56 protein-coding genes and 1 pseudogene (2 of these 57 running past the window's edge) are annotated in these 55,765 nt (G+C 71.7%); 33 read left to right on the top strand and 24 right to left on the bottom strand.

The window, feature by feature from the left end:
• From CP984_RS36400 to CP984_RS36390, 3 genes are all read right to left on the bottom strand, one after another.
• Positions 1-438: the 5' portion of a patatin-like phospholipase family protein gene (locus CP984_RS36400; protein WP_030177790.1), read on the bottom strand. 405 nt of this gene lie to the left of the window's left edge; the window shows 438 of its 843 coding nt (coding positions 1-438); the start codon lies at positions 436-438; its stop codon lies off the left edge, out of view.
• Positions 439-599: 161 nt separating this feature from the next.
• Complete coding sequence (gene tuf, locus CP984_RS36395) at positions 600-1,775, bottom strand: elongation factor Tu (RefSeq protein WP_003987131.1); 1,176 nt, start codon at positions 1,773-1,775, stop codon at positions 600-602.
• Between the two features lie 115 nt (positions 1,776-1,890).
• Positions 1,891-2,109 (bottom strand): hypothetical protein, encoded by a 219-nt coding sequence (locus tag CP984_RS36390; protein WP_003987130.1) that lies wholly within the window; start codon positions 2,107-2,109, stop codon positions 1,891-1,893.
• Positions 2,110-2,295: 186 nt separating this feature from the next.
• On the opposite strand from CP984_RS36390, the gene CP984_RS36385 reads away from it, so the two are divergent.
• The 4 genes from CP984_RS36385 (at position 2,296) to CP984_RS36370 (ending at position 4,741) form a co-directional block, all read left to right on the top strand.
• Positions 2,296-2,997, top strand: a complete 702-nt coding sequence (locus tag CP984_RS36385) for a TVP38/TMEM64 family protein (protein ID WP_003987129.1) — start codon at positions 2,296-2,298, stop codon at positions 2,995-2,997.
• Positions 2,998-3,177: 180 nt separating this feature from the next.
• Positions 3,178-4,065, top strand: a complete 888-nt coding sequence (locus CP984_RS36380) for an undecaprenyl-diphosphate phosphatase (RefSeq protein WP_003987128.1) — start codon at positions 3,178-3,180, stop codon at positions 4,063-4,065.
• An 87-nt stretch (positions 4,066-4,152) separates the two neighbouring features.
• The gene (locus CP984_RS36375; RefSeq protein ID WP_003987127.1) at positions 4,153-4,311 is read left to right on the top strand and encodes a hypothetical protein; all 159 of its coding nucleotides are present in this window, start codon (positions 4,153-4,155) and stop codon (positions 4,309-4,311) included.
• Between the two features lie 25 nt (positions 4,312-4,336).
• Entirely contained in the window at positions 4,337-4,741 is a 405-nt protein-coding gene (locus CP984_RS36370) for a VOC family protein (protein WP_003987126.1), read from the top strand.
• Positions 4,742-4,860: 119 nt separating this feature from the next.
• On the opposite strand, the gene CP984_RS36365 is transcribed toward CP984_RS36370, so the two are convergent.
• The 3 genes from CP984_RS36365 to CP984_RS36355 are packed head-to-tail and all read right to left on the bottom strand — an operon-like array spanning position 4,861 to position 8,658.
• Complete coding sequence (locus tag CP984_RS36365) at positions 4,861-6,384, bottom strand: glycosyltransferase family 39 protein (protein ID WP_030177792.1); 1,524 nt, start codon at positions 6,382-6,384, stop codon at positions 4,861-4,863.
• Positions 6,381-7,973, bottom strand: a complete 1,593-nt coding sequence (locus tag CP984_RS36360; RefSeq protein ID WP_129820911.1) for a sensor histidine kinase — start codon at positions 7,971-7,973, stop codon at positions 6,381-6,383. The genes CP984_RS36365 and CP984_RS36360 overlap by 4 nt, the downstream gene beginning before the upstream one ends.
• Positions 7,966-8,658 carry a response regulator transcription factor gene (locus tag CP984_RS36355; protein ID WP_003986068.1) on the bottom strand — a complete coding sequence of 231 codons (693 nt, stop codon included), beginning with the start codon at positions 8,656-8,658 and terminating at the stop codon, positions 7,966-7,968. Before CP984_RS36355 ends, CP984_RS36360 begins: the two co-directional genes overlap by 8 nt.
• Before the next feature lie 243 nt (positions 8,659-8,901).
• Between CP984_RS36355 and CP984_RS36350 the strand changes: the two genes are divergently transcribed.
• Positions 8,902-10,182 (top strand): glycosyltransferase family 4 protein, encoded by a 1,281-nt coding sequence (locus tag CP984_RS36350; protein ID WP_030177796.1) that lies wholly within the window; start codon positions 8,902-8,904, stop codon positions 10,180-10,182.
• 78 nt (positions 10,183-10,260) lie between these two features.
• Here CP984_RS36350 and CP984_RS42705 read toward each other — a convergent pair whose 3' ends face one another.
• Entirely contained in the window at positions 10,261-13,203 is a 2,943-nt protein-coding gene (locus tag CP984_RS42705; protein WP_003986071.1) for a helix-turn-helix transcriptional regulator, read from the bottom strand.
• Positions 13,204-13,985: 782 nt separating this feature from the next.
• On the opposite strand from CP984_RS42705, the gene CP984_RS36340 reads away from it, so the two are divergent.
• Entirely contained in the window at positions 13,986-14,339 is a 354-nt protein-coding gene (locus tag CP984_RS36340) for a peptidase inhibitor family I36 protein (protein ID WP_078575192.1), read from the top strand.
• A 37-nt stretch (positions 14,340-14,376) separates the two neighbouring features.
• On the opposite strand, the gene CP984_RS36335 is transcribed toward CP984_RS36340, so the two are convergent.
• On the bottom strand, positions 14,377-14,751 hold the full coding sequence (locus CP984_RS36335) for a MerR family transcriptional regulator (RefSeq protein ID WP_003986074.1): 375 nt from the start codon (positions 14,749-14,751) through the stop codon (positions 14,377-14,379).
• A 127-nt stretch (positions 14,752-14,878) separates the two neighbouring features.
• Here CP984_RS36335 and CP984_RS36330 point away from each other — a divergent pair, with 127 nt between their 5' ends.
• From CP984_RS36330 to CP984_RS36295, 8 genes are all read left to right on the top strand, one after another.
• On the top strand, positions 14,879-15,952 hold the full coding sequence (locus CP984_RS36330; RefSeq protein WP_003986076.1) for an alkene reductase: 1,074 nt from the start codon (positions 14,879-14,881) through the stop codon (positions 15,950-15,952).
• 627 nt (positions 15,953-16,579) lie between these two features.
• Positions 16,580-16,909 (top strand): ANTAR domain-containing protein, encoded by a 330-nt coding sequence (locus CP984_RS42700; protein ID WP_003986078.1) that lies wholly within the window; start codon positions 16,580-16,582, stop codon positions 16,907-16,909.
• Positions 16,910-17,049: 140 nt separating this feature from the next.
• Positions 17,050-17,676, top strand: coding sequence for a hypothetical protein (locus CP984_RS36320; RefSeq protein ID WP_003986079.1), 627 nt, complete (start codon positions 17,050-17,052; stop codon positions 17,674-17,676).
• Positions 17,677-17,766: 90 nt separating this feature from the next.
• The gene (locus tag CP984_RS36315; protein WP_003986080.1) at positions 17,767-18,294 is read left to right on the top strand and encodes a YcxB family protein; all 528 of its coding nucleotides are present in this window, start codon (positions 17,767-17,769) and stop codon (positions 18,292-18,294) included.
• A 12-nt stretch (positions 18,295-18,306) separates the two neighbouring features.
• Positions 18,307-18,639, top strand: a complete 333-nt coding sequence (locus CP984_RS36310) for a hypothetical protein (RefSeq protein ID WP_003986081.1) — start codon at positions 18,307-18,309, stop codon at positions 18,637-18,639.
• A 231-nt stretch (positions 18,640-18,870) separates the two neighbouring features.
• Positions 18,871-19,368: a SigE family RNA polymerase sigma factor gene (locus tag CP984_RS36305; RefSeq protein ID WP_030177803.1), complete on the top strand. Its 498-nt coding sequence runs from the start codon at positions 18,871-18,873 to the stop codon at positions 19,366-19,368.
• On the top strand, positions 19,361-19,756 hold the full coding sequence (locus tag CP984_RS36300) for a hypothetical protein (protein ID WP_050498761.1): 396 nt from the start codon (positions 19,361-19,363) through the stop codon (positions 19,754-19,756). Before CP984_RS36305 ends, CP984_RS36300 begins: the two co-directional genes overlap by 8 nt.
• Before the next feature lie 73 nt (positions 19,757-19,829).
• On the top strand, positions 19,830-21,080 hold the full coding sequence (locus CP984_RS36295) for a mannosyltransferase family protein (protein WP_030177806.1): 1,251 nt from the start codon (positions 19,830-19,832) through the stop codon (positions 21,078-21,080).
• Positions 21,081-21,134: 54 nt separating this feature from the next.
• On the opposite strand, the gene CP984_RS36290 is transcribed toward CP984_RS36295, so the two are convergent.
• The 4 genes and pseudogenes from CP984_RS36290 to CP984_RS42340 all read right to left on the bottom strand — a co-directional run.
• Complete coding sequence (locus CP984_RS36290) at positions 21,135-22,274, bottom strand: RNA polymerase sigma factor (protein WP_003985884.1); 1,140 nt, start codon at positions 22,272-22,274, stop codon at positions 21,135-21,137.
• 19 nt (positions 22,275-22,293) lie between these two features.
• The gene (locus tag CP984_RS36285) at positions 22,294-22,701 is read right to left on the bottom strand and encodes a YciI family protein (protein WP_003985883.1); all 408 of its coding nucleotides are present in this window, start codon (positions 22,699-22,701) and stop codon (positions 22,294-22,296) included.
• A 145-nt stretch (positions 22,702-22,846) separates the two neighbouring features.
• Entirely contained in the window at positions 22,847-23,668 is an 822-nt protein-coding gene (locus tag CP984_RS36280; protein WP_003985882.1) for a methyltransferase domain-containing protein, read from the bottom strand.
• A gap of 173 nt (positions 23,669-23,841) precedes the next feature.
• Positions 23,842-24,192 (bottom strand): annotated as a pseudogene (locus CP984_RS42340) (SAM-dependent methyltransferase); the annotation flags it as partial.
• A gap of 270 nt (positions 24,193-24,462) precedes the next feature.
• On the opposite strand from CP984_RS42340, the gene CP984_RS36270 reads away from it, so the two are divergent.
• Entirely contained in the window at positions 24,463-24,984 is a 522-nt protein-coding gene (locus tag CP984_RS36270) for a GNAT family N-acetyltransferase (RefSeq protein ID WP_003985880.1), read from the top strand.
• A 55-nt stretch (positions 24,985-25,039) separates the two neighbouring features.
• Here CP984_RS36270 and CP984_RS36265 read toward each other — a convergent pair whose 3' ends face one another.
• The 3 genes from CP984_RS36265 to CP984_RS36255 form a co-directional block, all read right to left on the bottom strand.
• The gene (locus CP984_RS36265; RefSeq protein WP_003985878.1) at positions 25,040-25,993 is read right to left on the bottom strand and encodes a hypothetical protein; all 954 of its coding nucleotides are present in this window, start codon (positions 25,991-25,993) and stop codon (positions 25,040-25,042) included.
• 105 nt (positions 25,994-26,098) lie between these two features.
• Complete coding sequence (locus tag CP984_RS36260) at positions 26,099-27,670, bottom strand: DUF885 family protein (protein WP_030177818.1); 1,572 nt, start codon at positions 27,668-27,670, stop codon at positions 26,099-26,101.
• Between the two features lie 65 nt (positions 27,671-27,735).
• Complete coding sequence (locus tag CP984_RS36255; RefSeq protein WP_078575185.1) at positions 27,736-28,689, bottom strand: LysR family transcriptional regulator; 954 nt, start codon at positions 28,687-28,689, stop codon at positions 27,736-27,738.
• A gap of 119 nt (positions 28,690-28,808) precedes the next feature.
• Here CP984_RS36255 and CP984_RS36250 point away from each other — a divergent pair, with 119 nt between their 5' ends.
• Both CP984_RS36250 and CP984_RS36245 read left to right on the top strand, forming a co-directional pair.
• Positions 28,809-29,288 carry a hypothetical protein gene (locus CP984_RS36250; protein WP_129820910.1) on the top strand — a complete coding sequence of 160 codons (480 nt, stop codon included), beginning with the start codon at positions 28,809-28,811 and terminating at the stop codon, positions 29,286-29,288.
• Entirely contained in the window at positions 29,282-30,556 is a 1,275-nt protein-coding gene (locus CP984_RS36245; protein ID WP_003985874.1) for an MFS transporter, read from the top strand. Before CP984_RS36250 ends, CP984_RS36245 begins: the two co-directional genes overlap by 7 nt.
• Before the next feature lie 251 nt (positions 30,557-30,807).
• Here the strand turns inward: CP984_RS36245 and CP984_RS36240 are convergent, their stop codons facing one another.
• The 4 genes from CP984_RS36240 to CP984_RS36225 form a co-directional block, all read right to left on the bottom strand.
• Positions 30,808-31,071: a hypothetical protein gene (locus tag CP984_RS36240; protein WP_129820909.1), complete on the bottom strand. Its 264-nt coding sequence runs from the start codon at positions 31,069-31,071 to the stop codon at positions 30,808-30,810.
• Positions 31,072-31,122: 51 nt separating this feature from the next.
• The gene (locus CP984_RS36235; protein WP_003985873.1) at positions 31,123-31,629 is read right to left on the bottom strand and encodes a hypothetical protein; all 507 of its coding nucleotides are present in this window, start codon (positions 31,627-31,629) and stop codon (positions 31,123-31,125) included.
• A gap of 111 nt (positions 31,630-31,740) precedes the next feature.
• Positions 31,741-31,992, bottom strand: a complete 252-nt coding sequence (locus CP984_RS36230; protein WP_003985872.1) for a hypothetical protein — start codon at positions 31,990-31,992, stop codon at positions 31,741-31,743.
• Between the two features lie 126 nt (positions 31,993-32,118).
• Positions 32,119-32,325, bottom strand: a complete 207-nt coding sequence (locus CP984_RS36225) for a hypothetical protein (RefSeq protein WP_125519862.1) — start codon at positions 32,323-32,325, stop codon at positions 32,119-32,121.
• A gap of 386 nt (positions 32,326-32,711) precedes the next feature.
• Here CP984_RS36225 and CP984_RS36220 point away from each other — a divergent pair, with 386 nt between their 5' ends.
• Both CP984_RS36220 and CP984_RS36215 read left to right on the top strand, forming a co-directional pair.
• Entirely contained in the window at positions 32,712-32,897 is a 186-nt protein-coding gene (locus tag CP984_RS36220) for a hypothetical protein (RefSeq protein ID WP_100246723.1), read from the top strand.
• Positions 32,898-32,995: 98 nt separating this feature from the next.
• Positions 32,996-33,664 (top strand): alpha-ketoglutarate-dependent dioxygenase AlkB family protein, encoded by a 669-nt coding sequence (locus tag CP984_RS36215; RefSeq protein WP_030177827.1) that lies wholly within the window; start codon positions 32,996-32,998, stop codon positions 33,662-33,664.
• A 53-nt stretch (positions 33,665-33,717) separates the two neighbouring features.
• On the opposite strand, the gene CP984_RS36210 is transcribed toward CP984_RS36215, so the two are convergent.
• Positions 33,718-34,233: a pyridoxamine 5'-phosphate oxidase family protein gene (locus CP984_RS36210; RefSeq protein WP_003985867.1), complete on the bottom strand. Its 516-nt coding sequence runs from the start codon at positions 34,231-34,233 to the stop codon at positions 33,718-33,720.
• Between the two features lie 158 nt (positions 34,234-34,391).
• On the opposite strand from CP984_RS36210, the gene CP984_RS36205 reads away from it, so the two are divergent.
• Positions 34,392-34,661: a DUF2277 domain-containing protein gene (locus tag CP984_RS36205; protein WP_003985866.1), complete on the top strand. Its 270-nt coding sequence runs from the start codon at positions 34,392-34,394 to the stop codon at positions 34,659-34,661.
• A gap of 55 nt (positions 34,662-34,716) precedes the next feature.
• Here CP984_RS36205 and CP984_RS36200 read toward each other — a convergent pair whose 3' ends face one another.
• Positions 34,717-35,703 carry an endonuclease/exonuclease/phosphatase family protein gene (locus tag CP984_RS36200; protein WP_078575183.1) on the bottom strand — a complete coding sequence of 329 codons (987 nt, stop codon included), beginning with the start codon at positions 35,701-35,703 and terminating at the stop codon, positions 34,717-34,719.
• A 188-nt stretch (positions 35,704-35,891) separates the two neighbouring features.
• A complete protein-coding gene (locus CP984_RS36195) occupies positions 35,892-36,509 on the bottom strand; it encodes a flavin reductase family protein (protein WP_030177830.1) in 618 nt (205 codons plus the stop codon).
• A 234-nt stretch (positions 36,510-36,743) separates the two neighbouring features.
• Between CP984_RS36195 and CP984_RS36190 the strand changes: the two genes are divergently transcribed.
• Entirely contained in the window at positions 36,744-37,892 is a 1,149-nt protein-coding gene (locus tag CP984_RS36190; protein ID WP_030177833.1) for a right-handed parallel beta-helix repeat-containing protein, read from the top strand.
• Positions 37,893-37,945: 53 nt separating this feature from the next.
• Here the strand turns inward: CP984_RS36190 and CP984_RS36185 are convergent, their stop codons facing one another.
• Entirely contained in the window at positions 37,946-38,815 is an 870-nt protein-coding gene (locus CP984_RS36185) for an alpha/beta fold hydrolase (RefSeq protein ID WP_003986374.1), read from the bottom strand.
• A gap of 112 nt (positions 38,816-38,927) precedes the next feature.
• On the opposite strand from CP984_RS36185, the gene CP984_RS36180 reads away from it, so the two are divergent.
• The 3 genes from CP984_RS36180 (at position 38,928) to CP984_RS36170 (ending at position 42,602) form a co-directional block, all read left to right on the top strand.
• Positions 38,928-39,896 (top strand): LysR family transcriptional regulator, encoded by a 969-nt coding sequence (locus tag CP984_RS36180; RefSeq protein ID WP_030312018.1) that lies wholly within the window; start codon positions 38,928-38,930, stop codon positions 39,894-39,896.
• Positions 39,897-40,112: 216 nt separating this feature from the next.
• Positions 40,113-40,634 (top strand): DUF4232 domain-containing protein, encoded by a 522-nt coding sequence (locus CP984_RS36175; RefSeq protein ID WP_003986373.1) that lies wholly within the window; start codon positions 40,113-40,115, stop codon positions 40,632-40,634.
• Between the two features lie 363 nt (positions 40,635-40,997).
• Positions 40,998-42,602 carry a M4 family metallopeptidase gene (locus tag CP984_RS36170; RefSeq protein WP_003986372.1) on the top strand — a complete coding sequence of 535 codons (1,605 nt, stop codon included), beginning with the start codon at positions 40,998-41,000 and terminating at the stop codon, positions 42,600-42,602.
• Positions 42,603-42,729: 127 nt separating this feature from the next.
• Here the strand turns inward: CP984_RS36170 and CP984_RS36165 are convergent, their stop codons facing one another.
• Positions 42,730-43,188 (bottom strand): nuclear transport factor 2 family protein, encoded by a 459-nt coding sequence (locus CP984_RS36165; protein WP_003986371.1) that lies wholly within the window; start codon positions 43,186-43,188, stop codon positions 42,730-42,732.
• Between the two features lie 99 nt (positions 43,189-43,287).
• On the opposite strand from CP984_RS36165, the gene CP984_RS36160 reads away from it, so the two are divergent.
• The 9 genes from CP984_RS36160 to CP984_RS36120 form a co-directional block, all read left to right on the top strand.
• On the top strand, positions 43,288-43,872 hold the full coding sequence (locus tag CP984_RS36160) for a TetR/AcrR family transcriptional regulator (RefSeq protein WP_003986370.1): 585 nt from the start codon (positions 43,288-43,290) through the stop codon (positions 43,870-43,872).
• 402 nt (positions 43,873-44,274) lie between these two features.
• A complete protein-coding gene (locus tag CP984_RS36155) occupies positions 44,275-44,931 on the top strand; it encodes an FG-GAP repeat protein (RefSeq protein ID WP_226048740.1) in 657 nt (218 codons plus the stop codon).
• Positions 44,928-46,322, top strand: a complete 1,395-nt coding sequence (locus tag CP984_RS36150) for a sensor histidine kinase (protein ID WP_003986368.1) — start codon at positions 44,928-44,930, stop codon at positions 46,320-46,322. Before CP984_RS36155 ends, CP984_RS36150 begins: the two co-directional genes overlap by 4 nt.
• A gap of 267 nt (positions 46,323-46,589) precedes the next feature.
• Entirely contained in the window at positions 46,590-48,245 is a 1,656-nt protein-coding gene (locus tag CP984_RS36145) for an ArnT family glycosyltransferase (protein WP_078575181.1), read from the top strand.
• 129 nt (positions 48,246-48,374) lie between these two features.
• Entirely contained in the window at positions 48,375-49,040 is a 666-nt protein-coding gene (locus tag CP984_RS36140) for a GntR family transcriptional regulator (RefSeq protein ID WP_003987478.1), read from the top strand.
• A 204-nt stretch (positions 49,041-49,244) separates the two neighbouring features.
• The gene (locus CP984_RS36135; protein ID WP_030177845.1) at positions 49,245-51,575 is read left to right on the top strand and encodes a collagenase; all 2,331 of its coding nucleotides are present in this window, start codon (positions 49,245-49,247) and stop codon (positions 51,573-51,575) included.
• Positions 51,576-51,900: 325 nt separating this feature from the next.
• Positions 51,901-53,544 carry an APC family permease gene (locus CP984_RS36130; RefSeq protein WP_003982364.1) on the top strand — a complete coding sequence of 548 codons (1,644 nt, stop codon included), beginning with the start codon at positions 51,901-51,903 and terminating at the stop codon, positions 53,542-53,544.
• A 91-nt stretch (positions 53,545-53,635) separates the two neighbouring features.
• Positions 53,636-55,168, top strand: coding sequence for a type III PLP-dependent enzyme domain-containing protein (locus CP984_RS36125; protein ID WP_032920867.1), 1,533 nt, complete (start codon positions 53,636-53,638; stop codon positions 55,166-55,168).
• Positions 55,165-55,765, top strand: partial view of a pyridoxal-phosphate dependent enzyme gene (locus CP984_RS36120; protein ID WP_003982362.1) — the 5' end (the start) only. 746 nt of this gene lie beyond the right edge of the window; only the first 601 of its 1,347 coding nucleotides appear in the window; its start codon is at positions 55,165-55,167; the stop codon falls past the right edge of the window. Before CP984_RS36125 ends, CP984_RS36120 begins: the two co-directional genes overlap by 4 nt.

The following is a 55,765-nucleotide window of genomic DNA, read 5'->3' as shown; positions in this document are numbered from 1 at the left end:
CCCGGTCACCGCGTCCACCGCCGTGATCATCAGCCGTCGCGCCGGCCAGTCGTGGCAGACCAGGCGCCGCGCGATCGCGTCGCGCCGGCCGGGCCCGGACGCGGCGCGGGCGGTCATGGCGAGGCGCCCCATCCGTACCCCGAAGTCCACCGCATCGCGCGAACGCAGCGCCAGGTAGGCGAAGCGGGCCAGCTCCCGCGCGCCCATGCGCGCCGCGGTCTCCCCCGTGTCCGGGACCAGCTGACGCGCGAACAGCTCCTCCGGTGTCAGACGGCCGGACGTGAGCTGGGCGCCCACGATGGAACCGGCCGAGGTCCCGATGACCACATCGGCCGTACCGAGATCCACGCCGGCCTCGACGAGACCGGCGAGCATGCCGATCTCCCACCCGATGCCCGTGTATCCCCCGCCGCCCAGCACCAGTGCCGTCCCGGTCATCGCGGTCCCCTTTCCGGTTCCGTCGGGTTCGGTTCGGGACACTTCCGTTCCGTACGGCAGTGTGGCAGCCCGCGCCGCGCCTGTACCGGTGCGCGGGAGGGGCACGGGGCCGGCACAGGACCGAAATCGGCCTGCCCCGGCCCCGTCCCTTCCGGCTCCGGCTACGCCTCGGCCACCGTGCGGACCGTCCCCGCCCCGACCGTCCTGCCGCCCTCGCGGATGGCGAAGCCGAGGCCGGGCTCCAGCGGTACGTCGCGCCCCAGCTCGACGGTCATCGTCACCGTCTCACCGGGCCGGGCGACCACGCGCTCACCGAGGTCGATGTCGCCGACCACGTCCGCCGTACGGATGTAGAACTGCGGGCGGTACCCGGTGGACAGCGGCGTGCGGCGGCCGCCCTCCTCCGTGGACAGCACGTACACCTCGGCGGTGAAGCGCCGCCGCGGCGTCACACTGTCCGGCGCCGCGACCACGTGCCCCCTGCGCACCTGCTCCCGGTGCAGACCGCGCAGCAGCAGCGCGACGTTGTCCCCCGCCTGGGCCGACTCCATCGGTTTTCCGAAGGTCTCCACGCCGGTCACCGTCGTCTCCGTGCCGGCGCCGAGCACCGCGACCCGGTCGCCGACGCGTACCGTGCCGCGCTCGACGGCCCCGGTGACGACCGTGCCGCGCCCGGTGATGGTCAGCACGTTCTCCACCGGCAGCAGGAACGGCGCGTCGAGGTAGCGCTCCGGCGTCGGTACGTAGGTGTCCACCGCGTCGAGCAGCGCCTCGATGGCCCGGCTCCAGCGCGGGTCGCCCTCCAGGGCGCGCAGCCCGGAGACCCGTACGACGGGCACGTGGTCCCCGTCGTAGCCGTGCGCCGTCAGCAGCTCGCGGACCTCCAGTTCCACCAGGTCGGTCAGCTCGGGGTCGCCCGCGTCGGCCTTGTTCAGCGCGACGACGACGTGCCGGACGCCGACCTGCTTGGCGAGCAGGACGTGCTCGGCGGTCTGCGGCATGATCCCGTCGAGCGCGGAGACGACGAGGATCGCCCCGTCGAGCTGCGCCGCGCCGGTGACCATGTTCTTGATGAAGTCGGCGTGGCCCGGCATGTCGACATGGGCGTAGTGCCGGGTGTCGGTCTCGTACTCGACGTGCGAGATGTTGATGGTGATGCCGCGCGCGGCTTCCTCCGGGGCCCGGTCGATCCGGTCGAAGGGCACGAAGGTGCCGCTGCCGTGCTCGCTGAGCACCTTGGTGATCGCGGCGGTCAGGGTCGTCTTGCCGTGGTCGACGTGGCCCATGGTGCCGATGTTCAGGTGGGGCTTGGTGCGCACGTATGCCGTCTTGGGCATGGCTGTGGTTCCTCGCGTGAAAGCGGTGAATACGGCGGTCCCGCGGACCGCCGTGGGAACCCCTCGATCCCGCCGACCCTCCCCCTGCGGGGTTCGCCGGTCGATCCGGAGAGGGTCAGCTTCGCGCGCCGGTGGCCGCGGGGACGGCGCCGGCCGCGGCAGCGGCGGGGGCGGCGTCCGCCGCGACGGTGTCCGTGGCGATGGCGGCGCCGGGGAACTGCACGGCGTCGGCCTCGGCCTTGAGAGCGGCGATGAGCGCCGCGATCGAGTCGACGGCAGCCTTCGGCGCGTCCGCGACTGCGGACGTGAGCGCGAGGTAGGACTGCCGGAACATGCCGTAAGGATCTCGTGCGGGGGTGGGCCGCGTCGAGCGATTTATTTGTGGGGGAGGGAAGGGACCGGGCAGGGGTGGGGCATGCCCCCGTAGACCACCCCCCTCCCCACCGGCTTCCCCTCCCCCTTCACCCACGAGCGACCGTGAATACACCTCCACGCCACGCTTGTCGGTTACGCTCCCGGGATGCTCGAACCCGCCGCAACGCCCGACGGCCTCGCCGCGCGCTGCACGCGTGTGCTCTTCTCCCCTTGGGCCCGGCTCGCCGTACTTTTCGTCCTGCTCGCCGGCGCCTCCATCGCGATGATCATCTGGCAGCCGCAGCGGCTGCTCGCCCACGGATGGCCGCCGGCATGGGCCGGCGGCGGCGCCGTGGTGATCTTCGGACTCGCGTACGGAGTGTGCACCACCGCCTTCGTCCCCCGCCCGGTCCTGAACCTCGCCGCCGGCGCGATCTTCGGCAGCCTGCCCGGCTTTCTCTCCGCGCTGGCCGGTACGGTCCTCGGCGCCGGCCTCGCGTTCGGGCTCGGCCGCCTGCTGGGGCAGGACGCCCTGCGGCCCCTGCTGCGGGCCCGCTGGCTGACCGCCGCCGACCGGCAGCTCAGCGAGCACGGCTTCCGCTCGATGATGGCGATCCGCCTCTTCCCCGGCCTGCCGTTCTGCGCGACGAACTACTGCGCCGCGGTCTCCCGCATGAGCTGGGGCGCGTTCTTGCTGGCCACGACGCTGGGCAGCGTGCCCAACACCGCCGCGTACGTCATCGCCGGCGCCCGCGCCTCGTCGCCCACCTCGCCCGCCTTCCTGATCTCCACCGCCTTCATCGTGGTCTCCGGCCTGGCCGCGGTGGCCGTGGCCTGGCGCAAACGCGCGTCAATCCGGGGGCGTTGACCGGCGGGCGTCCGGAAAGAGCCATTTGCCCCCCGGACACTTTCGGGCGCTACGCTGCCCCCAACCGGTCACCGATCCCTCCGGCCGCCGCACGCACTCCCGTCCCTTCCGCCCTCGTACCGCCTGACCCGCACCTTCACCGGGTAAGCGCTTGATCACCCTCTGGATGGCATAGCTCCGATGCACTGGTTTGAATCCTTCATCCTCGGCCTGGTCCAAGGGTTGACCGAGTTCCTGCCCATCTCCTCCAGCGCGCACCTGCGGCTGACCGCGGCGTTCGCGGGCTGGCAGGACCCCGGCGCGGCCTTCACCGCGATCACGCAGATCGGCACCGAGGCCGCCGTCCTGATCTACTTCCGCAAGGACATCGCGCGGATCGTCGGCACCTGGGCGCGCTCCCTGTTCAACCGCGAGCTGCGGCACGACCACGACGCCCAGATGGGGTGGCTGGTCATCGTCGGCTCGATCCCGATCGGGGTGCTGGGCGTCACCCTCAAGGACGCGATCGAGGGCCCCTTCCGCGACCTGCGGCTGATCGCGACCACCCTGATCGTCATGGGCGTCGTCCTGGGCTTCGCGGACCGGCTGGCCGCCCGCGACGAGTCCGGCGGCCGCCATCGCGCCGTCAAACAGCGCAAGACCCTCACCGACCTGAACGTCAAGGACGGCCTGATCTACGGCGTCTGCCAGGCCATGGCCCTGATCCCGGGCGTCTCCCGCTCCGGCGCCACGATCAGCGGCGGCCTCCTGATGGGCTACACCCGCGAAGCCGCGGCCCGCTACTCCTTCCTCCTCGCCATCCCCGCCGTCCTGGCCTCCGGCGTCTACGAACTCAAGGACGCCTTCGGCAGCGAAGCCGCCGCGAGCCATGTCTCCTGGGGGCCGACCATTTTCGCCACGGTCATCGCCTTCGTCGTGGGATACGCCGTCATCGCGTGGTTCATGAAGTTCATTACGACGAAGAGCTTCATGCCGTTCGTCATCTACCGCATCCTCCTGGGCATCGCCCTGTTCGCACTGGTCAGCGCAGGCGTACTGAGCCCGCACGCGGGGGAATCGGCGGGGTGAGGGGACGGTTCCGGTCCCCTTGAATGATGCCCGGACCGCTTCGCGGGTGGCGCATGAAGCCTGCGCACCGGCGCCAAGCACCGGACCGTGGCCCTGTTGAAGTCCTACGGCTGGACGGACATCCTCGACCTCGGCCCACTCGTCAGCGCCCGCGGTATGGAGAGGTACGCGCACCTGCACTCCGCCATCGGATTCAGCCTGGGCCAGGGCTTCGGCGGCCGCTTCGGCATCACAGTCGTCCGCTGATCCCTGCCACGGGCAAGGAGACGCCATGAGCGACAAGACCACCGGCAGCACTGGCCCCCTGTCCGGGAAAATCGTGTGCCACGCGATGTGGGCCCACGATGGCCGGCAGCTCGCCGACTTCTACGCCACCGCCCTGGGCACCACGGTCACCGAGACCTATCCCGCCGAGAACGGCGAAGGTGCCGCCAGCGCTTTCCACGTGAACGGGGTCATGTACCTCTTCTACAACTCGGCCTCCTACCAGGCCCCCAACTGGCCCGAGGAGGACCTGCCCTTTCACATGGATCTCACGTTCCCCGACGCCGCAGCAGCCGAGAAGCAGCTACTGGAATTGGGCGCCACCAAACCCGCCCACCAACCCGGCGGAAAGCACTGGACAGTCCTCCTCGACCCCGCCGGCCGGCCCTTCTGCATCCACGACGCTCGTTGAGAACCGCAACGCCATTTCCTCTCGCGTCGGTAATGAGTCGCCGCAGCGTGTCGCGCGTGCGCTCCACTCCCCAGAGCCGATGACCCTCTCCGCATTCGGCTCGGGGCGCTCATGCCCGACTACCTGGCAGCGGAGCGCTGTTCAAGAGTGATGTCCACCCCAGGCGCACTGCGGTGGAAAGCCGGAAGGAACCCTCCCCGGACAAGGGCCTGTTTCTGGGCTGCGGCGGTGCGGGTGGCGGCCTGGCGGGCGTTGGCGGAGAGATGGTTGCAGGTGATGTGCCAGACGCGGAGTGTGTGGGTCAGGCGCTGTTGCAGGAGGGCCGGGGTGGCGGGCAGGTGGTCGAGGGTGCCGAGTGTGGCGGCGGTTCGGTCCGTACCCAGGTCGGGGCGGGCAGTGAACGCCTCCTTGAAGGCGGTGGCGATCAGTCCGCACCGGGCGCCGCTGAAGAGGACGGCGTCGCCGGGTGCGTCGTGGATGCGCAGGGTGCGGATCACGGCGTGGGTGTCCCACTGGCGGCTGTCCTCCTGGCGGATGGCCTGGTGGGACGCGTAGAGGGGGACGACCGTCAGGAGTACGAGCAGCAGTTGCTGGTACGGGGGCACGACGGTGGCGGCCAGTGCGAGCAGCAGGGCCAGGGCCGGCAGGCAGAACAGCAGGTAGCGGTAGGCGAAGAGGGGGTGGCCCAGGGAGACGGCCATGAGGAGCAGCGGGGGCACGGCCAGCCAGGGCACGCCGACCGCCAGGGCCAGGGACGGCGCCTTGTGCCGACGTACCGCGAGAAGCGCCAAGGCGGCCAGGGCGGTGCAGGTGAGCAGGAGTTTCAGTGCGGTGGGAAGGGTGCCCTGGCCGGGGGTGAGGAGCCAGGTGAAGTAGTTGAACGGGGTTCCGGCGGTGACCGGCGCGGCGTCGCCGACGGCGGAGCTCTGGGCGGCGGCGAGTATCAGCAGCGGGACGACGGCGGTGAGGCCCGCAGTCAGGGCGAGTAGCAGACGTACGACGACGCGGCGGCCGGGGCGCCGCAGGATCACGGTGACCGCGTGGGCGGCCACCAGCAGCAGCCCCAGCAGGTTGAACCAGCCCAGCAGGGCGATCAGTACGGCATAGCCGGCCGGCCACCGGCCCCCGGCCCGGCTGGACAGGGCCTTCACCAGGGCGCCCGTGGCCAGTACCGCCACCGCCATGACGAAGGCGAACGAGCGGGCCTCCTGCGCGTAGCGTGACGCGGTCGGCAGAACGGCGAGCAGCAGCCCCGCGTACAGCCCGAGACGCGGACCGCCGAGCAGCCTCCCCAGCCACGCCAGGCCGGCTGCCGCGACGGCCACCGCCACCGCGGACGGCACCCGCGCCGTGAACTCGTTCAGCCCTCCATTCAGCTGCCCGACCAGCCACATCAGCACGTAGTGCAGGCCGTGGACCGCGTCGACCCGCCCCAGCAGCTCCATCAGCTGTGGCCAGGACCGCCGCGCCACGTCGATGGTGACGATCTCGTCGGTCCACGCGGAGGGGGCCCAGTTCCCCCATATGCCGAGGACGAGCGCGACGGCCGGCGGCGCCGAACCGGCCGCGCCCCTCAGCAGGGCACGGCCGACGGAGGCACCGGGTATGACGGCCACGGCAGGCCGGGGCGAGGTGGCGGTCACGGTGTTGCTTTCGTCTCCGGGAGGTGGAGGGTGAAGGTGGTGCCGGGGCGGGGGTGGTTGGTGTGAGCGGTGAGGGTGCCGTGGTGGCGGTGGGCGATGTCGCGGGCGATGGCCAGGCCGAGGCCGCTGCCGCCGGTGTCGCGGGCGCGGGCCTCGTCGAGGCGGGTGAAGCGTTCGAAGACCCGCTCCAGGTCCTGTGGGTCGAGCGGGGCGCCGTCGTTGTGTACGGAGATGTCCCAGCCGTGTGCCCGCGGGGTGATGGTGAGGGTGACGCGGTCGGCGGCGTGCCGGTGGGCGTTGTCGAGCAGGTTGCGCAGGAGCCGGTGGAGTTGGAGGGCGTCACCTCTTACGGGCGCTTCTTCGGGGAACGGCCCGAGGACCACCGGCAGGCCGCGGTGGCCGTACTCATGGGCCAGTTCGTGAGCGATCTCGACCAGGTCGACAACGTCCCGTGGCTCCTGCGTGCTGGGGCGGGCGAGGTAGAGGAGGTCGTCGGTGACGCGGCGGAGCCGGTCGGTGGCCTTGAGGGCGTCCTGGACCGCGTCGGTGAGGTGTTCGGGATGGGCGAGGGCGACTTCGAGCTGGGTGTGCAGGGCCGTGATCGGCGAGCGGAGTTCGTGGGAGGCGTCGGCGACGAACCGGCGTTGCCGTTCGGCGGCTTCTTCGAGGTGGTTCAAGGTGGAGTTCGTGGTCTCGGCCAGAGCGCGGATCCGGTCGCGGGCAACCGGGACGGGGACCCGTCGGTGCAGGTCGGTGGTGTCGGTGATGTCCGCCACCTGCGCGCGGATGGCCTCGACGGGCCCGAGGGAGCGGCGGGTGGTGATCCAGGCGGTGGCCGCCACGATCAGCGCGGCGGCGGGGACGCCTGCCTTCAGGGGCGTGTCGAGGGAGGCGACCGCGGCGTCGGCGTCGTCGGGCGGGACCAGGTGGTAGACGGTACGCCGGCATCTGCCGGGTGCGTCGGCGGGGTCGGTACAGCGGTGGGCGGGGAGGGTGTAGCGGGCGGCGACGGCGGTGACGTCCCGGTGGAGCAGGCGATCGATACGTAGACGGGCCTGCGCCCGGGTGTTCGCGGCGGTGGCATCGTCTCCCTGCGGGAGGGCGGCTTCGAGCTGGGCGCGCCACCGCTGCGCCAGACCGCGGGTTCGCCCGGCGCTGACGGTGACCGTACGGGTCCAGTCGGGGCCAGCGTCGGGCGGGGCGGGCGGCAGCAGTTCGGCGAGACCGTCCAGGGCGACGGCGATGCCGGGGGCCGGGTGCACCCGGCCACTGTCGTCGATCTCGATCTTGGGCCAGAAGCCCCGTTCGAAGACGTGGCTCTGTTCCGCGGTCGGCTCGGTCGCCGCGGTGGTACGGGCCTGGACGGCAGCGAGGCGAGCGGTCTGCTCAAGCGTCTCGTCGTGTACGTGGCCGCGCAGCCACCACGCTCCGGCCGTGAAGACAACACAGGCGGCGAGCCCGGCGACGACCGCGGCCCGGATTTCGGTCGGTACCCACCGCAGCACTCCGGTCCGCGGCCTGCGCTCCGCCGTACGTCCCGTGCGCCCCGTGCGTCCTTCGTGCCCCGGAGGAACGGCCTGCTCAGTCACCGGTGCTCCCGATGGGCGCAAGGCGATAGCCGTACCCGCGAACGGTCTCGATCGAGCGCGTCCCCCACGGGGTGTCGATCTTGCGGCGGAGGGCGGAGACGTACACCTCCACGATCGAGGCGTCACCGCGGAAGGCCGGGTCCCACACCTCGTCGAGGATCTCGCCCTTGGACAGCACCCGGCCGTTGGCGCGGATCAGCGCGGCGAGTACGCCGAACTGTTTGCCGGTGAGATGGACGGCCGTGGCGCCGCGTCCGGCCCGGCGGGTGGCCAGGTCGACCCACAGGTCCCCGTGGCTCAGCACGGGTGAGGTGCCGTAGCTGCCACCGCGTCGCAGCAGGGCCCGCAGCCTGGAGAGCAGGACGACGTAGGAGAACGGCTTGGTGAGGTAGTCGTCGGCTCCGGTGTCCAGCCCCTCGGCTTCGTCGTGCTCGCCGTCCTTCGCGGTCAGCATCAGAACCGGTGTGGTGACGCCGGCGGCCCGCAGCCGGCCGCACACCCCATAGCCGTGCAGACGCGGCAGCATGACGTCCAGAACGATGACGTCGTGGTCCCCGGCCAGCGCGAATTCCAGGCCGGTGACGCCGTCGGTGGCGACGTCCACGGTGTACCCCTCGGCGGTCAGGCCGCGTCGGATGGCGGGGCCGACCTGGGGATCGTCCTCGATGAGCAGAATGCGATGCACGCCATCAAGCCTGGCACACTTTTCGCTTTGCTTTCTTAAGAAATCTTCAGGCTTCCGGCAGCACCGGACACCCGTCGGTTCTTCAGGTTTTCTTCGGGTCGGTGTGCGCAGAATGCAGCCGCCCAGCCCTTCCTGCACCGCGCCGGGAAGCCGTGCCACGCGTTCCGGTGCCGCCCCATGGTCGCGCCGCCGCGGGAAGGGAGACGGCCCGAACTCGCGACGCTTTTGACGGTTAGGCAACCCATGCACATTGTCTTTCTTATTCACAATGCCTACGGCATCGGCGGCACCGTTCGGGCCACGTACAACCTTGCCTCGGTATTGTCCGAGCAGCATGACGTGGAGATGGTGTCGGTGTTCCGGCACCGCGATGTTCCGGTCATGGACGTACCGGCGAAGGTGCGTCTGACCCCTCTTGTGGATCTGCGGGCCGCGTCCGCCGATTTCGAGGGCGATGATCCCCGCCATGCGGAGCCCGCCAGGGTTTTCCCTCGCGCGGACGGACGGCACCGGCAGTACAGCCGTCTCACGGACGACCGTATCGGCCACCACCTGTCGCGGCTGGAGGCCGATGTGGTGGTCGGGACCCGGCCGGGTCTCAACACGCACATCGCCCGCCAGACGCGTGCGGCCGGCATCCGCGTGGGGCAGGAGCACCTGACGTTCTCGGGCCACGGTTTCCGGCTGCGGCACGAGATACGCCATCGCTATCAGCTGCTGGACGCCATCACCACGGTGTCCGAGTCCGACGCCCGGGCGTACCGTCGGCTCGATTTCCCGGGCGTACGGGTGGAAGCGATACCGAACAGCGTTCCCCGGACTGCCGTCGAGCCTGCCGACGGCAGCGGAAAGTCCATTGTCGCGGCGGGACGGCTGATTCCGCTCAAGCGCTACGATCTCCTGATCAAGGCGTTCGCCGAAGTGGCCGACCAGCACCCGGACTGGCATCTCCGGATTTTCGGCGAAGGGGACACCACCGGCAATGAGCGGGAATCCCTCACCAGCCTGATCAATGAACTGGGACTGAACGGCCAGGCGCATCTCATGGGCAAGGTCGATCCGCTCGAACCGGAATGGGCGAAGGGGTCGATCGCCGCCTCGGCCTCTGATCGCGAGTCGTTCGGCATGACCATTGTCGAGGCGATGCGGTGTGGTCTGCCCGTGGTCTCCACGGACTGCCCCGTCGGACCGCGCGAGATCATCAAGGACGGTGTCGACGGCTTTCTCGTGCCCACCGGCCACGTCGGCGGCCTGGCCACGGCGCTGCTCCGACTCGCAGGCGATGATCGGCTGCGCCGGCGCATGGGCGAGGCGGCGCTCCGCAATTCGGCCCGCTTCGATCCCGCGCTCATAGCCGAGCGGCACGAGGCTCTCTTTCAGGACCTGCTCCGGCGCGGGCCCGGACGCCGTTCGGTCGGCTTCCGACGCACGGCCGGCTTCCATGCGCGTACCCGTGCCATCGATACCGCGCACGCCATGCGCTCCACCGCGCGTGCCATGGCGAGCAGGCTCGGCACGCTGTGAACGGGGGCTCCGGTCGATTGTTCCTCCACCCGCCACGTCCAGGCGAAGAGCTCCCCCCGGGCAGCCACCAAGGGCCGGCTACCCGCCGCTAGCATGCCCCACCTGCCCCACCACATAGGAGCCCCCCTTCAGCGCCTCGGGCAATTCATGCCGCCCCCCGATGCACAACTTGCGGTAAGCGGCGGTCAGATGTGTTTCGACGGTCCGCAGAGAGACGTAAAGGTGCTCGGCTATCTGCTTGTTGCTCCATCCTTCGGCGGCGAGTGCGGCGACTCGTTCCTCGCCGGCCGTCAGAGAACAGGGGTCGGGTGTCCGGCCGCCCGCTTCGTGGAGCTGGTGCTGGAGGTTGCGCGCCGCTGCGGAGGCCCCGCATTTGACCGCGAGTTCCAGGCCGCGGCGCAATGCCGTACGGGCCCCGGGTTTGTCGTCGCGCCGCAGCAGGGCGCATCCGAGCGTGTGCAGGGCCCGCGCCAGTTCCAGTTCGGCGGGCGTGCGCTCCAGGACGCTCACCGCTTCCTCGACGAGGTCCAGGCCTTGCGTACCCTCGGTGACCCGGCCGACGGCATGCAGGGCCACGCCGATGGTGCGTGGAATGCGGCAGCGCCGCGCCAGTTCGAGTTCTTCCTCGGCGAGCGCCCGTGCGTCGCGCCCGTACCCCAGTCGGAGGCTGACGACGGCGGCACGTGAGCGCCAAGGGCCGATGGCCGGGCTGACGATGCCCGCTGTCTCGAAGTGCTGGCCGCTCTCGCGCAGCAGGGTCAGCGCACCGCGGTGGTCCCGTTGAGCGGCACGCAGCGCCGCGAGGCTCATGAGGAACCGCGGCCACTCCCACGAAGGCTCCGCCTGGTCCACGGCGGTGTGGGAGGCGGCCAGGTGTTCGGCGCCTTCCAGGTCGCCCTGGGCCAGGAGGGCGTCGAGGGTGATGGTGTCCAGCGTCATGCGGTACGGCAGTTCGCCGTGCGCGCGGGGCCGCTCGGAGGCGGTTCGCGCGATCTCGGCGGCCTGCGCCACGTGTCCCCGGCGCAGCGCGACGGCGGAGCGGTAGACCATCAAGGAGGAGGCGAGCAGCTCCATTCCTCTGTCCTTCGTCCCGTCCAGCAGCCGGCCGCACAGGGCGTCGGCCCCATCGAGGTCGTCCAGGTACAGCAGCGATCCGGCGACGAAGTAATGCAGCGGGAAGAGGTCGTGGGAGAGCGCCGGTGAGTTCGCCCGGGCCCGGTCGACCAGCTCGGTGACCCGGTCGGCCGGCTCGCCTGCCCGCAGGGCCGCGAAGGCACGGACGGCGAGCAGCTGCCGCTCCCCGGACGTACGGCCGTCCAGGTCGACGGCGGTGGCGCGCTTCTCGGCCCGGACCGTGCCCCGGATCGAGGGGCGTTCCAGCTCCAGCCATTCGATCAGCGCCTGCATCCGCAGCAGGGACTCACGGTCAGCGGCAGCAGCGCCGGTGCGCGTGCTCAGCTCCGTGGCCAGGCGCGCCAGGTCGGGGCTGCCGGCGCGCCCGCCGCGTGACATCAGGTGGGAGTAGGCCAGTACCGCAACGGCCTTGGAGCGGGCGTCGTCGTCGGTGAGGTTCTCCAGCGCGGCGGTGGCGTACGAGGCCGCGAGCGCGGTGTCGTAGTGGCTGGCGGCGACGGCCAGCTCCAGGAACACCCGGGCGTGCTCCCCCGGTGTGGCGGGCTGGAAGACCGCGTGCCGCAGATACGTCACGGCGGTCTCGGCCGCGCCCCGGCGCAGCGCTTCCCCGGCGGCCCGGCGCAGGACTGCCGGCGGCCAGGTGCCGGACACCGGGCCGGCCGCCATGACGTGCGCGGCCACCTCCTCGTCGGGGCGCCCGCTCAGGTGCAGGACCTGGGCCGCGCGGGCGTGGGCCGCGCCGACCTCCTGGGGCGTCCACTCCGCCAGCACGGCATCCCGTACCACCCGGTGGACGAAGCGTGGCTCTTCCCCGGACCCCAAGAGCCCGAGCGAGCGCAGCTCCGCGCCCGCCGAACGCACCACCGCCTCACCGGTGCCGCAGTACGCCGCGAGCAGCGACCACGGCATCCCGTCGCCCAGAACCGCCAGCCCGCGCGCCAGCTCGGCCACGGCCGGGGACCCCTGGCCCACCCGCTGCCGCACCTCGCGCAGCAGCGTGGGCAGGCCGAAGCTCCTGATCCGGTCCCGGTCCTCCCGCGTGGGCCGTACGCCGCCGCGCCGCGCGTCGCACAGCAGAGCGCGCAGGAAAAGCGGGTGCCCTTCTGTGGCGGCGTGGCAGGCGGCGCAGAAGGACGGGTCCGGCCGGGGTTCGCCGAACTCCAGCGCCACCAGCCGCGCCACGTCCGCCGGCTTCAGCGGCTCCAACGCCAGGGTGCGGCAGGCGGCAGGGTGCACGAGGGCGTCGTACAGGTCGCCGGGCGCCGGGCGCTCTCCGGTACGGGTGGTGACGGCCACCAGGATCGGGTGGGTGTCCGCCCGGTGGACCAGGTGCGCCAGCCACCGCAGCGACGGCGGGTCGATCCACTGAAGATCGTCGACCGCCAGCAGCAGCGGCTCGCGGCGGGACAGCCGGAAGGCGAGGCGGTCCAGGCCCGCCAGCGTCCCGGCGGCGTCGGCGTAAGTATCCGGGTCGCCGCCCCAGGGCCCTTCCGGGTCGAGGATGCGCAGCACCGTGTCCCCCACCCCGTCGAGCAGCGCCCGGCGTTCCTGCTCACCGGCCGCCGCGACCACGGGGTGCAGCAGCCGCCGCACCGCGCCGAAGGCGAAATCGCGCCGGAGCCGGTGGCAGCGCACCCGCACCTCCCGGAACCGCCGGACACTGTCCAGCCAGTGGTGCAGCAGGGCCGACTTCCCCATGCCCGCGTTGCCCGCGAGCTGTACGACGCGGGTCTGCCCCGCCAGTACCTGTTCCGCCACCTCGTCGAGGGCCGCCAGCTCACCGGTGCGCCCGGCCAACGGCAGCGGGCCTTCGCGGACCGGCCGGCCGGGCCCCGCCTGCCGCGGTGCGTCCCGGACGGCTCGGTCCCCCCTGCAACCGTCGTTCATCTCACCCCTACTCCCTTTCTCGCCCTGCCAGACGGCGGCCCCAGGGCCGGGGTTGCGTCTCGCCGCACGTATCAGCATGTGGACGTACCGCGGTGACCTGCTGCTCCCTCGCGGTTCGTGGTAGGCGGGAGGCGGTTCGGGCGGCCCGGCCGCCGTCGTTACGGGGCATCGCCTCTGCGCGGCCACAGCGGATCTCGTGGTCGGGGCCACGTGATCTCGTGGTCGAAGACGCGTGCTCTCCGGTCGGATATGCGCGATCTCTGACGGTCCGCGCGCCGGACGTCGGCGCGGACCCGAAATCGAGTGAGGTGACCGGCGTCGGAGGAACGACCTCGAAAGTGAGGGCGCCTCTTGGTGTACGCCTCGTCACACTGCGCACTTGTGGTGCGGCGCTCATCATTGTGCGCACAGCACGGCTGATTCCACATCTATCGTCCGGACTACGCCAGAAGTACCGTGTCCAGCTCCGATGCGCCGTAACGATCAGCCGACGGAGCCGGCAGACCGTTCCGCTTGCGCGGCACCGCAAACCCGTCCATCGGACCGGGTGAAGCCGACGGCCCAACCGCCACTTGCCCACACAGCCGGAGGGCGGCGCCCCCATGGGCGCCGCCCTTTCACGCTCGTCGGTGGGTCGCCGGTCAGCGACAGTTCACCCAGGCAACGGCATGCTGAAGAACCACGGCGGATCCCACGGAGTCGTTCCCAGGGGACACAAGGAGTCGGACGACGCGTCCCACTACATCAAGTCCAACAAGTTCCCGTGAGACGTGGATGGGCGTATGACCAGGAAGCTCACGGCCATGGCCGGCGGTATCGCGCTGACCGGTGGTCTGCTGGCCGGAAGCGCGGGTGCCGCCGGTGCGGCACCGGCCACTCCGAAAGCGCCGTCGGATTGCCCGTCGGGCTACTTCTGCGTCTGGGCAGGGCAGAACTACACCGGTCACCGTCAGCAGGTCGCGGGCACGAACAAAGACCTGACCCAGTACTCGGTCTTCCAGAACTTCAAGTCGTGGTACAACCACGGTGCCAAGTGTGACTTCGAGTGGTACTCGGACCGAATTCCCCGGACAAACCAGGGATGTCCGACCTGGTCAGCCCTTTGTCCGGACCGTCGGGAGCTTTGTGCGGGCTGATGTACGGACTTATGTACCGGAGGAGAACCCGCCCGCCTCACACCGCCGCCCGGCATGAGGCGTCGCGGTGGTCCTGCGCCGCGGCCATCAGCGCGTCCAGTGCGTCGCGCGTACGCAGCAGGTCGTCGATGTGGGCGGAGAGCCGCTCGCGTTCCGTGGCCATGCGTTCCAGGGCGGCGTGGGAGTGCGCGGCGCTGGGCGCGTCCACGCACGGCAGCAGTTCGATGATGGTGCGGCTGGACAGCCCGGCCGCGTACAGGCGCTGGATGAAGGCGACCCGTTCGATCTCGTACTCGGTGTAGTGCCGCTGCCCGCCGGCGCTGCGGGTACTGGTGAGCAGCCCCTGCTCCTCGTAGTAGCGCAGCGAACGGACACTGACCCCGGTCCGCGCCGCGAGTTCCCCGATCCGCATGGCACCCTCCCCGCTGTGTCCCCGGTCACAGGACTTGCATCTCACATTGATGTCAGGTTTTAGCGTACTCGTCGGGCCCGCCGCTCAGGGGGCTGTGACCGTGTGATCCGTACGAAGGAGTTCCGGCATGACCACGCTGTTCGACCGCCACCGCCTCGGCGGCCTGGAGCTGCCCAACCGCATCGTGATGGCCCCGATGACCCGGGTACGGGCCGCGGCCGGCGGCCTGGCCACCCCGTCGATGGCCGTCCACTACGCCCAGCGGGCCAGCGCCGGACTGATCGTCAGCGAGGGGGTGCAGCCGAGCCTGGTCGGGCAGTCCAACCCGGGGACGCCGGGGCTGTACACCGACGAGCAGGTGGCCTCCTGGCGGCCCGTCACCGACGCCGTGCACGTCAACGGCGGGCGGATATTCGCCCAGATCATGCACGGCGGCCGGGTCTCGCACCCCGACACCACCGGCCTGCGGCCGGTCGGGCCGTCCGCCGTCGCCGCCGTCGGCGAGGTGTTCACCCCCTCCGGGCCGCAGCCCGCGCCGGTGCCCCGTGCCCTGGAGACCTCCGAGGTGCCCGAGCAGGCCCGTTCGTACGCCGAGGCCGCCCGGCGCGCCGTCGACGCCGGGTTCGACGGCGTCGAATTGCACGGCGCGAACGGCTACCTCATCTCGCAGTTCCTCTCCTCCAACGCCAACCTGCGCACCGACGCCTACGGCGGCCCGGTCGCCCACCGCATCCGCTTCGCCGTCGAAGCGGTCGCCGCCACGGTCGACGCCGTGGGCGCGGCCCGCACCGGCATCAGGCTGTCGCCCGGCGCCGGCTTCTGGGGCGTGGCGGAGACCGAGGTACCCGAGTTGTACGCGGCGCTGCTCGCCGAACTCGCCCGCTTCGACCTCGCCTACGTCCATCTGGAGGCCACGGCCGAGGAGGAGGTGCTGGTCGGGCTGCGCCGCGCGTGGCCGGGCAATCTGATCGTCAACCCGACGGTTCCGATGGGCCCGAAGCAGGCCGACCGGGCCGCCGCCGACCACTGGCTGGGGCTCGGCGCCGACCTGATCAGCTTCGGGCGCGCCTTCATCGCCAACCCCGACCTGGTGGAACGGCTGCGCACCGGCCTGCCCATCGCCCCGGTCGACGAGGCTTCGTACTACCAGGGCGGCGACGCGGGCTACATCACGTATCCGGCGTACCAGTACACCGCCTGACCCGGCGGCGGTCCGCGCCCGGCACCGGGCGCGGACGCGTGGCGCGCCATGCCACGAGGGTGCCCGCGGCGCCGTACAGCATGAGCACGGCGCCGTTCCCGGCGTCCCGCCGCCGCTCCAGGGCCTGATGGTCCCGTTGCTGGTCGTACGTGCGTGTCGCCACCGCGGTGGACCCGTCCAGCACCGAGCACCCGGTGTCACCGGGGCGCATCGGGCCCGGACGCTCTTCCCCGTCGCGCACATTCTCCCCGGGACACACGACTTCCCCCGAGGCCGTCAGGGAACTCACGACGCTCGCCGTTCCCCACACCGCTGGTACAAGGAACAGCGCCACGAGGGCGACTCTGTACTTCACCGAACCCCCAGGGGACGAGGCAAGCCGTGTGCCGCGCGCGGCCGCGTATCTCCGCGCATGGCACGGCGCTACGGTAATACCCGGCCATTGCTCACCCGTTCCGGTCTCCTTCGGCCATCGCCGGGGCAATAGGTGCTGTGCGGCTACGGCTGCCGCCGGTTCACCACCTCGGCCGGTGCGGAATGCTGACCGGTTCGCCATCCCGACCGGCCCGGATCCCGGCCGTTGCGCGGACGCCCTGCAGTTCATTCGCCCCGGGGAGGTACACGTTGGTGCACGAGGTTCTGCGGGCCACATCGGACAGCCAGCTGTTTCTGGTCACCACGGCCCCGTACGTGGTGCTCGACACCGAGCTGCGCATTCGGGCGGCCAACCCGGCATATCTACGGGTCACCGGACGGACGCGGGACGACCTGATCGGCGCGTTCGTGTTCGACGCCTTTCCGGACAATCCCGAGGACCCCACCGCGATCGGCGTGCTGACCGCGGCACGGGGCATCAGCACGGACGACGCCGCCGTGTGGCTCCGGACCACCGCGGCTTCGCGGCGGCTCCCCCGGGCCGACATCGCCCGTACGGTCCTCGCTCGTTACGGGGTCTGACGCCGGGCGGCACGCGATCGGCGGAGGCGGCCGGACGGCGTCGGTGGCTCGGGGTTCCGGTCGGCCCGTCGTCGGTCTCGGTGGCGCGGTCGCCCAGGGCCGGACCGTCGGCGGGGCAGGGCGGGATATACGTTCTCACCATGTCCATGCTGACCTTTCCCCTCACGCCCCGGTTCCTCGACGCGTTGCTGGAACTGGCCGACGTTCCGTGGTGCCGCGATGCCTTCGACGAGGAGTTCCGGCGCCGGGGGTGGGCCCGCCCGGACGCCGGGGGCGAAACCGCCGTGGGATGGCTGGACCATTGGCCGCTCGGCGAACCGGACCATTCCTGGCACGTCGTACTCGGGGAATACCCGGGCTGCTCGAATTCCGACGACCCGGGCGTCGCCTGCGACGAACCAGCGTGCCACGAGGACTCCTTCCTCGCTTTTCCCCTGGCCTATGCGGCAATCGATTGCGTCGAGGCCGGGACCGGCCTGCCCGTGGACCCGCGGCACCTGTGGGGCGATCCGCTTCCGGCCTGGGCCACACACAACGCGGACGCCACCCAGGACGATTTCCTCGCCTGCTACACCGACACCGAACGCCTGCTCCGCGCCCGCCTGGGCGCACCGCTTCCCGCGGCGCCGCCCGTACCGTCGGACGAGCCCGAGCGGCAGACGTCGTGGCAGCGCGGCAATCGCCTGGTGAGTCTGTTCCTCGACGGAAATGAGGCTAACTACGGCCAGGACGACTGGATCGGCATCGACATCCGCCCCTTTCACTGAGACAGCACCGAGGTCCCTTTCCGGCCGGCACCGGGAAAGCGGATACACTCTCCTCTTTTGACCGGAATTACATGTCGCACAGGGAGACGCGTGAGCGCGGAACAGCAGGCCGGTACACGGGTGGAGATGTCGTACCGGGCCACCATCGAGGATTTGCGCGAGGCGTTGCGGGCCCGTATGCGGGCCACGCCCGCCGGACGCCGGACGAGGTGGCTGATGGTCGTGATCGCCGTGCTGCTGCTCGCCTACGCGGTGCTGTCCTCGGTGCTGAAGGGCACCGTCGACGTGCCCTTCATGATCACCCCAGCGGTCGTACTTCTGGTGATGCTGTTCGTGCCGCACCTGCAGGCCCGCCAGTTCTACCGGCTGCTCGATGCCGGAGGCCCGTGCCGCACGACGGTGGACGAGAGCGGCATCGCCGTCGCCAACCAGCAGCAGTCCAGCGTCCTGACCTGGCAGGCGCTGGCCCACTACACCGAGACCCCGCGGGTGTTCGTGCTGTTCAGCGGCGACAGAAACGCCACCAGCCTGACGATCCTGCCCAAGCGCGGGGCGCCGGGTGCCGGTGACGTCGACCGGTTGCGCGCGCTGTTCGACCGGCATCTGACGCGCGTCTGAGCCGGGGCGGTCATGGGGATTGAACTGGAACTCCGCTCCGCCCGGCCTGCGCGCGGCAAAGCGTCCGGGAGCACCCTGCTGCACGGGTCCTACCAACACGGGGAGGCGTTGGCCTGGGCGCTGAGCCCTTTCGTCCGGACCGGCCCGGGAAAACTGGCCTGGGTGGATCCGTACGGCGACACGCTGTTCAACGAGCAGGAAGCGCAGGCGGCGCTGCCGGAGGCCGCCGAGCTGATCGGGCGGTGCACCGACGCATCGCAGAAGGCCGCCCTCCAGGATCTCGCGGCGCTCCTGGAGCGGTGCGCGGCGACGCCGGGCAGTTATCTGTGGTTCATGGGCGATTAGGAGCCTCGGGGGACGGGCGGTGAGTCCGCCGACTCTGATACGCGAACGTTTCCGCAGCAGCCGTCCGCCCGCCCCGAGGAACCATCCGCACCGCCCCGAGGCGCCCCCGCGATGCACGCCGTGGCGATTCGGTTCCGTGACGAGCCTCACGAAGTTTTCCCGTGCCGCGTGTCGACCGAGCGCGGCCTGCGGGGCGTATGGCTGGTGAAGCGAGAGATCCAGGAGTGGCTGTTGACCGTCGAGGAGTTCGAGAGGTTCTACGCCCAGACGGTCGCGCGGCTCACGGGGCAGTTGTACGTGATGCTCGGCGACCTGCACGAGGCGCAGGACGTGGTGCAGGAGGCGTTCGTCAAGGGCTGGAACCGGCGTCGGCAGCTCGACCGGCACGGGCAGCCCGAGGCGTGGATCCGCACGGTCGCCTGGCGGCTGGCGGTCAGCCGGTGGCGGCACCTGCGCCGCAGTGCCGACGCGTGGCGGCGCAGTGGTGCGCCGTCCCTCGTCGACGGGCCGGAGCCGGCGCAGGTCGCGCTGGTCGAGGCGCTGCGGGAACTGCCTGCCCAGCAGCGCCGCACGCTGACCCTGCACTACCTCTGCGACTTGACCGTCGAACAGATCACGGGCGAGACGGGGCTCTCGGCGAGCACCGTCAAGACCCATCTGAGCCGTGGCCGCAAGGCGCTCGCCGACCGCCTGCACGACCCGCGTACCGAGGAGGCGCCCGGTGCCTGAGCCCCAGGACCCGCTGCGGTCCCTTTTCCAGCAAGCGGCCGACGCCGGGCAGGACCGCGCCGTGGCCGCGCCCGTCGCCGAGATCGCCGCGCGCGGCCGGAGGGCGCGCCGGCGGCGCGTCGCCGCGCTGGTGACGGTGGCGTGCCTGGTCTGCGCCGGCGGCGGCGCCACCGCTGCCGCGCTGCTGTCCCGGCCACCGGCCCCGGTGGGACCGGCCGGGCCGCCGCCCGGCCGGCCGGCTCCGGACCGGCTGCCGGCGCCCGAGGCCACCGCGTCCGCCTCCTCGCCCCCTCCCACCCCGACGGCCACGATCAGCGACATCCCCACGGACAGCGCCTCCGCCACGGACGGCGCCTCCCGAGGAACGGCCACCGAACCGCCGCCCTGAGCCGCCCGCCTTCCGTAACCCGGCGGACCGCCACCGGGCGCTCCGGCCTGCCTGCCCCCATCCAAGGAACCCGATGCCCCCTATATCCACCGATGTACGCGACGAACCCCACCCACCGGCGGCGCCCCGGCGCTCCCCGGGGCCTGCCACCCGGGCCGGCCGTGTGCGCTGGGGCCTGCGGGTCCGCGCGAGCCGGCGCCTGAACCCCGGGGACCGGGACATCCTGTGGCTGTACCTGTCGACGCGTATCGGGATCTGGGTGACGGCCTACTGCGCCCGGTGGCTGTTCCCCTCCGATCCCGCCACCCAGGATCCCGGCGCGCTCCTCGCGCCGTTCCAGCACTGGGACTGGGACCACTTCCAGCACATCGCCGATCAGGGTTACTTCCCCGGGCAGGCCGGTCCATGGCAGTCCGACTGGGACAACCGGGAGGCTTTCTTCCCCGGCTTTCCCCTGGTGCTGCGCGCGGTGCACCTCCTGGTACCGGACTGGGGGCTGGCCGGGCTGACGATCTCGTTCGTCTCCGGGGCCGTCGCCGTACTGGCCCTGGCCCGCATCACCCGCCACCACCTGCCCGACGCCGAGGCGGGACGGCGCGCCGTCCTGTTCTTCCTCGTCTCCCCCTGCGCCGTCTTCCTGGCCGTCGGCTACACCGAGGCCCTCTTCCTGGCCCTGGCCCTGCCCGCCTGGATCGCGGCCCAGCGCCACCACTGGCCCCTGGCCATGGCGCTGACTGCCGCGGCCACCGCCGTACGCGTCAGCGGCCTCTTCCTCGCCGCGGCCCTCGCCGTCCACTTCCTCCTCACCCTGCGCAGCACCCGCAACCTGCGCCCGCTCCCCTGGCTGGCCCTGCCGGCGCTGCCCCTCGCCCTCTTCAGCTGGTACCTGCGCGCCCACACCGGCGACTGGATGGCCTGGAAGCACGCCCAGGAACGCGGCTGGTTCCGCTCCTTCCACACGCCCTGGGAAGCCTGGAGCAACACCTGGAGCAACGCCTTCGGCCACGCCCAGAGCACCGGCTACGCCTTCATGTTCCAGGCCGAGCTGGTGACGATGGTCGTCGGAGTGGCCCTGCTCGTCGTCCTTGCGCGCAAGCGCCGCTGGCCCGAGACCGTCTACGTCGCCCTGAGCCTGTGCGCCCTGGGAACCTCGTTCTGGTACGTCTCCATCCCCCGCGCCGCCCTCCTGTGGTGGCCGCTGTGGATCGCCCTGGCCGCCTGGAGCCTGCGCAGCCCCCGCTTCAAGACCCTGTACCTCTGCACGGTCGCGCCCCTGACCACGGTGTTCGCCCTGTCGTTCCTTACGGGGCGCTGGACCGGGTGATCGGGGCGGGTGATCGGGGCGGGCGGGTGACCCGCCGCCTCGTACCCGTTGACGTCACCGGCGGGCGTTGAGCCGCGCCGCCTGGCGCGTCAGATAGTCGCGCTCGGCGAGGTTGGGTGCCTTGTGGGCCGCCTCCGCGTACAGCCGGGCCGCCGCCGTCAGGTCGCCGTCGCGCTCGTGGAGGTACGCCGCCACCGCGGCATGGCGGGGCAAGGACTCGTCCAGCTCGGCGAGCGCCGCCAGCCCGGCGCGCGGCCCGTCGGCCTCGCCGACCGCGACCGCGCGGTTGAGCCGGACGACGGGACTGCCGGTCAGGCCCGCCAGCTCGTCGTACCACTCGACGATCTGCACCCAGTCGGTCTCCTCGGCGCGCGGGGCGTCCGCGTGGAGGGCGGCGATGGCGGCCTGGGCCTGGAATTCGCCCAGCCGGTCGCGGGCGAGGGCGGCCTGCAAGATCGCGACGCCCTCGGTGATCGCCCCGGTGTCCCACTGCGTACGGTCCTGCTCGGCGAGCGGCACCAGGCTGCCGTCGGGCGCGGTACGGGCGGCACGGCGGGCGTGGTGCAGCAGCATGAGGGCGAGCAGCCCCGCCACCTCGGGGTGGTCGATCACGGCCGCCAGCTGCCGGGTGAGCCGGATGGCCTCGGCGGCGAGGTCGATGTCGCCGGAGTAGCCCTCGTTGAAGACCAGGTAGAGCACGCGCAGCACGGTGGCGACATCGCCGGGCCGATCGAGGCGGACTCCGGAGACGGTGCGCTTGGCCCGGCTGATGCGCTGCGCCATCGTCGCCTCGGGCACCAGGTACGCGCGGGCGATCTGGCGGGTGGTCAGGCCGCCGACGGCCCGCAGCGTGAGCGCGACCGCGGACGACGGCGTCAGCGACGGGTGGGCGCACAGGAAGTAGAGCTGGAGGGTGTCGTCCGCGGCGGGCGCGGGGCCCGGCTCCGGCTCCTGGTCGACGAGGTCCTCGCGCCGGCGGCGTGCGGTGTCCGCCCGCCGCGCGTCGAGGAACTTGCGCCAGGCCACGGTGACCAGCCAGCCCTTCGCGTCCCGCGGCGGGTCGGCGGGCCAGCTCCGGACCGCCTCGACCAGGGCGTCCTGCACCGCGTCCTCGGCCGCCGCGAAGTCGGCTCCGCGGCGGACGAGGACGGCGAGCACGCCCGGCGTCAGGCTCCGGAGCAGCGCCCCGTTCACCGGTGGGGTCACGGAGCACTCACTCCGTGATGGTGGGCTGCGCGCTCAGGAACGGGCGCAGCTCCAGCCATTCGTGGATGGGCTTGCCGCCCGCCCCGGGGGCGGCCGACAGCTCCCCGGCCAGTTCGACGGCGCGCTCGTAACTGTCGACGTCGATCACCATCCACCCGGCGATCAGGTCCTTGGTCTCGGCGAACGGGCCGTCGGTGACCGGCGGGCGTCCCTCACCGTCGTACCGGACCCACGTCCCTTCGGGCGCGAGCGCCTGGCCGTCGACGAATTCGCCGGTCTTCTCCAGACGGGCCGCGAAGTCGTGCATGTACTTCATGTGCGCCGAGATCTCCTCCGGCGTCCACTGGTCCATGCAGACGTCGTTGACCGGGGCCGGAGCGCCGCGGTAGTGCTTCAGGAGCAGGTACTTGGCCATGGTGGTTCTCCTCGGTGCCGGTGCGACCCATTGTGGTCACCTTCGCCCCTGGGACGGAGCCGGTCACGGGTTCTCGACATCCCCGTACAAGATTTTTTCCAACGCCCCGTGCGCATGCTCCTGTCCCCACGGTCCCGGCGCCGCCTCAGGCCGCCGGACGGCGGCCCCAGGCGGAGATCAGCGGCCCGGTGGCCAGGTCGAGGCCGCCCGCGGCGATGTTGGCCAGATGGCGGTCGATCTCGTCGTCGGTGGCCAGTCCGGCGGCCACGAGCTTGTCGCGGACCTGACGGACGGTGGCCTCCTCCAGCACGGTGCACGCCGGTGAGGCGACCGGGAAGTACGCGTCGGCCTCGACGTCGGCCAGCCCCGCCTCGCGCAGCAGTCGCGGCAGCTTGCGCCCGTACGCGAGGTCCGCGCCGCGCTGCCGCATCAGCTCGCGGAAGCCCTGGCGCAGCCTGTTGGCCAGCTCCTGCTCGGGCCCGTACTCATCGGGGCAGACCAGCGGCTGCAACGCCGGATCGGCGTCCTCCAGCACCAGCCATCCGCCGGGGCGGAGGGCCCCGGCCATGGACCGCAGGGCCTTGTCCCGGTCGGCGACGTGCACCAGCACCAGCCTGGCGTGGATGAGGTCGAACGGCCCGCCGGGCGGGGGCGCCTCGGACGCCACGTCGTGGCGCAGCACCGCGAAACCTCCTTCGGAGGCGCCGCCCACCCAGGACGTGTCGATGTCGGTGGCCACCACGCGCCCGGTCGGCCCGACACGCCCACCCAGCCAGGCCGGCACGCTCGCCCCACCCGCCCCGACCTCCCAGCACCGCCACCCCGCACCGACCCCGACGCCCTCAAGGTGCCGGAACGTCCACGGGTCGAAGAGCGCCGACAGAGCGGCGAACCGCTCCCCTGCCTCGGACTGTTGGTTGTCGAGGAGGTATTCGTTGCCGGTGGGTTGCGGTGTGTCGTCTGTCATGAGCCGATCATCTCAGGCGGGGCTGTTCGGTCGGTACCGTACGGATCAATCGCCTCCATCGCCGCCGTTCGCGGCGAGCATGCCGACCACCGGCCGGTGGGCCGGGTCGTCCGGCCGGTGGACGGCGCAGGCGCGGGTCCAGCAGCCAGTCGCGCCGGCCGGTCGGCATCGCGCCCAGTTTCGCGGACCTCCCGGATCATCGCCGGTGTCGCGAAGCCCAGTTGCCCACCCGGACGCAGAAACCGCATGAGGTACGGCAGATAACTGTCCGCCGTGCCGAAGTACTCGAACGCGTCGACGCTCACGATGGCGTCAAAACTCTCCGCCTCGAACGGCAGGGCATGCGCCTTCGCACGCACCGCCTCCACACGGTCGCCGACACCGGCCTCGGCGAAGACGGCGGCCGCCTCCTCCGCGGCGATCCACCAGTCCGCCGCGACGACTTCGACGCCGTACTCGCGGGCCAGGAACACCGAAGTGGCGCCCCGGCCCGACCCGAGGTCGAGCACCCGCATGCCGGGCCGCGGCAGTCACGGGCACCGGCCCAATCGGATCAAGAAAGCCGGGGCACCGCATACCGCGCCGGCGCACGCCGACAACAACGCCCAATCGAAAAACATTTCGATGCAGGGCGGGCCCCGCTGCTAACATCCCCTCAGCGCGAGACACGCGTCGTCACGGGATGAGGAGGTTGATGAATATGGCCGCCGTCGGCCCTCATCGGCATGCCCTTGTCCGGCCCGTGCGCTAGCAACACGGGCCGGTCGTTCCACCACGACGACTGAGAGTGACACGTGTCCGCTTCCACCTCTTCCGCCCGCGCGCAGCTGACCACCGACCGCCTTGTCCTTCGGCCCTGGAGCCTCGATGAGGTTGCCGCGGTCATCGACGACCGAAGGTCGGCGGACTGGGCCGACGACTTCCCCGCCGAAGGCGACCGCGTCATCGCCCGCCTCTTCGAGCAGCACCCCGGGTGGCTCGACGACCACAGTCAGCGCCTGATCATCGAGCGCGACAGTGAGCTGCTGGTGGGCTCCATCGGGCTGTTCGGGCCGCCCGGCGACGGGCAGGTCGAGATCGGTTACGGTCTCGTGGCATCCCGCCGCGGCCGGGGTTACGCCACCGAGGCCGCCCGTGCCCTGACGGACTTCGCCCTCGCCTTGCCCGGCGTGCACACCGTGGTCGCGGGCGCCGAGCTGTCGAACCCGGCCTCGATGCGCGTACTGGAGAAGGCCGGTTTCCGCCGCTACGCCACCGAGGAAGCGGAGAACATCGCCCGCTTCATGATCACGCGCTCGGACCGCCACCAGCGGTGACAACACAGGGCCGGCGGCCTGCCGCCGGCCCCTCCGCGGCCCGCCTCGCTGATCCTCAGGCGGCCGGGAGCACCGCGGTGGCCGCTCGCGGCTGCCGGGCGGCGGCCAGGGCGTGCACCAGCGCGGCGAGCGACAGGCAGGCGGCGAGCCCCGCCGCGGCGGAGGCGGGAAGCGGCGGCAGGAAAATGTGGTGGAGAGTTTGCGAAAGGGCCGAGGGGGCGAAAGGAACTCCCGCCAGTACGTGCTGGGCCATTGCCGCCACGGAGACCAGGAATCCGGCCGCCAAAGGGACGACGGTGTTCTTGACGAACAGCAGGACGCCCACCAGGACGCAGAGCGCCGGAAGGCCGATGGCCGCGATATCCACCAGGATCGACGCGCCGCGGTGCAGCCCCGTGGGACTGTGCGCCCCGCCGCACAGCAAAAGGCCCAGGCCCGCCAGTCCGGGAAGCCATCGCGCGGCGGCGAAGGAATGACCGGACTCCGCTGACTCGTACGCCCCCTCGGCATCGTTTTCAGCCGGTGCCACACCCTCTTCGAAGCCCTCGGCACTTTCGAGCGCGCTGTCCTTCATACGCTCCGCCACGAGCGAGGTGATGAGTTCGGCCAGCTCTTCCACCGAACGCCGGCCCGCCGCCGTACGTGTCGTCTGCGAGCCGGCACGAGCGGCGTGCGGTGGCTGGTGCAGCAGGGTGACCAGGCGGCTGACCTCGGCGACCGGCCGCTGCTCCGCGGCCCTGCGGAGAATGGTGTCGGCGCCGTCGGGCGACCGTGGCGGTTGCGACAGCAGGTGCACCAGCTGCGCCACCTCGTGTACGGGCAGTTCCGTCGCGGCCGTACACAGCGCCTCGTCCGCCGCGCATTTACCGTGCGGAGATCTCTCCAGCAAATCGACGAGGCGCGCGACTGCGTCCAGCGGCTGGCAGGCCACGGCCGTACGAACCAATTCGTTGACGGGGTCCGCGTAGTCTTCGGGTGCGTTTTTGTTCGCCTTGACTTCTGGCCTCATGGGCTTCCTCTCCCGTACCGAGAAGCTGGTTCCTGTGCACGCGTTCGGCATTGCTGCGCCGGGACAAGATCCAGTCCTACTTCATGACCGGAAGGTCTGCGACTTTTACGGCCGCCGGGAGAGCGGGAATGCACTCCCCTCCGCCAGTGCGGCCGGCAGCAGCCCCAGCGGCGGAGAGCCGAGAGAAAGGACGGCGCTGTGGAATCGCCGGGCGGAATAGACGTCGCCCCAGCGCCGCCGGGCTTCCTCCCGCAGGTCGCGCAGGGCGAGCTTGCCCCAGGTGTAGCGGCCGTAGGTGGGGTCGAAGGTGGCGCGTTCGGCCTCCGAGCGGGCGGCGCGGCCCGAGAGGTAGGTGTCCCCCTCAAAGCGCCGGGCGGCTTCCGGCACGTCCATGGCCCCGGTGTGCACTCCGATCGCGCAGGCCAGCCGTACCACCCTGATCAGCGCTTCCGAGCAGACGCCGATGGCGAAGCGGGGGTCGCCCGCCCGGAAGCCCTCCTCCACCATCAGCTCCTCCCCGTAGTGCGCCCAGCCCTCCATGAAGGTGAGGGACTGCAGGACGCGCCGGACGGGACCGGCGGCCCTGCGCAGGCACCGGGCGTGCGCGAAGTGCCCGGGCACCACCTCGTGCGCCGTGACGGCGGGCAGCATGGTGGGGCTGAAGACGGTCAGCCACTCCGCGGCGTCCTCGGTACGCCAGTCCGGCTCCGGCAAGGTGAGGTGGTACCAGGACGGAGCGTCGGGTTCCCCGGGCGCGGCGAAGGCCATCATGGCCCAGGTGTCCTGGCGGGACGGCGGCGTGGGGCCGACCCGTACCTCGCCGTCGAGGTACGGCAGGAGGCCCCGGCCGCGCGTGAAGGCCATCAGCTCTGTGGTGACGGCTCGCGCCCGGTCCAGTACGGCGCCGGCCGGCGAGGGTTCCCGTACGAGGTCCCGTACGAGATCGTGCGGGTGGCGGCCGGGAGCCAGCCGGTGGCATGCCTCGCGCAGCAGGAGGCGCAGCCGTCGCGTCTCCTGGTCGGCCCGTTCGGCCAGGCGGGGCAGGCTGACGTCGAGCCCTTCGGGGGCGCCCATGAGCAGGGCGAGGTCGCGCTCGCCGAGTGCGGATCGCGGGTCGCCGTGCGCGGCCGCGTGCCTGAGGCATGTCACCAACCGTGCGTGTGCGCTGCGGGCGCGTACGGCGATGTCGGCGTCGGCCATTGCGGGCGGGATGACCGCGGTGAGGCTGTCGGCCGCGCCCAGCATGGCGCGGGCCGTGGGGGCGTTGACCTGGTCGAGCGAGCGGACTGAGGCGTCGATCGCGGCGGGCCAGGACGCGAGGTGGGCGCGCTTGGCGCGGTCCCGGTCGGCGGCCGGCGCGTACTCCCGGTCGTATACGCACAAGTCGAGGTTGAGCAGGTGGGGCAGCGGATTGCGGCGGTGCATCTCGAGGTCGCCGTAGACCGTGCGGAGGGCCTTTTCGAAGATGCGGAGATGTGCGGCGTCGTGGGAATCGGGTGAGTCGAATGAAGGCGGCGACTGGTGGGTGCCGGGCGCGCGGCCGCCGAGTGCGGCCAATCCGGCACGGATGCCGTCCTGGGAGAGGTCCTGCACATGGCCGTCGTATTCGTGCAGGCCGGCTTGTTCGCGTACCTGCTCGACCATCAGGTCGCACACCGCGCGTAACCGAGCGTCCATGGGCCCGTATTCCTTCCGTTTCCGTCCCTGGTTCCTGCGGAGGGGCGATCAGTTCAGCTGGAGGATCAATGGGCGGGCGTACGGAGGAGCAGTTCGCGCTCCTCGCGGGCCACGTCCGACAGAATTTCGACCATGGGCTCCACTCCGGGCGAGTGAGCCCCCTTGGGGAACGCGACCCACACCCGGCGGGGCGGGAAATGGCCCGCCAGGGAACGTACAGCGAACCTTTCACCGCTGCGGGCCGCGAGCAGACCCGGAACGAGCGTGACACCGGCCGCCATCTCCACCAGTCGGCTGACCGCGCTCCAATCCCCGACCCGGAAACGGATATGCGGCTCGAATCCCAACGCCGCCTCGAATTCCGGCTGCGGGCCGAGACAATCCGGGTGGGCACCCTCGATCCACGATTCCTCGGCCAGGCCGCGCAGTACGCGCGGTGACAACTCACCGTGGCCGGCCGGACTGTCACGGCCGACGGCCACGAACAACTCCTCCTCGAACAGCGGCAGAATATCCAGCCCACCGGCCTGGCCGGACGACCCGGCCCCCGCCCGCTCCCCCGTCAGGTCCCAGTCGGTGAGCAGCGCCATGTCGATCAGCCCGGACCGCAGGTCCGCGACGTGGTGGCGGGTGGTCGAGCCGGACAGTGAAAGTCCCACCCGCGGATAGCGTTCGGCGAAACGGGCCAACGCCCGTGGCAGCAGATACGCGTTGACGCCGGCGAAGCCGCCTATACGCAGCCGTCCGCCGCGCAAACCGTTCAGAGACCGTAACTCCTGTTTTACGGAGACGATCTGCGAAAGAATACCGCGTGCCCGGTCGGCCAACAGCAGCCCCGCGTCGGTCAGCCGGACACCGCGGCCCAGCCGCAGTACGAGTTGCGCCCCCACCTCCTGTTCCAACGCCTCGATCTGTCGCGAGACGGCCGGCTGACTGAAGGACAGCGCACGGGCCGCGGCCGACATCGAACCCCGGTCGGCGATCTCAATGAGCACACGTAAACGGTGTAGGTCACGCATGCTCGGAAGATAGAGCAGCCATGCGAAATCCGCAATTGCGCTCTTGCGCCGGATCCGGAAATCTGGTGGGGCGGTTGCCCCTCCGGGCAGCCGGCCGGCATAGAGGAACAGGACATTCCATGAGTGCCACACCCCACCCGAAAACACCTGAGCAGGAAGCCGATTTGGCAGCCCCTTGCAGGCAGTACTCCTGGACCCCGGAAGTCCACGACCTGTACGGCGCCCCGGAGTCCATCCTGAACAAAATGGACTCGCACAACATGGAGCTCACCGAGCGCCGCATTTTCGTCCTCCTCACCGAAAGCGAGAACCTGGCCCAGGTCCGTTTCTTCGAGCAGGTGAAGGGCAAGGAATACGCGGTTTCCGCCTGGACCGGCGAGTCCCTCGGCGGCGCCGGCGGAGCGATCGGCGAGACCATCCTGAAGAACAAGGGCATCAACTGCGTCGGCGAGCAGGTCCGCGGCCTGCTCGCCGGGTTCCCGATGGCCGCGCCCGCCACGGTGCCGGCGCCGGCCAACGCCCGGGCGGCGTTCGCCCACACCGTCCGCGCACACGGTGAAGGCACCTTCACACGCGCCACGTTCGCCCTTCTGTGCTGACCCCCGCGGCACAGCGCCGATCCGGCCGCCCCGACCAGCGCGAGGGCGGCCGGGTCTTCGCACGGCTGTGGGCCGCGACGGCGTCGGCGAACCTGGGCGACGGGCTGGTCATGGCCCTGATCCCGTTGCTCGCCGTCCACTTGACGGCCTCGTCGGGTCTGGTCGCGGGCGCGAAGCTGACGCACACGCTGCCCTGGGCGGTGGCGCCGCTCCTGGTCGGTCTGCTCGTCGACAGCATGGACCGCCGCCGCCTGATCATCTTCTTCCACCTCTTCCGCGCGGCGGCACTGTCCGCCCTCCTGGCGGCCCTCCTTCTCGACGCCGGCGCCTTCTTCGCCCTCTGCCTCCTCTATCTGGTCGCCCTCTGCCTCGCGGTCGGCGAGTCCGTCGCCGACATCGCCACGACCGCCCTCGTCCCCTCGGTGGTGCCGCGCCACCGGCTGGAGTGGGCCAACTCCTGGATACGGGGCACCGAGTCCGTACTGAACGAGTTCGTGGGGCTGCCGCTGGGCGGACTGCTGATCGCCGCCGGTCCGGCGTGGGCGGTGGGCGGCGCGGGTGGCCTGTATCTCGTCGCGGCCGCTGCCATGGTGATGCTGCACGGGACGTCGCAGCGGGTGGCCCAGGCCAGCCATCGGCCCGACGCCAACGGGCGCGACCGGCACCAACTCACCGCAGGCGTACGCCTCCTGTGGCGCAACCGGCCGTTGCGCACGCTGACCCTCATGAGCACCGTGATGGCGGGCTGCTGGAGCGCCTGGCTCGCCGTACTGGTCGTGTACACCGTCCAGGGACCGGTCGGCCTGTCCCCGGCTGGATACGGTCTGCTGCTGACGGCCCTGGGCGCGGGCGCGGTGATCGGTGCGGCGCCGGCCCCGCGCCTCGCCCACGCTCTGGGCGTCCGCCCGATACTGGCCGCGGACGTGGTGGCGTGCGTCGTCATGCTCGGCACCCCGGCCGTGAGCGCCGACGTCGCGCCGATCGCCTGCGCCACGTTCCTCGGCGGGGTGGGCAGCGGCCTGTGGAACGTGGTGGTCATCTCCCTACGGCAACGCCTGGTGCCTCACGGCCAGTTGGGCCGGGTCAGCGGCGCCATCAGAAGCCTTGGCTGGGGCGGCATGCCGCTGGGCGCCGCGCTGGCCGCCGGTCTCACCGAACTGACCGGCCCACGCCCGGTCTTCGCCACAGCCGCCCTGCTCACCGCGCTCACACTGATTCCCCTGCTCCGCGTCCTGCCGCCCGGCGGGGCGGTCGACGAGCGGCCATGAGGGGTACGCGTACGCCCGTACCGCCGGAAATCAGCGGGGCTCCGACGGCCACGCCCTGGGGAACGGCACGCGCAACGCGTCCGCCGGGACAGCGGCGTGGTCCGCGGCAGCGTGCAGGCGTCGTCGCGCAGGACGACCGCGCCGCTGCCGAGCATGGTCGCGGCCAGCTCGGCGGCGAGGGCTTCAGGGGCGCGGTCAGGAGCCGTGCCGCGTCAGTCAGCCAAGCCCGCGCGTGCAGGTACGGCTCGACCTCACCGGCCGGCGCAACCGCAACTCAGCGCCGTTCGGCAGCCTTTCGCGCCTGCCTCCCGACCGGCGATCGCGTAACCGTATTCCGACGAGCCCACTTCGTGAAAGGGGCCGTCGATCAGCAGTACGGCAGCCGCGACTCCGTTCAGCCCGTTCAGCAATCCCGCACACACCAACGGCACGAACTCCAAAGGCAGCCGGCCTTCTGGTGCGGCGCTCAGCAACTCCATTGCCCCGCCTGCCCCTGGAGCGATCACATCCTTCACCGCAGGTTCCCGGTGATAGATCGGCCAGCGGATTTGCCGGACGGCCCGCTGTTAAAAGTCGGCCAGCCGCTGGAACAGTGCTCCCGGTGTCACATATCCCGGCCAGCGGCCGTCGGAGAAGAGATGGATTCCGGCGTCGTGGTAGCTCTGATCGACGAGTTGGGAGCAGATCATGTGGCCGGTCGCGGCCACGTAGCGGCGCAGGCCCGGGAACGGGATGCGGAGGCGGTGGACGGCGATGGCCAGGTAGTCGAGGAAGCTGTACGGGACGCCCTCGTAGCGGCGGCCGGCGGCGCCTATCGCGTCGCGTTGCCGGTCGGTGAGCCCTTCGGGGCACACGTACAGGATGTTGGCGCCGTCGTAGGCCGACAGCGGGCGGATCGTCGCGCCGCCGGGTTCGGCTTCGACGATCATTCCGTCGGGGAGCACGAGGAAGGCGTGCTGGTAATCGGCGAAGCCGTTTCCGTTCAGCCATTGGCCGATACGGATCAAGCGGCCGACATTGCCGCTGATTTGGGTGAGACCTATGTCTCCGGGCATGGGCAGGGCGTGCTGCATATGCGGCTCCGAGCACACACGAGGGGGTTTTCTGTGTGATACCCAACGGGGAGCCGTTGAAAGAGCCCGCGGAGGAAAGGTTCGGGTGAATCGGGAGGCGGCGAACCGGGTTCAGCCGAGTTCGTAGTGCCAGCAGCCGTCGGCCGGGTCGTACCGCATGTGCACGCGGGCGGCGGCGCGCAGCCGGTCCCGGTCCTGCCGGGTCACGGTCACCGTGCCGCCCGCCCGGTCGACCACGTACTTGAGCGCGGATTCGAGTTCGTCGCGTCGGCGGGCGAGTTGCGCGTACTCGTGCTGGAGTTGTTGCAGCCGTGCTTGCAGCACGAGGATCTGCCGCTCGGGAGTGGAGTCGTCGTTGGCCATGATGCCGGCGTCCTCGGCCGCGGACCGACGGGCGAGGCGGGAGAGGCGCCCCGCCCGGTCCGTTCGCGTGCCGGCAGGCACACCCGGTGGGAGCCGGATGTGCCCACCTTCAAGGCGCTGGGGCGATCAGTCCTGATCCAGATCCCCGAAACGGGCGGCCGAGTTCCAGTTGCCGCTGCCCCAGTTGTGCGAGGCGAAGCTCGGCGCATTGGTGTACTTGCTGATGTTCACGAGGTCGTCGTCGTGGCCGTGGGCCTGAGCCGCGACCGCACCGGCGGCGGACAGACCCACCACCGCGAGGCCGACGAAGAGCGGACGCATAACAGAACGCATACCAACATCCTCCTTTGAGGCGTGCTGAGAGTGACTGACAGCGTCGATTCAACCCTCGGCGGCCGATCATATGAAAGGAGAAACGCTACTTTTCTCCCGATATACCCGGTTGGCGGACAGGGAGGGGCGGGGGCCGGAGGAGAGCCGCGGGGCGGGCGGGCCGACGTGGGGCGTTGGGGGCGATGGGGTGGCGCGCGGACGGGGCGTGCGGGGACGGAGGGTGTGGGCCTGGACACATATGGAGGATTCCGTGCACCGGACACGTACCGGTCGGAGCAGGTCAGCGCCGTGTGTACGGTGCACCGGGCCGGGCCGGGCGGTCGTACGGACGCCGAGGGGCCTGCGGCCGGGGGCCGTTGTCAGTGCCCGCCCCTAGCATGGATGGCATGCCCCCAACTCCTCCCCTTTCCACGGGTGCGCCCCCTCCCGCCGCCGACGCGAACGAGGCGATCCGGCAGTTCGTGCGCGCTCGCCGTGGCCGGTCGTGGACGGCAGAGGACCGTGCGGAGTACGCGCGGTTGCTGGAGATATGGACGAGCGCCGTGGACCGGACGACGGCCGGGGTCGGCTGAGCGGAAGAGGCGGTGGAGGACAATGGACGGGAAGGGGGCGGCAGGACCGTACGTGGTGCGCCCCGCGCGTACCGGCCGGGAGTGAGATCGTCGTGAACATGCCGTTGCCCGGCTTCGGGGTTCCGGGGCCCGTACGGACCCGGCCCGCGCCCGGCGCCGTGCACATACCCGGCTGGCTGTCCCCGGAGCGGCAGCGGGAGCTGGTGACCGCCTGCCGCGGCTGGGCGCGGGGGCCGGTGCCGATCCGGCACACCCGGCTGCCGCGCGGCGGTGTCATGTCCGTACAGACGGTATGCCTCGGCTGGCACTGGCAGCCGTACGCGTACAAGCGCACCGCCGACGACGTCAACGGCGCCCGGGTCGCCGAGTTCCCCGACTGGCTGGTCCGGCTGGGGCGGGCGGCGCTGGCCGACGCGTACGAGGACGCGACGGCGGGCGAGGGCTACACACCGGACACCGCTCTGATCAATTTCTACGACGGTCAGGCCAGGATGGGCATGCACCAGGACAAGGACGAACGGTCCAGCGCCCCGGTCGTCTCGCTCAGCATCGGCGACACCTGCGTCTTCCGCTTCGGCAACACCGAGTCCCGCAACCGGCCCTACACCGACATCGAGCTGGCCTCCGGCGACCTGTTCGTCTTCGGCGGGCCGTCGCGGTTCGCGTACCACGGGGTGACCAAGGTGCTGCCGGGGACCGGTGACCCCGCGACGGGGCTGACGAGCGGCCGCCTCAACATCACGATGCGGGTCACCGGACTGGAGTAGGCGCCCGGCCCGACGCGGCTGCCCCGGCCCCCGTACCGCCCGCCTGTCCGCCCCTACTGTGCCGTGCCCGCCAGCAGCCACCGGCCGACCGGGACCTCGAAGAGCACCCGGCCCGAAGCCGGCCGGTGCGGGAGGGTCACGTCCCAGTCGTACTTCGCCAGGAAGGCGGCCACCACATCGGGCGGGAAGACGGACGTGGAACCGGTCGGGCTGCCGGTTTCGGCGGGCGCGCGCCATATCCGTGCGCGCCCCTCGGCCACCACCGGCGCCTCCCCGCCCTCCAGGGCCAGCGAGACCCGCGGGTCGTGCGCGGCATTGCGGGCCTTCACCGAGCCGCCGTCCGCGCCGACCCACCAGGTGCCGCGTACGAAGACGAACCAGACCGGCGTGACGTGCGGGGAGCCGTCGGGGCGCAGCGTGCACAGCCAGGCGATCCGCTCGGTGGCCAGGCGTTCGCGGACGGCGGGGGCGAGGTGAGCCGTGGCGGGGGTGAGGTCAGCCGCGGTGGGGCTGCGGTCCGCCCGGGGCGGCCGGTGGTCGTGGGGCTCCTGCGGGTGAAGATCATCCATCGCGTCATTCCATCAGAGGGGCCCGGCGGCCGGTCCGCCCGGTTCCGTACGTACGTCCGCTGCCCGACCGCCCACCTGCCTCGCCCCCGACCGTCCTCCCTGCCCCACTCCCCCTCCAATCCCTCCCCCGCCCCGTCCCCGCGAGGCACACTGGACCTATGTGCCGCAGTATCAAGACGCTCCGCCCGCCGGCCACGCCCGAGGTGACCGAGGACGACATCCGGGCGGCCGCTCTCCAGTACGTCCGCAAGATCTCCGGGTTCCGTGCGCCGGCCGCGCACAACCGGGAGGTGTTCGAGCAGGCCGTGGACGCGGTGGCGGCCGCGACGCACGACCTGCTGGCCGGGCTCCGGGTACGCGGCAGGAGCGGCGCCGCGGCCGCCGGCGGCGGCGGGAGCGGGGGCGCGCGCAGCGCTCAGACCGGCTGATACGGGCGGTTGCGTCGCCTGCCCCTGTCCGGCCGGGCCCCGGTGAGACGCCGCCTCACTTCTTGGATGCCTCGGGCAACTCCAGCACCGCCCGTACCGGCAGGTGATCGCTGGGGAACTGCCCGTCCTCGGAGAAGGTGTCGATCACGGCGCGGTGGGTGCGGACCGACGGCGAGGTGAGGATCCAGTCGATCCGTTCGCCGTCCCGTACCAGCGGCCGGTAGCCGTGGTACGTGGCGTACAGGGTGCTGCGCGACTCGGCGGTGTCCCAGCTGTCCACGAGGGGGCCGCGGGCGAGCATCGTGTCGTAGACGGGGTTGTGGTGGGCGGGGACGTTGAAGTCGCCGGTGACGATGCGCGGCAGCGCCGGGTCGAGCGGGCGCAGCCGGTCGGTGATCAGGGTGGCGGAGCGCTCGCGCGAGTACTGGTTCAGGTGGTCCAGGTGGGTGTTCAGGGCGTAGAACTCGCCGCCGGTCCGCAGGTCGCGGAAGCGTACCCAGGTCGCCATCCGGATGACGGTGTTGCCCCACGTCGCCGAACCGATCAGGTACGGGGTGTCGGACAGCCAGAAGTGGTCGTACTCGACCGGGGCCAGTCGGTGGATGTCGTAGAAGATGGCGGCGAACTCGTCGCGGCTGCCGCCGCCGCGGCCGGTGCCGAGCCAGGCGTAGTCCTCGCCGAGGTCCTCCGCGATGTCCTGGAGCTGGTGGTAGAGCCCCTCCTGCGTACCGAGCAGGTGCGGCTCCGCCCGGTGCAGCAAGTCGCGCATGACCGGGCGGCGTTCGGGCCAGGAGTGGGGCCGCTCGTTCGACGCGTACCGGAGGTTGAACGTCATGGTGCGCAGCCGCCGGTCGCCCCGGGCGGCGTGCGCGGTGCCGCCGCCGTACGCCAGGGCGGGCGTGCCGACGGCCGTCGCCGCGACGGCGCGCAGCGCGGTGCGGCGGCTGAACGGGCTCACGGAGGCGCGGGCGGCGCCCGTGGCCGGTGGCGCGTCCGGGGGGAGGTCCGGTGCCGCGGCGGAGCAGCCCGTCGATCTCGTCATCGCATCTCCAGGGGCCGGTGGCCCGCTACGTCCGCGGGCCGGGTCACCGCAGAGTCTCGGAGACGAGGGTGATGCGGAAGTGGACGGCAGGGAGAGGGGTGAGAAACGCGCTACTTCGCCGCCGGCGCCGGGGTACGGGCAGCGGGCCGCGCGTCCCGTACCCCGGCCGGCTCTTTCGGCGCGCCCCCTCAGCCCCGTGTGCCCGGCCCCCGCCAGTCCGCGTGCCGGATACGGGAGATCTCCCGTACGTCGCCGATCGTCCCCCACTCGTCCTTGCCCAGGCGGGACAGCGGCTTCAGCTTGTCGATCTCCGGGTGGCCGTCGGTCATGACCTCCTGCGACACGACCGCGTGCACCACCCGGCCGAAGACGACGGTGGAGTCGCCGAACCGCACCGTGCTGTGCAGTTCGCATTCGAACGCCACCGGCGAGGCCGCGACCCGCGGCGGCTTGACCCGCAGGCTCGGCTCGGCGGCCACGCCCACCTCGTCGAACTCGCTGACGCCGCGCGGGAAGTCGGTCGCCGTCTCGTTGATCTGCTCGGCGAGCTGTTCCGGCGCGAAGTTGACCACGAACTGCCCGGTCTCCTCGACGTTGCGGAGGGAGTCCTTCCGGCCGACGGCAGAGAACTGCAGGACGGGCGGCGCGACGCAGGCGATGTTGAAGAACGAGTGCGGAGCGAGGTTGGCCACGCCCTCGGCGGAGATGGTGGACACCCAGGCGATGGGCCGCGGGACCACGGACGCGGTGAGCAGCCGGTAGAAGCCCTGGCGGTCGAACTGTTCGGGATCGAAGTCGATACGCATGAAGATCAGTATCCATCCGTGCCGGGGCCCCGGGCGCGGTGGTACGGCACGGAGCGGCCCGGCACCCACCGGGCGCCGCGCTCCTTCCCCCGCCAGGGGCCTTACCGGTCGGTTCTTGTCCTTCGGTCGGCGGCAACCTTCCCGTGTACGGCGGCCACCAAGAGGCGAGCGGTCCTGCGGGCGCGTGCCCGGAGTGCCGCTCACCGTCCGTCCCCCACGAAAGGATTCACTGCAGTGAGCAGTACCGGTCGCCACCGCAGGACCCGCACCTTGACCATCGCCGCCGCCGTCGCCGTGGCCGCCGGCGCGGGAGGGGCCTGGCTGGGGCTCGCCCCGGGTACGGCCGGCGCGGCCTCGCAGACCGTCGTCGTGTCGACCGCCTCGGCCCTCCAGGACGCCGTCGCACACGCCAGGGCCGGCACCACCATCCAGGTGCGCGGCGGTACGTACTACCCGGCCGAGAGCCTCAAGAGCGCCGCCGACGGCACGCCCTCGGCCCGTATCACCCTCACGGCCTACGGCAACGAGAAGGTGCGGATCGACGGATCGAAGCTGCCCGCGGGTTCCTGGCTTGCCGGGATATCCGGTGATTACTGGACCGTTCAGAACCTCACGTTCCAGAAGTCCCCCGCCCATGGATTCGTGGCCACTTCCTCCACCGGTGGCGTCTTCAGGAATCTGGTCACCGCCGACAACGGGAATTCCGGTTTCACGCTGCGCGGCGAGGGCACCAACGACAATCTCGTGCAGAACCTGGACAGCCACGGCAACTTCGACCCGGCCACGCACGGCCAGAACGCCGACGGCATCGCCGTGAAATTCGGTTCGGGCCAAGGCAACCGGATCACCGGGGCACGGCTGTTCAACAACGCGGACGACGGGCTGGACCTGTGGAAGTTCGCGGGTCCGGTCACCATCGAGCACACCTGGGCGTACGGCAACGGCAAGAACCGCTGGAACGACCCGGCCTTCGAGGGCAACGGGAACGGCTTCAAGCTGGGCGGCGGCGGTACGGTCGCCGCGCATGTGGTGAACAACAACGCGGCCTGGGACAACACGCTGCACGGCTTCACCGAGAACAGCAATCCCGGCGCGACCGTGCTCCAGCGCAACACGGCGTACGCCAACAAGGAGGCGGGTTTCTACTTCGCCACCGGCAAGGCCCGGCTGTCGAAGAACCTGGCCGCCGGAAACGGTGACCGGCCGGCGAAGGTGGGTTCCGCCGCCGTGTCGGCCGGGAACACCTGGGACCGCGGGGTGGCGACGCCCCCGTTCCGGTCGACGGACGCCCGTACCGCGTACGGCCCGCGCCGCGCGGACGGCTCCCTCCCGGTGACCACCTTCCTGACCACCGGCGCGCCCATCGGGTCGACCATGAACTGACCGGCGGACGGCGGGCGCGCCCTGATCACGGGCGCGCCCGCGCTCCCGACGGGCTACCGGCCCTCCGCGGGCCGCACGCTCGCGGCCAGCGCCGCCGCCAGCTCGCGCGGCCGGGCGGCGAACGGGGTGTGGCTGCCGGGCAGGGTGCGCACGGTGAAGGGATTGCCGGGCACGGCGCGGTCGGCCTCGGTGATCATCAGGTCCTGTGTGGCCAGCGGCAGGGCCCGGTCGTCGGCGCAGCGCAGGAACACCCGGGGTATCCGGCCCCACCGCCCGGCGGTCAGCTCCACCGGGGATTCCATGATCGCCAAGGGCAGGTCGGTACTCAGCGCCAGGCGCCAGCGGCCGAACCGGTCAGCGGGGGTGTCCTGGTAGTGGGTCTGCCGCAGCTCCTCGATGTACTCGGGGTCGGGGGACAGCGGGTTGATACGGATGGCGCCCAGCGCGTCCGGGTCGCCGAGCGGCAGTCCCCGGCCGAGCGCGGCGGCGTTCTCGGGCGCCGCCACGTAGTCGGAGCCGCGCGGACGGCCGGCGGGCACGAAGGCGGAGAGGTAGACGATCCGGTCGACCAGTTCGGGAGCGCGCTCGGCCGCCAGCGACGCGGGGCCGCCGCCCGCGCTGTGCGCGACGAGCACGACGGTACGGAAACGGCGCACGCTGCGCAGCGTGGTCAGGACGGAGTCGGCGCACTCCTCCATGGTCAAGCTGGCGAGCTGCGACTTCTCGGTGGTCAGGGCGGGTTGGCCGGGGAGGGCGTAGCCCGTGGGTACGGGCGCGTCGAAGCCGTGGCCCGGGAGGTCGACGGCGACGCTCGCGGCGCCGAGTGCGGCGAGCGCGCGCTGGGTGGCTCCCCACTGCCACGAGCTGTGCCAGGCGCCGTGGACGAAGACGAAGACCGTGGTCTCAAGATCGGTGTCGGACATGTCCCCAGCACACCTCGCGTGCGGGCCCTTCATCTACGCTGAGATCTGAGAAGCGGGCCGACGATACTTCTGAGGTATCACCGTGGCATCGCCCGTACGGAAGGAGCCCGTCGTGGAAGCGCGGCACCTGCGGTACGCCCTCGCCCTCGCCGACCACCAGCACTTCGGCCGGGCGGCCGAGGCGCTCGGCATCGCGCAGCCCCCGCTGTCCAAGCAGATCGCCGACCTGGAACGGGAAGTGGGGGCGCGGCTGTTCGACCGTACGCGGCAGGGTGTCTTCCCGACGGCCGCGGGTACGGCGTTCCTCGACCGGGCCCGGCGGGCCCTGGCGGAGATGGCGTCGGCCGTGACCGACGCGCAGCGCGCCGCCCGCGGCGAGACGGGCAGGCTGCGGCTGGGCTTCATCGCCTCGGCCCTGCTCGATCCGCTCCCCGGGGTGCTCGCCCGGTTCGGCCGGGAACGCCCCGACGTGCGGCTGGAGCTGCACGAGATGGCGACCAGCCGGAGCACCGCCGCGTTGGTCGCCGGTGAGCTGGACGTGGCGGTCGGGCTGGGGCGGCCACGCGGCCGGGGGGCGGAGAACCTGACGTCCGTGACCATCGGGCGCGATCACCTGACTGCCGTCGTCAGCACGGCGCACCCCTACGCGGGCCGCCCCTCGGTGAGCGTGGCGCAGCTGCGGCAGCAGCACCTGATCGTGGCGTCCTGCGACGACGAACCGGCCATCGGCATCGCGTTGAGCGCCTTGCTGGGCGAGGACTCGGCGGCCTGTCACGGCGCCACGGTCGCCCGGGACGTGCACACGATCATCAGCCTCGCCGTGTCCGGCGTGGGGGTCGGGCTGGGGCCCTCGCGGATGACGGCGGTCCCGCGCAAGGGCGCCTGGTTCTGCCGGGTGACCCCGCCGGCCCGGCTGCCCGACCTGGTCCTGTCGTTCGCCACGCAGGACCGCTCCCCCGTGCTGGCCGCGTTCCTCGACACCGTCCGCGCGAACTGCCCGGAGGTCGGTGCCGCGCTCGACGACCGGCTGCGGCCGGAAGCGCGGCGGTGTACGCAGCGCCGGCCCGTAGCCGGACGTTAGCGGCCCGTTAGCCGATCAACAGCGGCGCCGCCCAGAGTGGACGGTACGCAAGCAAGGAAGCACGAGGTGCACGTTTTTGCCCACTGCCGCATGGATGCGATCGGATGTGGCCAAAGCCGCGATCGAGTACGTATCGAGTCGGGTCCATGGGGCAGGCGGGTGGGTGCATCACTGATCGTTCTCCCCGGGGCCCGGGGAGAGAGGAGTTGATCGACCATGCGTGGTCTGCGTACCGCTGCCGCCGTTGCCGCCGCCGTCGCCCTCGCCGCCGGAGCGGGTACGGGCGTCGCCTCCGCCGCCGCGCCGGCGGGTGCCGGGGAGTGCCAGCCGGGGACGCTGAAGGCGACCACCACCGACGCGGGCGGCAGCCAGCACGGGATGAGCCACTCGGGCACGTACCTGCGGGTGCAGAACACCGGCAAGGCCGCCTGCGCGATATCCGGTTACCCGGGCCTGGCGCTGGAGGGTGCCGGGCACACCGCGCTGAAGACCACGGTGCGGCACGGCGACACGTACTTCGCCAAGGACCCGGGCGTGCACCGGGTCACCCTGAAGCCGGGCCAAAGCGCCTACGCCGACCTGGTGTGGACGCACACCGGCGCGGGCACCGCGCACGCCAAGAGCCTCCAGATCTCCCCGACGGGCAGCAACGCGCACAGCGTTGTCCCGTTCGATCAGGAGGTGGACAACGGCACGCTGTCCGTGACCGCCTGGTCCGCGAAGCTGCCCACGTCCTGACGTAGTCCGGCCGTACGGGTACGGAGGCCCGGCATCCCCACGCGGATGCCGGGCTCCGGCATGCCATCCCTTCCGTCCCTTCCGTACCGCTGGACGTTCCGGTTCCCGGGCCGCCGGCGTTCGTGCCGCGTTCACAGTGCTGTTCACAAAATCGGTCGCTCACCGGCCATAAATCGATGACAAACAACCGCATTTCGTCAAACCCCATGTGAAATCCTTGTTGAAGACCTGACAAGACCGGTCGGGTGATGGCACTCTCCTCTCGATTCACTCCTGCACCACCGGGCGGCCCGACAGGGCGCGCCCTCCCCCTCATTCGGGCCGCAACCGTACGGCCCGCGCTAGGAGACTGAGTTGAGACGCATGACCTCCACCCCCCGCAAGCACTCCCTCCGTGCCGCCGCCCTGGTCGCCTCCGCCGCCATGGTCGCGGTCGCCTTCCAGACCGGTTCGGCGACCGCCCAGCCCGACGCCGCGACCGGCGCCCTCGCGCTCTCCGGCCAGCAGCGCGTCGCCGCGATCAAGAGCGCCCAGGCGGACGCCGCCGGTACCGCGCAGAAGATCGGCCTCGGCGGCCAGGAGAAGCTGATCGCCCGCGACGTCATCAAGGACGCGGACGGCACGGTGCACACGCGCTACGAGCGCACCTACGAGGGCCTGCCGGTCCTCGGCGGGGACCTGGTCGTACACGAGAAGAAGAACGGCACCCGCACGGTCGACAAGGCGACGCAGGCCGAGATAGCCGTGCCCACCACGGACGCCGCGCAGCCGGCCGCCGCCGCCAAGAAGAGCGCGCTGTCCGCCTCCGCCGCCGAGAAGAACACCAAGGCCGAGGCCAAGAACGCGCCGCGCAAGGTGATCTGGGCCGCCTCCGGCAAGCCGGTCCTCGCGTACGAGACCGTGGTCACCGGCGTCCAGAAGGACGGCACGCCCAGCGAGCTGCACGTCGTCACCGACGCGAAGACCGGCAAGAAGCTCTTCCAGGACGAGACGATCGAGACCGGTACGGGCACCAGCTCGTACAGCGGCACCGTCCCGCTCACCACCACCAAGAGCGGCAGCACCTACAACCTCACCGACGGCGCCCGCGGCGGCCACAAGACGTACGACCTCAACCAGGGCACGTCCGGCACCGGCACGCTCTTCACCGACGCCGACGACAAGTGGGGCGGCGGCCGCCAGACCGCGGCCGTCGACGCGCACTACGGCGCGGCGGTGACCTGGGACTACTACAAGAACGTGCACGGCCGCAACGGCATCCGCAACGACGGCAAGGCCGCCTACTCCCGCGTCCACTACGGCAACAGCTACGTCAACGCGTTCTGGCAGGACTCCTGCTTCTGCATGACGTACGGCGACGGCCAGAACAACAGCAACCCGCTGACCGCGCTGGACGTGGCCGCCCACGAGATGAGCCACGGTGTCACCGCCGCCACCGCCAAGCTCAACTACAGCGGTGAGTCCGGCGGTCTGAACGAGGCGACGTCCGACATCTTCGGCACGGCGGCCGAGTTCTACGCCAACAACGCGGTCGACAAGGGCGACTACCTCATCGGCGAGAAGATCGACATCAACGGTGACGGCACCCCGCTGCGCTACATGGACAAGCCCTCCAAGGACGGCGCGTCCAAGGACTACTGGTCCTCGTCGCTGGGCAACGTGGACGTGCACTACTCCTCGGGCCCGGCCAACCACTGGTTCTACCTGGTGTCCGAGGGCAGCGGCTCGAAGACCATCAACGGCGTGAACTACAACAGCCCGACCTACGACAACTCGAAGGTCACCGGCATCGGCCGCGCCAAGGCCGAGAAGATCTGGTACCGCGCGCTGACCACGTACTTCACCTCCACCACGAAGTACGCGGGCGCCCGCACCGGCACGCTGAAGGCCGCCGCCGACCTGTACGGCGCCAACAGCACCGAGTACAAGACGGTCGCGGCCGCCTGGACCGGGATCAACGTGAAGTAGGCGTCACCCGACGCAGCCTCCGGCGCGCCCCGTCGTCGTCAACGGCCGCGCCGTAGCACCGCACGGCTCCGCCCCGCCGGGATGTCCCGGCGGGGCGGAATGCGTCACGGCCCCGGCCGTGCTCAGGTCACCACACCGGGACGAGGGCCCCGCGCTCCGCGTCCGGCCGCGGACCGAAGATGCGCCGCTCCCCCGCGCTGATCCGTACGTCGTCGATACTGGCCTCCCGCCGCCGCATCAGCCCCTCGCCGGTGAACTCCCACAGCTCGTTGCCGTAGCTGCGCCACCACTGGCCGTCCGCGTCGCGGCACTCGTACTGGAACCGCACCGCGATCCGGTCGTCCTGGTAGGCCCACAGTTCCTTGCGCAGCGCGTAGTCGAGTTCGCGCTCCCACTTCCCGCGGAGGAAGGCCGTGATCTCGGCGCGCCCGGTGAGGAAGGTGCCGCGGTTACGCCAGACCGAGTCCTCTGTGTAGGCGAGCGCGACGTGTTCGGGGTCGCGGGTGTTCCAGGCGTCCTCGGCGGCCTGGACCTTCTTCAGGGCGGCCTCCCGGTCGAACGGCGGGAGTGGGGGACGGGGTGCCATGACGGCCTCCTTGCAGGGGGAACCACACGGAGAACGGCCGTTCTCCGTGCTGTCCGCTACTCTAGAGAACGATCGTTCTCAGGGAAAGCGGGAGGCTTGGTGCAGCAGGAAGAAGCCCGGGTACGGCTGCTGGACGCCGCCGAGGAGCTGTTCTACGCACGGGGCATCCAGGCCGTGGGCATGGACGAGATCCGCGGCGCCTCGGGCGTGTCGCTGAAGCGGCTGTACCAGTCCTTCCCGTCCAAGCACGAGCTGGTGGAGGCGTACCTGCGCCACCGCGACGAGCGCTGGCGCACCGCCCTCGCCGAGTACGTCGACGCGCACGCCGCCGCACCGGAGGACGCGCCGGCCGCCGTCTTCGACTGGCTGCAGACCTGGTTCACCGGGCCCGGCTTCCGCGGCTGCGCCTTCATCAACGCGTACGGGGAGCTGGGCGCCGTGTCGGAGGGCGTGGCCCGCGCCGCGCGCGACCACAAGGACGCCGTGCACGCGTACCTCGTGGACCTCGTACGGAAACTGCCCGTCGGCGCCCCGGAGGCACTGGCCGGACAGTTGGCGCTGCTGCTCGACGGCGCGATCACCACGGCCACGATCAGCGGCGACCCGGACACGGCGCTCCGCGCCCGTGAGGCCGCGGTGGCGCTGGTGGCGGCGGCCGGTCCGGGCGGGACGGAAAGCGGCTGAGGTTCCGTAAAACACACCGGGCAATGCGCCGGCGAACGCCCGCGGAATACCGATCCGCCGCCCGCGTATCCGGAATCGCCCGGCAATTCCTCGCGTGCGCGGGACCCCGGGGAATTCCCGAACAGGTGGGCCCGATGGCCGGACCAGGGCCGATCGCCGCGCCCGAACGGCTCCGGCCGGAAGAGTAACGGCACCGTTCAACGCTTTATGGGTGGTCGTTACACAACCGCCGGATTGCCGCAACAGAAAAGAGCCAACATCATGTTCGCGTGGGCCCGACGCCCGCGCTCCCGCAAGCCACCGACTGGAAACACTGTGCCTTTTCCCCGCCCACGGCCGCCGCTCTCCGCACAGGTACGGACCTGGCTGCCGGCCGTCGCCGGGGCGACGGCGGTCTCCTTGGTGAGCGGTTGCACCGGGACCGGGGAAGCGCGCAGCGCCGGGCCGGCACGGGCCGTCTCGGCCCCCGCGCAGCTGTGGGACGAGCCCCCGCTGCCGCCACGGGACACGGACGGCAAGGGGAGCACGGACACCAGGCCCGCGCCGCTGCACGGGGTGCCCGAGGTGCCGTCGGGGGACATCCACCGGGCGTCGTGGCTGAACATCGTCAAGGCGCAGACCGCCACGGGCGGTGACGGTCAGAGCGGGCCGCAGTTCAACCCGGGCACGCTGCGGGAGATCCGCCGCTGCACCGCCGACCGGCGGCAGCGGCCGAAGTGCCCCGTACGGGCTCCCCGCTACCGGGACCTCGACGGTGACGGGAAGGACGAGCTGATCGTCGGCATAGCGGAGGGTACGGACGACCAGGTGGCCATCTGGGTCTTCACGGTCCGCGACGGAAAGGTCACCCGCATCATGGACGCCACCGCCCGGCCGCTGTCGGTCGAGGTGACCGGCCAGGAGGTGATCCTGCGCGAGCCCAGCGGCTCGGCCGGGTACGAGATGCGCACGGTCTACTCCTGGGACGAGCGCGCGCAGGCCATGGAGCTGCGGGCGATGGAGTTCGACCCGGTGCGGTCCGGCCGCACCGCGCCCGCGCGCCCGAAGGCCGCGCGATGAGCGCCCGTACGGCCCGTGACCGCACGCGCCGGCGGCTGCGCCTGCCGTCCTGGACGGCGACGCTGCGCTGGAAGGCCGCCCTGTTCATCATGGTCATGTGCTGTTTCCTGGCCTCGGTGCTCGGCATCCTCGTCCACGTCCTGGTCAGCCGGCAGACCGAGCACCAGGCCAGGGACGCGGCACTGGTACGGCTGGACTCGGTCGTCGCGTCGTACGTGGCCGGGGAGCCGCTCGGCCGCGACGCGCGCCTGGACCCGCCGGAGCTGCCGCCCGCCCTGCGGGACATGGCACGGCGGGGCGAGCGCGGCACCCAGCTCGGGCAGCGGGACGGCCGCCCGGTCATGTGGGCGGTGGCTCCGGCCGACGGGAAGGCGCTGGCCGTCGGCCAGGACTACGGCCAGCGGGCGGCCGTCATCAGCGGCCTGGACCAGGCCATCATCGGGTCGGCGGCCGTCGCGATCACCCTGACCCTCATCGTCGGCCTGTACGCCACCCGGAGCGTCACCCGGCGTCTGCACCGCACCGCGCAGGTGGCCCGCCGTATCAGCACCGGTGACCTCGACGCCCGGGTGGACGATCCCCGCGCGCAGCGGCCCGAGTACGCCCGGGACGAGACCGCCGCCGTGGCCGCCGCGCTCGACGCGATGGCCGCGAGCCTGCAGAGCAAGCTGCACAGCGAGCAGCGCTTCACCGCCGATGTGGCCCATGAGCTGCGCACCCCGCTGACCGGGCTGCACGCGGCCGCCGAGCTGCTGCCGCCGGGGCGGCCCACCGAGATGGTCCAGGAGCGTGTGCAGGCCATGCGCCGGCTGACCGAGGACCTGCTGGAGATCTCCCGGCTGGACGCGGAGGTGGAGCGCGCCGATCTCGACGTGCACCGGCTCGGGCCGCTGGCCGAGCGCGCCGTACGGGGCACCGGGCAGGAGGCCGAGGTGCGGGTGGTGCGGGACTGCGAGGTGGAGACCGATCAGCGCAGGCTGGAGCGGGTGCTGGGCAACCTCGTCGTCAACGCGCACAAGCACGGCCGTCCGCCGGTGGTCCTGACCGTGGACGGGCCGGTGGTCACGGTCCGCGACCACGGCGACGGCTATCCCGACGAGCTGCTCGCCGAGGGCCCGCAGCGCTTCCGCAGCCGTCCGAAGAACGGCAGGAAGGACGGCGGGCACGGGCTGGGGCTGACGATCGCCGTGGGGCAGGCGCGCGTCCTCGGTACGACCCTGCGCTTCTCGAACGCCCCGGACGGCGGTGCCCTCGCCGAACTCACCGTCCATCCGCCGCGTACGGACCGGCGCGCCGCGGACGGCGGTCCGGCGGCGGAGGACACGGACGGCGCCCGGTCGGCGGAGGACGGTGGCGACGGGCCCGCGTCCCGTGGCGCCGGGGCCCCGTAACGGCTCCCACGCCCCTGTGACGACCCGTCGGCACACCGCCCCCGTACGCGCCGTACGTCGTATGCCGTACGGCCAGCACACCGCCGGGTGACCGCCCGCCGCCCGGACATTGTCCGGAGCGCCGCGACGCCCGCTCCGCTGAGCTGCGCGGTCATCTCCCGGACAATTCCCGGTCAATCGCCTCCCTTGTCCGTCCCGCCACAGGGGGCCACCATCGGCGCGGACGTCCCGCCCCGACCGCACCCGTGACCGGGAGGCCCCGTTGCCATGTCCGCATCCCCCGTGCCTTCGGCCCCGTCCCCGCCGTCCGCCTCCGCCACCGCGACGCGCGCGTCCCGGCGCGCGGCGGCCCGCCAACGCCCGCGCCGTCGCTGGGAGTTATGGCGCTCCCCCGACGGACAGCCCCCGTGGGCGCGCCCCGCCCTGCTCGCGATCGCCGCGCTGGCCGGACTGCTGTACGCGTGGAACATCACCAGCAGCGGCCTGGCCCCGTTCTACTCGACCGCCGCCCGCAGCATGGCCGAGAGCTGGAAGGCGTTCCTCTTCACCGCCTTCGACCCCGGCGCCACCGTCACCCTCGACAAGATCGGCGGCTTCCTGTGGCCGCAGGCCCTCTCCGCCCGCCTCTTCGGCTTCCACGACTGGGCCCTGACCCTGCCGCAGTGCGTCGAGGGCGTCGTCTGCGTGCTGGTCATGTACCGCGTCGTACGGCGCTGGCAGGGCGCCGCCGCCGGTCTCCTGGCGGCCGGCCTCTTCACGCTCACCCCCGTGGCGGCCTCCATGTTCGGCCACGCGATCCCCGACGCGTCCCTGATCATGTGCCTGGTGCTGGCGGTGGACCAGTACCAGCGTGCCGTGCGGGGCGGGCGCCTCGGCGCACTGGTGCTCGCCGGGGTCTGGGTGGGGCTGGGCTTCCAGGCCAAGATGATGCAGGCGTGGCTGATCGTGCCCGCGCTCGCCGTGGGCTACCTGCTCGCGGCGCCGGTCACGCTCCGCAGGCGGCTCGGCCATCTGCTGACCGCCGGGGTGGTCATGGGCGCGGTGTCGCTGTCCTGGGTGCTGCTGATGACGTTCACGCCCAAGGACGTACGCCCGCAGGTGGGCGGCTCCTCGGGCGACAGTGCCTTCTCCATGGTCTTCGACTACAACGGATTCGGCCGGTTCGGGCAGTCGGGCAACGGCGCCACCTTCAGTACGGACGGGACCACGAAGTCCGGTGGCGGCGGCGCCGGGCAGAGCGCCGGGCGCGGCGGCATCGTGGCCTCGGACCCGGAGAACAACCCCGCGCACAAGCTGGTCGGCGAGCGGCTGGTGCGGCAGATCGGCTGGCTTTATCCGCCGGCTCTGCTCGGCCTCGCCTTCGGCCTGTTCCGCAGCCGCGGGCGGCCCCGTACGGACCGGACGCGCGCCGGTTACGTGATGTGGGGCACCTGGCTGCTGACCACGGCGGCGGTGCTGTGCGTCGTACCCGTACCGCACACGGCGTACGTGGCGGGTCTGGCGCCCGCGCTCGCGGCCCTGAGCGCGGCCGGGGCCGTCGCCATGTGGCGCGCGCACCGTGCGGACCGCGGCAGCCGCGCCGCCCGCCTCGCCCTCCCCGTGACCGTCGCGGCGCAGGCGGCCTGGGCCGGGTATCTCGCGGCCGGGCAGGCGGATTTCGCGCCGTGGCTGACGCCGCTCGTCGCGGCGGCCGGGCTGCTCGGGGTCGCGGCGCTGGTGCTCCGGCTCCGGACGCGCCGCCGTCCGCTCGGCGCCCTCGCCCTCGCCGCCGCCTGCCTCGCCACGCTCGCCGCCCCGGCCACCTGGTCGCTGTCCGTACTGAACACGCGGTACGGCGGCTCGTCGTTCGACGCGCACGCGGGGCCGTTCGGCTCCGAGCCCCGGGGCAGCTTCATCCTGAACGTACGGCCGAAAGCGCACTGACCGACCCGGCCCCGCAGGCCACGGAGCCGCTCCCGCGCACATCCCCTGACCCGCCGTCACCTTGTACGCTGGGCCCCAGTTCACGCCGGGTACGCAGACGCCCGTCGAGGGGCCCAGCCAGGGGGCGATGTGCAGCACCTCGGACCGATCACCGGCCAGGAACGGCTGCGCGACCGGGCCGCCCACGCCCTGCGCGCCGCCCTGATCGCCGGTGAACTGCGCCCCGGCACCGTGTACTCCGCCCCCGCGCTCGCCGCCGGGTTCGGGATCTCGGCGACACCCGTACGGGAAGCGATGCTCGACCTCGCGCGCGAGGGCCTGGTCGAGCCGGTGCGCAACAAGGGCTTCCGGGTCACCGAGGTGAGCGAGCGCGATCTGGACCAGTTCGCGGAGATACGGGCCCTGATCGAAGTGCCGACCGTGGGCCGGGTGGCCCGCACGGCCTCCCGCGAGCAACTGGCCGCGCTCCGCCCGCTCGCCGAGGCGATCGTCACCGCCGCGCGGGCCCATGACCTCATCGGCTACCTGGAGGCCGACCGCCGCTTCCACCTGGACCTGCTCGCCCTCTCCGGCAACGCGCGGCTCGTCGAAACCGTCGGTGACCTGCGCAAACGCTCCCGCCTTTACGGTCTGACCGGTCTCGACGAGCGGGGCGAGCTGCTGCCTTCGGCGCAGGAACACCTGGAGCTGCTGGATCTGGCGCTGGCGGGTGACGCCGCGGGAGCACAGGCGTGCATGGCGCGGCACCTCGGGCACGTGAGGTCGCTGTGGGCGCGTACGGCGCCGGGGCGGTGAACGGGGCCTCGCGCGCATCCGGCGCACGGCCCTGAACAGCCCGAGCACCGAAACCCGTACCCGACGGGTTGTCAGTGCAATGTCACATTACTAGGTTACGGGGCGCGCCGCGGCCCGTCGGGCAGTCAACTGCCCACCTCCGCGCGGCAGTTGATGCCGCACGGCTCCGCACCTGCCCCCACACCCTCTACCCAGGAGCAGCCGGTGTTTCCGTTACACACTGTGCGCAAGGGTCTGCTGAGTGCCGTTCTCTCGGTGGGCCTCCTCCTTCCCGCGGCGCAGGCCGCCCACGGCGCGGCGCCCGGCCGGCCGGCGGCCGTCGCACCGGTGGCCGGTCCCACCGGCGGCGCGACGGACCGGCGGCACGACACCGACCGGGCCGACCGGCTGGCCGACGCACCGCGGCCCGCGGCCCGCGACCTGCCGCCCGGCAACGGCCGCGTGCCACGCGGGCGCATCCCCGGCGATCTGTCGGCAAGCACTCACGGCGGCAGCCCCGCGGACACCGCGCCCGCCTGCACCCTCGACGCCCTCACCCGCCTCGGCCCGGAAGCCCTCGCGGACTTCCTCACCGACCCGGCCGTCACCACCGAGGGCTGTCTGCGCGGGCTGATCTGGACCTGGGACGCCCGGCTCGCCCCGGTGATGTCACGGCCGCACGTCCAGGCCGTCGCCCGCCGGATCAGCGCGCTCGCGCCGAGCCACGACGGCACCGACGCCACCCACCTGTACGAGCTGTTCACCTACCTGCACGCGGTCGTCTACCACGACTTCTCGCACGACGAGATCGACGTCACGGACGCCCCGACGGTCGAGGCGATGCGGGCGGCCGTGGCCGCGTACGGGACCGCGTCCCGCACCTTCGAGCCCACCCGGCACAACGCCGAGACGCTGCGCGAAGCCCTCACCACCGCGAGCGCACCGGGCCTGCGCCAGCACCAACTCCCGCTGGTGAGACGGGTACTGGCCACCATGGGCCCCGGCAAGCCGACCGCCACGGACCCGATGTGGGGCGGCGCCGCCCTCGCCGCTCTCACCGTCAACTACCTCGGCGTGTACCCGGGCAACAACGACACGGCCTTCCGGGCCGCGGTGACCGCCGACGCGGCATACCGCGCCGACTTCCGCGCTTTCTCGGGCCACACCCACCTCAAAGGCGCGGCCAACGCCTGGGCGGTGCGCGACGCGCTGGGCGAGTACGGCCGCTTCGGTCAGATCGACGCCCTCAAGCCCGCCATCGTGAGCGATCTCGGCAGTCTGCTCACCGTCGCGGAGTCCAACTTCGGCCGCCGCAGCGCCCCGTGGGCCAGTGTGGCGGGCTGGCTGAACTTCTTCGGCGACTGTGAGCGGCACGGCGTCTGCCGGGCGCAGCTCGAACGCGAGATCTTCCCGTACACCTACCCCTACGACCGGGGCGCCCTGGAGGTGCGCACCGCGCTCGACCGGGCCACCGTCGACCAGCTCTACTACGCGAGCAAGCAGGTCAAGGCGCAGTTCTTCCGGGTGCTCGGCACGGACACGCCGCTGGCCGGCGACACCAACACCACGCTGCACATCCATCTGTACGCCTCGCGCGCCGAGTACGAGATCATGCACCCGCTGCTGACCGGCATGGGCACGAACAACGGCGGCGTCTACATCGAGAACGGCGCCACCTTCTACACCTACCAGCGGCGCGTTCCGCAGGACTCCACGCTCACCCTCGAAGAGCTGTTCCGGCACGAGTACACCCACTACCTCAACGGCCGCTGGGCCGTGCCGGGCAGCTTCGGCGAGGGGCCCTGGTACACCGGTGACCTGACCACCGCGATGGACGAGGGCACCGCCGAGTTCTTCGCCGGGGGCACCCGCGACGACGGGGTGAAGGTGCGCAAATCCCTGGTCAAGGGCGTGATCGCGGACACCGCGAACGGCGGTCCCCGGATGAGCGTGGACCGGCTGCTGCACTCCACGTACGCCGGTGACGGCTTCCGCTTCTACAACTACGCCGGGACGTTCTTCGAGTTCCTCTGGCAGCAGCGCCCTTCGCTGCTCCGGGAGATGTACGGCTACCAGCGCGCCGACGACCCGAAGGGCTTCGACGCGTGGCGGACCCGGCTGGGCGCGGACGCCGGGCTGCAACGCGCGTACGACGCGTTCCTCGACGCCCAGATCCCGCAGGCCGACAACCTGTATGTGCCGAACACCACCTTCACGCCCAACGGGTCGCTGCGGTTCGCCGAGGCGTCCGAGGTCCAGGCGGCCTTCGCCAAGGCCACGTCCTCCACCCCCGCCTGTACGGGCACCGGCGAGCCGGCCGGCCGGTCCCGCTTCACCTGCACCGGCCGGATCACCGCCAACCTCTCCGACGCCCGCGACCCGGACCGGGTCTTCGCCGAGATGTCGGAGACCGTCGACTACTTCCTGCTGGACCGGGCCGGTGCCGCGGCCAACAACCTGGCCGACATGAACTGCTCCTTCGGGGCCGTGGACATCTGGTCCGACGGCCGGGCCGGGAGCGCGTCCTACACCTGCGAGGGACCGCTGCGCAGCTGACAGGACCGGACGGTACGGCGGGGCGCGGTGTGTCGGTGACCGCGCCCCGCCGTACGACGCCGTACGCCGTCGCAGCACGGCCGGCCGACCGGCCGTCGCAGATTTCATACAGCCGTCATCTTCTTCCTCTCGGGCGGACGAGCCGCCGCATGACCACCCGGCATCTCCCGCCTTCACACCACATATCGGGCAGTCCATCTCCCGACATATCGGACCCCTCTCCCGCCGGTCGCGCGTGGTGACGTGCGCTTTTCCCGCCAAGGAACGGCAGAATCCGCATGCGGACGGTCATGAGCCGTCGGTAACGGAGCAGGGAGGAAGTACGGTGTCGGAACGTCAGGTGACGGGTGAGGTCGACGGGGCCGGTGCGCCAGTGGTGCTGGCGCAAGAGCGCCGGTTGCGCCGCGACCTGGGGTTCTGGGGGCTCACCGCGATCGGGTTCTCCAACATCGTCGGGTCCGGCTGGCTGTTCGCCGCCCTGTACGCGGCGCAGACGGCGGGCCCCGCCTCGCTGCTGTCCTGGATCGGCGCGGGGCTGCTGTGCGCGCTGGTCGCCCTGGTCATGGTGGAGCTGGGCGCGTCGCGGCCCGAGGGCGGCGGCACGGTCCGCTGGCCGCTGTTCGCCAACGGACGGCTGGTCGGCACACTGGTGGGCTGGTCGGTGCTGCTCTCGGTGGGCGGCACCGCGGCCGAGATCAGCGCGATCATGCAGTACGCCGCGCACTATGTGCCGGGCCTCTACAGCGGCCACACCCTGACCCTGGCCGGGGTCGGTGTCGCCGCCGCGCTCAGTGTGGTCCTGACGGCGCTGAACTGGTACGCGGTGCGGATGTTCGCGCGGCTGAACAACCTGATCACGGTGTTCAAGATCGCGGTCCCGGTGATCACCGTGATCGCGCTCATCGCCTCCGGCTGGCACGAAGGGCGCCTGACCGACCACGGCGGCTTCGCCCCGTATGGTTACGCCGCCTGCCTGACCGCGCTGGCCGGCGGTGGCATCGTCTACTCGGTCAACGGGTTCCAGGCGCCGCTGGACTTCTCGGGCGAGGCCCGCAACCCCCGTAAGACGATCCCCGCGGCCGTCCTGACCGGCATCGCCCTGGCGGTCGCCATGTATCTCGCCCTCCAGGTGGCGTTCCTCTTCACCGTCCCCGAGAACCTGCTCGGCGGCGGCTGGAAGGGCGTGTCCTTCGAGTCCCCCTTCGGGCAGCTGGCGCTGATCCTCAACCTGCACTGGCTGTCCAGCCTGCTGTACGCGGACGCGGTGATCTCCCCCGGCGGCTCCGCGTACGTGGGTGTGGCGATCAACGCCCGGCACACCTACGCGCTCGCGAAGAACCGCACCCTGCCCCGCTTCTTCATGGCGGTCAACGAGCGGTTCGGTGTGCCGCGCCGGGCGCTGGTGCTCAACCTCGCGGTGATCGTGATCTTCCTGCTGCCGTTCGGGGGCTGGCAGGACATCGTCAGCGTGATGGGCAACATGTATCTGCTGATCTACGGGGCGTCCGCGGTCGCCGCGGCGGTCTTCCTCGCCGACCCCGGGAGCAGAACGTCGGGCTGGGTGCCGGGCCTGCGCTGGATCGCGCCGGTGAGTTTCGTGGTGGCCAGCGAGTTCGTGTACTGGTCGGGCTGGCACAACCTGCGGCTGGCGCTGCCGCTGGTCCTCGCCGGGCTGCTGATCTTCCTGGCGATGCGGCGCTCCGGTGACGGCGCGGCGGACGCCGTGGGCGACCGGGACGGCGCCGGGCGGCGGCTGCCCCTGCTCGCCGAACTGCGCACCGGTGCCTGGCTGGTGGCGTACCTGGCGGTGCTGCCCCTGCTGTCCTGGCTGGGCAGCTTCGAGGGCTCCGGTCTGCTGCCCGCTCCGTACGACTCGCTGATCGTGGCGGCCTTCGCGCTCGCGGTCTTCTTCTGGGCCGTACGGTCCGGCGTCCGGCACCTGGCGGAGTCCCGGACCGCCGCCGTGTGAGGACCGGTACCGGCCGCCCGCCGCGGCCGGTACGCCCGGCCGGTTCCGTGTACGAGGTGGCCTCGGGTCCGTACCGGGGGAAGTATTCCGTATGGACGTTCCCTTGTACCTGGAACCGCGGTTGGAGTCCCGGCTGGCTTCCCTGCTGCGCGCAAGGACGTTTCTCCATATGCTCGCCGGCGGGCTCGGGTCGCCGCTGAACGTGGTGTTACCGGACCGGATCGCCGAGAACCTCGCCGCCTTTCGGGCCGTCTACCGCCGCCACCACCTCGGCGGCGTCATCCACTTCGCGCACAAGGCGAACCGGTCCAGCGCCCTGGTGCGGCGGCTCGCCGCCACCGACGCGGGGATGGACGTGGCGTCGCTCGGCGAGCTCCAGCACGCGCTGGGGTCCGGGTTCGCACCGGACCGCATCCTGGCGACCGGGCCGAAGAACACGGAATTCCTGTGGCTGGCGGCCCGCTCCGGCACCGCCGTCCACATCGACAGCCCGGGGGAACTGGACGCGCTCGCCGCGCTCGTACGGGACCACGGCCTCCCCCGCGTCCGCATCCTGCTGCGGCTCTCCGGCTTCCGTGCCCCCGGCGTCAGGCTGCTCACCCGGCAGAGCCGCTTCGGTACGGCCGAAGGCGACCTGGACGGCCTGCTCAAGTCGGTCGAACGGCACGGTGACGCGGTGGAGCTGACCGGGGTGGGCTACCACCTCGACACCACCAGCCCGGCCGAGAAGGCGGTCGCCCTCGAAGGGTGCGTCAAGGCCCTGGACACCTGCCGCGCCCGGGGCTTCACGCCGCGTGCCGTGGACATCGGCGGCGGCTTCGGCACGGATTACCTCGCCGACGGCGGGCAGTGGCAGCGCTACACCACCGAGCTGACCAACGCCGCGCTGGGCACCCGCCCGCCCATGACCTGGCGCCGCCACACCTACGGCCTGCGCAACGAGAACGGCACCCTGCGCGGTGCCCTGGCCCTGTACCCGGCCCACCGCCCGACCGCCGGCGCCCAGTACCTCGACGCCCTCCTGTCGCTCCCCGCCCCCTCGCTGGGCCGCCCGCTGGCCACCCTGCTGCTGGAGAACCTGTACGAGCTGCACACCGAGCCGGGCCGGGCGCTGGTGGACCAGTGCGGGGTCACCCTGGCGCGGGTGCTGGAGGTACGCCGTACACAAGCCACCGAGGGCGAGCCCGCTAGTTGCGACCGCGCGTCTCTCGACCACCTCCTCGTGCGTCTGGACGCGAACGCCGACGACATCGGGCTGGAGGAGCACGGCGTCCTCGTCGACCCCGTCCTCGTACCGCGCGACGCGCGGCCGGGCCCGGACAGCGGCCCCGTGGCGGTCTACCTCGCGGGCAACCTGTGCCTGGAGGCCGACATGATCACCCGGCGCGCGGTCCACCTGCCGGCCGCGCCGCGCCCCGGCGACCTGCTGGCGTTCGCCAACACCGCCGGATACTGCATGGACTTCAGCGCCGACGAGGCGCAGCAGCAGCCCGTCGCCCGCAAGGTCGCCGTATGGCAGGAGGGGGCGGCGGACGGACCCGGCCAGGAGGACGCGCCCTGGCACTGGTGCCTGGACGAGCAGTACTGGCCGCACCTATCACGCCGGACGAAAGGGACTGCATGAGGTTCGAGCGCATCACCGACGCCATCGGCAACACCCCGCTCGTACGCATCGATCCGTCCGTCCACGGCCTGCGCACCATCGATCTGTACGCGAAACTGGAGATGCTCAACCCGTTCGGTTCGGTCAAGGACCGGGCGGCCTGGAACATGGCGCGGCCGGGCCTGGCCACGGCCGCCGACGAGGGCCGTACCGTCGTCGAGCTGTCCAGCGGCAACACGGCCAAGGCGCTGGCCGTGCTCGCCGGGATGCACGGGGTGCCCTTCAAGACCGTCACGAACCGCATGCGCATCCCGGAGGTCAAGGACCTCCTCCTGCTGCTGGGCGCGGAGGTCGAGGAGCTGCCGGGGCAGACCGAATGCCTCGACCCGACCAACACCGACGACCCGCTCACTCAGTTCCACCAGGCGCTCACCGCGCCGGGCGGCGCCTACCTGTACACCGACCAGTACTACAACGACCGCAACACGCAGGCGCACGTGGAGGGCACCGGGCCGGAGATCGTCAAGGACCTGGACGGCCGGGCCCCGGACTGGTTCATCGCCTGTGTGGGCACGGCCGGCTCGTCCACCGGGGTCGCCCGGGTGCTGCGCGAACACG

This window comes from Streptomyces rimosus, assembly GCF_008704655.1.
Taxonomy (GTDB): Bacteria; Actinomycetota; Actinomycetes; order Streptomycetales; family Streptomycetaceae; genus Streptomyces; species Streptomyces rimosus.
Note: the sequence above shows the minus strand (reverse complement) of the source record. Positions and strands in the feature narration are given on the sequence as shown.

Excerpts from the sequence above, each read along its gene's own strand:
- CP984_RS36265 (WP_003985878.1), bottom strand. The coding sequence starts at position 25,993 with ATGAGGCCAGAAGTCAAGGCGAACAAAAACGCACCCGAAGACTACGCG.
- CP984_RS36220 (WP_100246723.1), top strand. The coding sequence starts at position 32,712 with ATGCCCCCAACTCCTCCCCTTTCCACGGGTGCGCCCCCTCCCGCCGCC.
- CP984_RS36165 (WP_003986371.1), bottom strand. The coding sequence starts at position 43,188 with ATGGCACCCCGTCCCCCACTCCCGCCGTTCGACCGGGAGGCCGCCCTG.
- CP984_RS36280 (WP_003985882.1), bottom strand. The coding sequence starts at position 23,668 with ATGACAGACGACACACCGCAACCCACCGGCAACGAATACCTCCTCGAC.
- CP984_RS36255 (WP_078575185.1), bottom strand. The coding sequence starts at position 28,689 with ATGCGTGACCTACACCGTTTACGTGTGCTCATTGAGATCGCCGACCGG.
- CP984_RS36200 (WP_078575183.1), bottom strand. The coding sequence starts at position 35,703 with ATGACGAGATCGACGGGCTGCTCCGCCGCGGCACCGGACCTCCCCCCG.
- CP984_RS36215 (WP_030177827.1), top strand. The coding sequence starts at position 32,996 with ATGCCGTTGCCCGGCTTCGGGGTTCCGGGGCCCGTACGGACCCGGCCC.
- CP984_RS36250 (WP_129820910.1), top strand. The coding sequence starts at position 28,809 with ATGAGTGCCACACCCCACCCGAAAACACCTGAGCAGGAAGCCGATTTG.
- CP984_RS36260 (WP_030177818.1), bottom strand. The coding sequence starts at position 27,670 with ATGGACGCTCGGTTACGCGCGGTGTGCGACCTGATGGTCGAGCAGGTA.
- CP984_RS36175 (WP_003986373.1), top strand. The coding sequence starts at position 40,113 with ATGCGTGGTCTGCGTACCGCTGCCGCCGTTGCCGCCGCCGTCGCCCTC.
- CP984_RS36225 (WP_125519862.1), bottom strand. The coding sequence starts at position 32,325 with ATGCGTTCTGTTATGCGTCCGCTCTTCGTCGGCCTCGCGGTGGTGGGT.
- CP984_RS36330 (WP_003986076.1), top strand. The coding sequence starts at position 14,879 with ATGACCACGCTGTTCGACCGCCACCGCCTCGGCGGCCTGGAGCTGCCC.
- CP984_RS36235 (WP_003985873.1), bottom strand. The coding sequence starts at position 31,629 with ATGCAGCACGCCCTGCCCATGCCCGGAGACATAGGTCTCACCCAAATC.
- CP984_RS36335 (WP_003986074.1), bottom strand. The coding sequence starts at position 14,751 with ATGCGGATCGGGGAACTCGCGGCGCGGACCGGGGTCAGTGTCCGTTCG.
- CP984_RS36385 (WP_003987129.1), top strand. The coding sequence starts at position 2,296 with ATGCTCGAACCCGCCGCAACGCCCGACGGCCTCGCCGCGCGCTGCACG.
- CP984_RS36340 (WP_078575192.1), top strand. The coding sequence starts at position 13,986 with ATGACCAGGAAGCTCACGGCCATGGCCGGCGGTATCGCGCTGACCGGT.
- CP984_RS36370 (WP_003987126.1), top strand. The coding sequence starts at position 4,337 with ATGAGCGACAAGACCACCGGCAGCACTGGCCCCCTGTCCGGGAAAATC.
- CP984_RS36205 (WP_003985866.1), top strand. The coding sequence starts at position 34,392 with ATGTGCCGCAGTATCAAGACGCTCCGCCCGCCGGCCACGCCCGAGGTG.
- CP984_RS36210 (WP_003985867.1), bottom strand. The coding sequence starts at position 34,233 with ATGGATGATCTTCACCCGCAGGAGCCCCACGACCACCGGCCGCCCCGG.
- CP984_RS36310 (WP_003986081.1), top strand. The coding sequence starts at position 18,307 with ATGGGGATTGAACTGGAACTCCGCTCCGCCCGGCCTGCGCGCGGCAAA.
- CP984_RS36295 (WP_030177806.1), top strand. The coding sequence starts at position 19,830 with ATGCCCCCTATATCCACCGATGTACGCGACGAACCCCACCCACCGGCG.
- CP984_RS36185 (WP_003986374.1), bottom strand. The coding sequence starts at position 38,815 with ATGTCCGACACCGATCTTGAGACCACGGTCTTCGTCTTCGTCCACGGC.
- CP984_RS36145 (WP_078575181.1), top strand. The coding sequence starts at position 46,590 with ATGTCCGCATCCCCCGTGCCTTCGGCCCCGTCCCCGCCGTCCGCCTCC.
- CP984_RS36285 (WP_003985883.1), bottom strand. The coding sequence starts at position 22,701 with ATGGCCAAGTACCTGCTCCTGAAGCACTACCGCGGCGCTCCGGCCCCG.
- CP984_RS36125 (WP_032920867.1), top strand. The coding sequence starts at position 53,636 with ATGGACGTTCCCTTGTACCTGGAACCGCGGTTGGAGTCCCGGCTGGCT.
- CP984_RS36195 (WP_030177830.1), bottom strand. The coding sequence starts at position 36,509 with ATGCGTATCGACTTCGATCCCGAACAGTTCGACCGCCAGGGCTTCTAC.
- CP984_RS36320 (WP_003986079.1), top strand. The coding sequence starts at position 17,050 with ATGTCCATGCTGACCTTTCCCCTCACGCCCCGGTTCCTCGACGCGTTG.
- CP984_RS36150 (WP_003986368.1), top strand. The coding sequence starts at position 44,928 with ATGAGCGCCCGTACGGCCCGTGACCGCACGCGCCGGCGGCTGCGCCTG.
- tuf (WP_003987131.1), bottom strand. The coding sequence starts at position 1,775 with ATGCCCAAGACGGCATACGTGCGCACCAAGCCCCACCTGAACATCGGC.
- CP984_RS36380 (WP_003987128.1), top strand. The coding sequence starts at position 3,178 with ATGCACTGGTTTGAATCCTTCATCCTCGGCCTGGTCCAAGGGTTGACC.
- CP984_RS36390 (WP_003987130.1), bottom strand. The coding sequence starts at position 2,109 with ATGTTCCGGCAGTCCTACCTCGCGCTCACGTCCGCAGTCGCGGACGCG.
- CP984_RS36230 (WP_003985872.1), bottom strand. The coding sequence starts at position 31,992 with ATGGCCAACGACGACTCCACTCCCGAGCGGCAGATCCTCGTGCTGCAA.
- CP984_RS36350 (WP_030177796.1), top strand. The coding sequence starts at position 8,902 with ATGCACATTGTCTTTCTTATTCACAATGCCTACGGCATCGGCGGCACC.
- CP984_RS36170 (WP_003986372.1), top strand. The coding sequence starts at position 40,998 with ATGACCTCCACCCCCCGCAAGCACTCCCTCCGTGCCGCCGCCCTGGTC.
- CP984_RS42705 (WP_003986071.1), bottom strand. The coding sequence starts at position 13,203 with ATGAACGACGGTTGCAGGGGGGACCGAGCCGTCCGGGACGCACCGCGG.